The organism is Streptomyces sp. NPDC045470, assembly GCF_040646595.1.
Taxonomy (GTDB): domain Bacteria; phylum Actinomycetota; class Actinomycetes; order Streptomycetales; family Streptomycetaceae; genus Streptomyces.
Map to the genome: position 1 here is coordinate 110,064 of NZ_JBEZAN010000016.1, position 57,671 is coordinate 167,734.

General features: G+C 72.6%; 44 protein-coding genes and 1 pseudogene (2 of these 45 cut by a window edge). 13 read left to right on the forward strand and 32 right to left on the reverse strand.

What is annotated here, in order from left to right:
* The 16 genes from AB0A97_RS32420 to AB0A97_RS32495 all read right to left on the reverse strand — a co-directional run.
* On the reverse strand, window positions 1-14 hold the beginning of the coding sequence (locus AB0A97_RS32420) for a hypothetical protein (RefSeq protein WP_361156654.1). Its footprint begins 469 nt before the window's first position; only the first 14 of its 483 coding nucleotides appear in the window; it begins with the start codon at window positions 12-14; the stop codon falls past the left edge of the window.
* Between the two features lie 160 nt (window positions 15-174).
* Window positions 175-1,893, reverse strand: coding sequence for a histidine kinase (locus tag AB0A97_RS32425; RefSeq protein ID WP_361156656.1), 1,719 nt, complete (start codon window positions 1,891-1,893; stop codon window positions 175-177).
* Window positions 1,894-2,028: 135 nt separating this feature from the next.
* Window positions 2,029-3,015 (reverse strand): ABC transporter substrate-binding protein, encoded by a 987-nt coding sequence (locus AB0A97_RS32430; protein WP_361156658.1) that lies wholly within the window; start codon window positions 3,013-3,015, stop codon window positions 2,029-2,031.
* A gap of 2 nt (window positions 3,016-3,017) precedes the next feature.
* Window positions 3,018-5,012 (reverse strand): ABC transporter permease subunit, encoded by a 1,995-nt coding sequence (locus AB0A97_RS32435; RefSeq protein ID WP_361156661.1) that lies wholly within the window; start codon window positions 5,010-5,012, stop codon window positions 3,018-3,020.
* Window positions 5,009-5,263 carry a hypothetical protein gene (locus tag AB0A97_RS32440; protein WP_361156663.1) on the reverse strand — a complete coding sequence of 85 codons (255 nt, stop codon included), beginning with the start codon at window positions 5,261-5,263 and terminating at the stop codon, window positions 5,009-5,011. Before AB0A97_RS32440 ends, AB0A97_RS32435 begins: the two co-directional genes overlap by 4 nt.
* Window positions 5,263-6,405, reverse strand: coding sequence for a betaine/proline/choline family ABC transporter ATP-binding protein (locus AB0A97_RS32445; RefSeq protein WP_361156666.1), 1,143 nt, complete (start codon window positions 6,403-6,405; stop codon window positions 5,263-5,265). The genes AB0A97_RS32440 and AB0A97_RS32445 overlap by 1 nt, the downstream gene beginning before the upstream one ends.
* A complete protein-coding gene (locus tag AB0A97_RS32450) occupies window positions 6,405-7,946 on the reverse strand; it encodes a GMC oxidoreductase (protein WP_361156668.1) in 1,542 nt (513 codons plus the stop codon). The genes AB0A97_RS32445 and AB0A97_RS32450 overlap by 1 nt, the downstream gene beginning before the upstream one ends.
* Window positions 7,947-8,004: 58 nt before the next feature.
* The gene (locus AB0A97_RS32455; protein WP_361156671.1) at window positions 8,005-9,513 is read right to left on the reverse strand and encodes an aldehyde dehydrogenase family protein; all 1,509 of its coding nucleotides are present in this window, start codon (window positions 9,511-9,513) and stop codon (window positions 8,005-8,007) included.
* Between the two features lie 240 nt (window positions 9,514-9,753).
* Entirely contained in the window at window positions 9,754-10,701 is a 948-nt protein-coding gene (locus AB0A97_RS32460) for a hypothetical protein (RefSeq protein ID WP_361156673.1), read from the reverse strand.
* Between the two features lie 2 nt (window positions 10,702-10,703).
* The gene (locus AB0A97_RS32465) at window positions 10,704-11,081 is read right to left on the reverse strand and encodes a hypothetical protein (RefSeq protein WP_361156675.1); all 378 of its coding nucleotides are present in this window, start codon (window positions 11,079-11,081) and stop codon (window positions 10,704-10,706) included.
* A gap of 102 nt (window positions 11,082-11,183) precedes the next feature.
* Complete coding sequence (locus tag AB0A97_RS32470) at window positions 11,184-13,046, reverse strand: hypothetical protein (RefSeq protein WP_361156678.1); 1,863 nt, start codon at window positions 13,044-13,046, stop codon at window positions 11,184-11,186.
* Window positions 13,047-13,272: 226 nt separating this feature from the next.
* Window positions 13,273-14,262 (reverse strand): malate dehydrogenase, encoded by a 990-nt coding sequence (locus AB0A97_RS32475; protein ID WP_361156681.1) that lies wholly within the window; start codon window positions 14,260-14,262, stop codon window positions 13,273-13,275.
* Window positions 14,263-14,663: 401 nt separating this feature from the next.
* Window positions 14,664-16,058: a DUF2690 domain-containing protein gene (locus AB0A97_RS32480; RefSeq protein ID WP_361156684.1), complete on the reverse strand. Its 1,395-nt coding sequence runs from the start codon at window positions 16,056-16,058 to the stop codon at window positions 14,664-14,666.
* A 292-nt stretch (window positions 16,059-16,350) separates the two neighbouring features.
* The gene (locus AB0A97_RS32485; protein WP_361156686.1) at window positions 16,351-17,574 is read right to left on the reverse strand and encodes an NADP-dependent isocitrate dehydrogenase; all 1,224 of its coding nucleotides are present in this window, start codon (window positions 17,572-17,574) and stop codon (window positions 16,351-16,353) included.
* A 103-nt stretch (window positions 17,575-17,677) separates the two neighbouring features.
* Entirely contained in the window at window positions 17,678-18,106 is a 429-nt protein-coding gene (locus AB0A97_RS32490; protein ID WP_361156688.1) for a DUF3017 domain-containing protein, read from the reverse strand.
* A gap of 64 nt (window positions 18,107-18,170) precedes the next feature.
* Complete coding sequence (locus AB0A97_RS32495; protein WP_361156691.1) at window positions 18,171-19,025, reverse strand: bifunctional methylenetetrahydrofolate dehydrogenase/methenyltetrahydrofolate cyclohydrolase; 855 nt, start codon at window positions 19,023-19,025, stop codon at window positions 18,171-18,173.
* Between the two features lie 290 nt (window positions 19,026-19,315).
* Between AB0A97_RS32495 and AB0A97_RS32500 the strand changes: the two genes are divergently transcribed.
* Together AB0A97_RS32500 and AB0A97_RS32505 are read left to right on the forward strand one after the other, a co-directional pair.
* Entirely contained in the window at window positions 19,316-20,128 is an 813-nt protein-coding gene (locus AB0A97_RS32500; RefSeq protein WP_361156693.1) for an RDD family protein, read from the forward strand.
* A gap of 164 nt (window positions 20,129-20,292) precedes the next feature.
* Entirely contained in the window at window positions 20,293-20,898 is a 606-nt protein-coding gene (locus AB0A97_RS32505; protein WP_361156695.1) for a hypothetical protein, read from the forward strand.
* Window positions 20,899-20,965: 67 nt separating this feature from the next.
* On the opposite strand, the gene purH is transcribed toward AB0A97_RS32505, so the two are convergent.
* Window positions 20,966-22,525 carry a bifunctional phosphoribosylaminoimidazolecarboxamide formyltransferase/IMP cyclohydrolase gene (gene purH, locus AB0A97_RS32510; RefSeq protein WP_361156698.1) on the reverse strand — a complete coding sequence of 520 codons (1,560 nt, stop codon included), beginning with the start codon at window positions 22,523-22,525 and terminating at the stop codon, window positions 20,966-20,968.
* Window positions 22,522-23,184: a phosphoribosylglycinamide formyltransferase gene (purN, locus tag AB0A97_RS32515; RefSeq protein WP_361156701.1), complete on the reverse strand. Its 663-nt coding sequence runs from the start codon at window positions 23,182-23,184 to the stop codon at window positions 22,522-22,524. The genes purH and purN overlap by 4 nt, the downstream gene beginning before the upstream one ends.
* A 277-nt stretch (window positions 23,185-23,461) precedes the next feature.
* On the opposite strand from purN, the gene AB0A97_RS32520 reads away from it, so the two are divergent.
* Window positions 23,462-24,505: a hypothetical protein gene (locus AB0A97_RS32520; protein ID WP_361156704.1), complete on the forward strand. Its 1,044-nt coding sequence runs from the start codon at window positions 23,462-23,464 to the stop codon at window positions 24,503-24,505.
* A 74-nt stretch (window positions 24,506-24,579) separates the two neighbouring features.
* Here AB0A97_RS32520 and AB0A97_RS32525 read toward each other — a convergent pair whose 3' ends face one another.
* The gene (locus AB0A97_RS32525; protein WP_361156706.1) at window positions 24,580-26,634 is read right to left on the reverse strand and encodes a DUF6350 family protein; all 2,055 of its coding nucleotides are present in this window, start codon (window positions 26,632-26,634) and stop codon (window positions 24,580-24,582) included.
* 348 nt (window positions 26,635-26,982) lie between these two features.
* Between AB0A97_RS32525 and AB0A97_RS32530 the strand changes: the two are divergent.
* Window positions 26,983-27,456 (forward strand): annotated as a pseudogene (locus AB0A97_RS32530) (sigma factor-like helix-turn-helix DNA-binding protein); the annotation flags it as partial.
* A gap of 548 nt (window positions 27,457-28,004) precedes the next feature.
* Here AB0A97_RS32530 and sucD read toward each other — a convergent pair.
* The 7 genes from sucD to AB0A97_RS32565 all read right to left on the reverse strand — a co-directional run bounded on the left by sucD (window position 28,005) and on the right by AB0A97_RS32565 (window position 37,744).
* Window positions 28,005-28,889 (reverse strand): succinate--CoA ligase subunit alpha, encoded by an 885-nt coding sequence (gene sucD, locus AB0A97_RS32535; protein ID WP_003986215.1) that lies wholly within the window; start codon window positions 28,887-28,889, stop codon window positions 28,005-28,007.
* Window positions 28,890-28,912: 23 nt separating this feature from the next.
* Window positions 28,913-30,094, reverse strand: coding sequence for an ADP-forming succinate--CoA ligase subunit beta (sucC, locus tag AB0A97_RS32540; protein ID WP_361156709.1), 1,182 nt, complete (start codon window positions 30,092-30,094; stop codon window positions 28,913-28,915).
* A 475-nt stretch (window positions 30,095-30,569) separates the two neighbouring features.
* A complete protein-coding gene (locus tag AB0A97_RS32545) occupies window positions 30,570-31,487 on the reverse strand; it encodes a hypothetical protein (protein ID WP_361156712.1) in 918 nt (305 codons plus the stop codon).
* Between the two features lie 127 nt (window positions 31,488-31,614).
* The gene (locus AB0A97_RS32550) at window positions 31,615-32,589 is read right to left on the reverse strand and encodes a hypothetical protein (protein WP_361156714.1); all 975 of its coding nucleotides are present in this window, start codon (window positions 32,587-32,589) and stop codon (window positions 31,615-31,617) included.
* Between the two features lie 171 nt (window positions 32,590-32,760).
* Window positions 32,761-33,933 (reverse strand): VWA domain-containing protein, encoded by a 1,173-nt coding sequence (locus AB0A97_RS32555; RefSeq protein ID WP_361156716.1) that lies wholly within the window; start codon window positions 33,931-33,933, stop codon window positions 32,761-32,763.
* Window positions 33,930-36,614 carry a DUF5682 family protein gene (locus AB0A97_RS32560; RefSeq protein WP_361156719.1) on the reverse strand — a complete coding sequence of 895 codons (2,685 nt, stop codon included), beginning with the start codon at window positions 36,612-36,614 and terminating at the stop codon, window positions 33,930-33,932. The genes AB0A97_RS32555 and AB0A97_RS32560 overlap by 4 nt, the downstream gene beginning before the upstream one ends.
* Window positions 36,611-37,744, reverse strand: coding sequence for an AAA family ATPase (locus AB0A97_RS32565; protein ID WP_361156720.1), 1,134 nt, complete (start codon window positions 37,742-37,744; stop codon window positions 36,611-36,613). Before AB0A97_RS32565 ends, AB0A97_RS32560 begins: the two co-directional genes overlap by 4 nt.
* 247 nt (window positions 37,745-37,991) lie before the next feature.
* On the opposite strand from AB0A97_RS32565, the gene AB0A97_RS32570 reads away from it, so the two are divergent.
* Together AB0A97_RS32570 and AB0A97_RS32575 are read left to right on the forward strand one after the other, a co-directional pair.
* The gene (locus AB0A97_RS32570) at window positions 37,992-39,365 is read left to right on the forward strand and encodes an SWIM zinc finger family protein (protein ID WP_361156721.1); all 1,374 of its coding nucleotides are present in this window, start codon (window positions 37,992-37,994) and stop codon (window positions 39,363-39,365) included.
* A gap of 181 nt (window positions 39,366-39,546) precedes the next feature.
* On the forward strand, window positions 39,547-41,352 hold the full coding sequence (locus AB0A97_RS32575; RefSeq protein WP_361156724.1) for a DUF5691 domain-containing protein: 1,806 nt from the start codon (window positions 39,547-39,549) through the stop codon (window positions 41,350-41,352).
* Between the two features lie 134 nt (window positions 41,353-41,486).
* Here AB0A97_RS32575 and AB0A97_RS32580 read toward each other — a convergent pair whose 3' ends face one another.
* Window positions 41,487-41,897, reverse strand: coding sequence for a cobalamin B12-binding domain-containing protein (locus tag AB0A97_RS32580; protein WP_030024580.1), 411 nt, complete (start codon window positions 41,895-41,897; stop codon window positions 41,487-41,489).
* A gap of 426 nt (window positions 41,898-42,323) precedes the next feature.
* Between AB0A97_RS32580 and AB0A97_RS32585 the strand changes: the two genes are divergently transcribed.
* A complete protein-coding gene (locus AB0A97_RS32585; RefSeq protein WP_361156727.1) occupies window positions 42,324-43,256 on the forward strand; it encodes an alpha/beta fold hydrolase in 933 nt (310 codons plus the stop codon).
* A 313-nt stretch (window positions 43,257-43,569) separates the two neighbouring features.
* The gene (locus AB0A97_RS32590; protein WP_361156729.1) at window positions 43,570-45,372 is read left to right on the forward strand and encodes a M23 family metallopeptidase; all 1,803 of its coding nucleotides are present in this window, start codon (window positions 43,570-43,572) and stop codon (window positions 45,370-45,372) included.
* 85 nt (window positions 45,373-45,457) lie between these two features.
* Here AB0A97_RS32590 and pcrA read toward each other — a convergent pair whose 3' ends face one another.
* Entirely contained in the window at window positions 45,458-47,935 is a 2,478-nt protein-coding gene (pcrA, locus tag AB0A97_RS32595; protein ID WP_361156732.1) for a DNA helicase PcrA, read from the reverse strand.
* A 610-nt stretch (window positions 47,936-48,545) separates the two neighbouring features.
* Here pcrA and AB0A97_RS32600 point away from each other — a divergent pair.
* On the forward strand, window positions 48,546-49,730 hold the full coding sequence (locus AB0A97_RS32600) for an NlpC/P60 family protein (RefSeq protein WP_361156735.1): 1,185 nt from the start codon (window positions 48,546-48,548) through the stop codon (window positions 49,728-49,730).
* 58 nt (window positions 49,731-49,788) lie between these two features.
* Here AB0A97_RS32600 and AB0A97_RS32605 read toward each other — a convergent pair whose 3' ends face one another.
* On the reverse strand, window positions 49,789-50,142 hold the full coding sequence (locus AB0A97_RS32605) for a hypothetical protein (protein WP_361156738.1): 354 nt from the start codon (window positions 50,140-50,142) through the stop codon (window positions 49,789-49,791).
* Window positions 50,143-50,563: 421 nt separating this feature from the next.
* Between AB0A97_RS32605 and AB0A97_RS32610 the strand changes: the two genes are divergently transcribed.
* Window positions 50,564-51,358, forward strand: coding sequence for a GNAT family N-acetyltransferase (locus tag AB0A97_RS32610; protein ID WP_361156740.1), 795 nt, complete (start codon window positions 50,564-50,566; stop codon window positions 51,356-51,358).
* A 35-nt stretch (window positions 51,359-51,393) separates the two neighbouring features.
* Here AB0A97_RS32610 and AB0A97_RS32615 read toward each other — a convergent pair whose 3' ends face one another.
* Window positions 51,394-52,518: an alpha/beta hydrolase-fold protein gene (locus AB0A97_RS32615; RefSeq protein ID WP_361156743.1), complete on the reverse strand. Its 1,125-nt coding sequence runs from the start codon at window positions 52,516-52,518 to the stop codon at window positions 51,394-51,396.
* A 321-nt stretch (window positions 52,519-52,839) separates the two neighbouring features.
* On the opposite strand from AB0A97_RS32615, the gene AB0A97_RS32620 reads away from it, so the two are divergent.
* Window positions 52,840-54,159 (forward strand): serine hydrolase domain-containing protein, encoded by a 1,320-nt coding sequence (locus tag AB0A97_RS32620; protein ID WP_361156746.1) that lies wholly within the window; start codon window positions 52,840-52,842, stop codon window positions 54,157-54,159.
* 83 nt (window positions 54,160-54,242) lie between these two features.
* Here the strand turns inward: AB0A97_RS32620 and AB0A97_RS32625 are convergent, their stop codons facing one another.
* Window positions 54,243-54,821: a MarR family transcriptional regulator gene (locus AB0A97_RS32625; protein ID WP_361156749.1), complete on the reverse strand. Its 579-nt coding sequence runs from the start codon at window positions 54,819-54,821 to the stop codon at window positions 54,243-54,245.
* 59 nt (window positions 54,822-54,880) lie between these two features.
* Between AB0A97_RS32625 and AB0A97_RS32630 the strand changes: the two genes are divergently transcribed.
* A complete protein-coding gene (locus tag AB0A97_RS32630) occupies window positions 54,881-55,825 on the forward strand; it encodes an amidohydrolase family protein (RefSeq protein WP_361156751.1) in 945 nt (314 codons plus the stop codon).
* 83 nt (window positions 55,826-55,908) lie between these two features.
* Here the strand turns inward: AB0A97_RS32630 and AB0A97_RS32635 are convergent, their stop codons facing one another.
* Window positions 55,909-56,076: a hypothetical protein gene (locus AB0A97_RS32635; protein ID WP_361156754.1), complete on the reverse strand. Its 168-nt coding sequence runs from the start codon at window positions 56,074-56,076 to the stop codon at window positions 55,909-55,911.
* Window positions 56,077-56,261: 185 nt separating this feature from the next.
* Here AB0A97_RS32635 and AB0A97_RS32640 point away from each other — a divergent pair, with 185 nt between their 5' ends.
* A protein-coding gene (locus tag AB0A97_RS32640; RefSeq protein ID WP_361156756.1) for an ATP-binding protein crosses the window boundary here: on the forward strand, window positions 56,262-57,671 show its 5' portion. Its footprint extends 102 nt past the window's final position; only the first 1,410 of its 1,512 coding nucleotides appear in the window; it begins with the start codon at window positions 56,262-56,264; its stop codon lies off the right edge, out of view.

Below are 57,671 nucleotides of genomic sequence, written 5' to 3' on the forward strand. Positions count from 1 at the left end.
ACTTCCACGGCCATGTCGTCGCTCCCCTCGGCGGCCTGCGACCGACGACCACCGGCCGATGACCGCCTGCCTTCGCCTGGCCGCACGGTAGCCGGGGCGGCTTCGCCACGGCAGTCGGATCGAGGGATCGAGGGGTCGAGGGGTCGAGGGGTCGAGGGGTCGAGGGATCGAGGATCAACGAGTTCGGGGGGTCGGGGACTCGGACGCCCGAGGTTCGCGGACCGACGGCACCCAGAACCTGTCGATGTCGGTCAGCACATCGCCACGGAAGCAGTACCGCGTCAGTTCCAGGCGTCCGCCCAGGGCCTCCTCGCCGGTGTACGGGAAGATGCAGTCGGTACCGCTGGGCCGCCGTGGCTCGTGGCCCGCGGCGGCGGCGCGGGCCAGGTCGTTGTCGTACAGGTACGCGGACCGGACGTCCTTCCTGCTCATGCCGACGTGGACGCTGTCCGGGGAGAGCTGTTCCTGGACCGGGCGGGAGCTCTGCACCAGGACCAGCCCGAATCCCAGCATCGTCCCCACCCCCACGAGTCCGAGGACGCCGGTCGCGAGGCCGGGCAGGTGGCGCAGGATGCCGGGCAGGGCGCCGGACTGGTGGTGTTCCTCGGCGGCGAGGGATGAGGGGGAGGTTTCCGTGTGTGCGGCGGACGCCGAGGGTGAGGCCGGGTGCGCGGGAACGGTCGCCTCGACCAGGAAGCCGCCGACGCCGGTCGGGCCGGTGCGCAGTTCGCCGCCGAGCAGGCCGACCCGTTCGCGCAGGCCGGTCAGTCCGCGGCCGGTGCCGAGGCCGGTGGTGGCCTCGGGGGGTGCCGGGGGCGCGCCGTTGCGGACGGTGACGCGTACGCGGTCGTCGGTGTGCTCCACGGTCAGTTCGACGGACGCGCCGGTCGCGTAGCGGTGGACGTTGGTCAGCGACTCGCGAACCACGCGGTGCACCGCGCGCCGTACCCGCGGTTCCAGGCCGTCGAGGTCGGGGCCCTGCCGGCGGACGGTGACGGCGATGCCCGCGGCGCGGGACTCCTCGGCCAGCGCGTCGATGTCCGCGTGGGTGCCGGTGGCGTCGGTGAGGGCACCGGTGCCGGTGTCGCGGCCGAGCGGGCCGAGGACGCCGAGGACCGCGCGCAGTTCGTTCATGGCGTCCCGGGTGGCGACGCGGACCTGTGCGGCCTCCTCCTTCAGCTCGGGCGCCTTGGTGGCGAGGGCCATCTCCAGGCCGCCGCTGTGCAGGGAGATCAGACTGAGGCGGTGGCCCACCAGGTCGTGCATCTCGGCCGCTATCCGGGAGCGCTCCTCGACGCGGGACGCGCTGTCGATCAGCCGCCGGGCCTCCTCCGCGGCGGCGGCACGTTCCCGCAGAGCGACGACCAGGCGGTCCTGCTGTCCGCGTGAGCTGCCGGCCAGGCCGGGAATGAGGACGCAGACGCCGCCGACGACCAGGCCCAGGGCGAAGCCGTAGCGCCAGCTCCCGTACCCGGTGCAGACCGTGCCGACGATGCCGGTGAGCACGGGGATCATGGTGGCGGTGAACAGGACGACGGTACGGCGGCGGGGGCCGTCGACGCGGCGGATCGCGTCGAAGGCGACGAGGGCGGTGAGCATCCCGCCGAGCGGCAGGGCGCCCGCCACCGCGGCGAGGACCAGCAGGCAGGTGACAGGAAAGCGCCTGCGGAAGGGCAGCAGCGCCGCCGCCCCGGCACACAGGGCCAGTTTCCCTTCGAACGGCAGGAGCTCGAAATAGCCCATTGCGTCGGACCCCAAGGCCCCCAGGGCACTCGTGCCGGCCAGGTAGAAGAACGCCGTGCCGACCTCGAAGAGGACGGCCAGGCGGCGCCGCTTGCGCCGTCGCGGTGGGGCGGCCTCGTACGGCCGGGGCGTCGGCGACGTGAAGGGCATGGTCTCGATTATCCGTACGACGCGGGCGGAATCGCTGGACCCTGGGAAGGAGGCGGGGCCGGGCGGGTCTGTCCGAAGACAGACCCGCCCGGCCCCGGCCGGTCGCCCGTGGCTATGTCTCGGGCAGCCGCTCGGCTACTTCTTCGGCAGCCACTTCTTCCAGACCTCCGGGTGCTTCTCCACCCACCGCTTGCCCGCCTCGTCGGCGGACAGGCCGTCGGCGGCGATCATCTCGGAGACCTCGTTCTGGTTTTCCTTGGTCCACTTGAAGTTCTTCAGGAAGGCCGCGGCCTCGGAGCCGCCCTCGGCGAATTCCGTGTTGAAGAACTTCTGGAGCGGTGTCGTCGGATAGGCGCAGTCGATGCTCGACGGGTCCTTCGCGCCCTTCTCCGCGCAGGCGTCGGTGTACTCGGGGAGTTTCACCTCGACCATCGGCACCTGGTTGAACAGCCACTGCGGCTCGTACCAGTACGTCAGGAACGGCTTCTTCTCCTTGGCGAACTGCTGGATCTGGGTGATCTGCGCCGCCTCGGAACCCGCGAAGACGACCTCGAAGTCCAGCTTGAGGTTCTTCACCAGCGCCTTGTCGTTGGTGACGTAGGACGGCGAGCCGTCCATAAGCTGGCCCTTGCTGCCGCTCTCGGAGGTGCGGAGCTGGTCGGCGTACTTGTTGAGGTTCTTCCAGTCGGTCACGTCCGGGTGCCGGTCGGCCCAGTACTTGGGGACCCACCACCCGATGTGGCCGGTGACGCCGTTGCCGCCGCCCGCCGTGATCGTTCCCTTGTCCTTGATGTACCGCTGCTCCTGGTCCGGGTGGCCCCAGTCCTCCAGGATGGCGTCCACCCGGCCCTGGCTGAGCGCGTCCCAGGCGGGGATCTCGTCCACCTGGACCGTGTCGACGTGGTAGTCCAGCTCGTGTTCGAGCAGGTACTTGGCCACCGCGACGTTGGCCTGCGCGCCGACCCAGGTCTGCGTGGACAGCGTCACGGACTTGGCGCCGCCCGGCGCCTGGAAGGGCGAGCCCTGCTTGGTCATGTCGGCCTTGCCGCAACCGGAGAGGGCGAGCAGCGTCGCCGCCGCCAGTCCGGCGGCTCCCAGCACGCGTATACGGGTACGGGCCATGGTTACGCTCCCTTCCCCGTCGTACGGCGCTGCGTCGGCTGGGTCACCCGGTCGAGCATCAGGCCCAGGCAGACGATGGCCACGCCCGCGACCAGGCCGAGGGCCAGGTCGCCGGTCGCCAGGCCGGTGACGACGTCGTAGCCGAGCGCGCCACCGCCCACCAGGCCGCCGATGATGACGACGGCGAGGACGAGGACGACACCCTGGTTGACGGCCAGCAGGAGCGCGGGCCGGGCCAGCGGGAGCTGGACCTGCCGCAGGGTCTGCCAGCGGGTGGCGCCCAGCGAGCGGGCGGACTCCATCGCGGCCGGGTCGACCTGCCGCAGGCCCTGGGTGGTGATGCGGATGACCGCGGGCAGCGCGTACACGACGGCGGCGGCAGCGGCCGGGGCGCGGCCCACGGCGAACAGCGCGACCACCGGGATCAGGTACACGAACTGCGGCATGGTCTGCATGACGTCCAGCACCGGCCGCAGGATCGCCTCCAGGCGCTTGCTGCCCGCGGCGAGAATGCCGACGGCGAAGCCCAGCACCAGGGTCACCGCGAGGGCGGCGAGAACCTGGGAGAGGGTGTTCATGGACGGCTTCCAGACGCCGAGGACGCCGATGGCGGCCATCGCGAGCGTCGCGGTCAGCGCGGTGCGCCAGGTGCCGATCAGCCAGGCCAGCGCGGCGACGATGAGCAGCGCGCCCCACCAGGGCAGCGCGGTCAGGCCGTCGCGCAGCGGGTCCAGGACCCAGGAGGTGAAGTGCGCGGCCCAGTCGGCGGTACCGCCGACCACCGGGACTCCGGAGTAGAGGTGGTCGACCATCCACTCCTTGAAGTCGTTGACCGGGCGGGCGATGGCCACCGTCCAGCCGGACGGCCAGACGGTCGAGCCCGCCAGCCGGCCCGCGGCGGTCACCAGCGCGGTGAGGACGGCGATACCGGCCCAGGCGCGCCGGCCGCGCAGCAGCTTCGGGCCGTGGGCGGCCGGGTCGGCGCCCATCCGCTCGCCGGCGGCGGCGGTCGTGCGGTCCATGACGATGGCCAGCAGCACGATCGGTACGGCGGCGGCGAGCGCGGCGCCGACGTCCACCGAGGCGAGGGCCTGGTAGACGCGGTCACCGAGACCGGCCGCGCCGATCATGGAGGCGATGACGGCCATGGACAGCGCCATCATGATCGTCTGGTTGAGGCCGAGCAGCAGTTCCTTGCGGGCCAGCGGCAGGCGGGCGGTCAGCAGCCGCTGCCGGCCGGTCGCGCCGAGCGAGGCGACGGCCTCCAGGACGCCCGGGTCGGCGCCGCGCAGGCCGAGCGCGGTCAGCCGGGCCATCGGCGGGGCCGCGTAGACGACGGTGGCCAGCAGCGCGGCGGGCACACCGATGCCGAAGATCAGCACGACGGGCAGCAGGTACGCGAAGGCCGGCAGCACCTGCATGGTGTCCAGCACCGGCCGCAGGATCTTGAACAGCCGCTCCGAGAGGCCGCCCGCCAGGCCCAGCAGCGCGCCCACGGCGACCGAGGCGAGCACCGCCACGATCATCAGGGCGAGGGTCTGCATGGACGGCAGCCACATGTCCAGGACGCCGCTGACGGCGAAGGAGATCAGCGCGGTCGCGGCGATGCGGACGCCCGCGACGCGCCAGGCGACGAGGGTGACGCCCGCGGTGACGCCGGTCCAGCCGAGCAGCAGCAGAAGCTGGTAGACGGCGCGTACGGAGATGACGACGGCGTTGCTGAGGTGGCCGAGGAAGTACACGAACAGCGGGTGGCTGTCGCGGTTGTCGATGATCCAGTCGCTGGTGCGGCCGAGCGGGCCGGTCAGGTCGACGGTCAGGTCGCTCGGCCAGGTGCCGCTGGACCACTTGGCGTGGGCGAGCGGTACGAGGACCGCGGCGGCGACGGCGAGGATGAGGATCTTGCGGAGGCCGCGGCTCTGGAGGGCGGCTCGCAGGGCGCCCGGCTGGTCGGGCGCGGCGGTGGCGGTGCTCGCGGTGGGGGTGGCGGCCGTCATGCGCGCCCCCGCTTCACCGTGCCGGCCGGTATCTGCATCGCCGCGGCGCGCCGGGCCTCGTGCCAGCGGCGCTGCACGGCGGTGCGGAACCGGTCCGCCAGGGAGGGGGAGGCAGGGACATCGCGGGTGCGGTCCCGGGTCGGCGGCTGGAGCGTCCGCACCTGGGCGGGGGCGACCCGCACGGGCCGCCGGGTCGGAGGCCAACCGGCCGCCACGGCGGCCGCGTCGGCGGTACTGGAATGCGCGGACATCAGGCAGCCACCTCGCCGGCGTCGATCTTGGCGACGACGTTGAGCAGGCAGGTGCTGTCCACGATGCCCAGGCAGCGCTTGCCGTCCATCACGCGGGCCGAACCGCCGGAGCGGGCGACCGCCTCGATGGCGTCGGCGACCAGGGTGTCCGGCGCGAGCGCCGCGCCCGTCTCCGTCTCGCCGGACTCGGCCGGGCGCATGGCGCGCCGTACGGTCAGCACCTGTTCACGCGGTACGTCCTGGACGAAGTCGCGGACGTACGCGTCGGCCGGGGAGCCCACGATCTCCTCGGGCGTGCCGAGTTGAACGATTTTTCCGTCGCGCATCAGGGCGATCCGGTCGCCGATGCGCAGCGCCTCGGCGAGGTCGTGCGTGATGAAGACCATGGTGCGGCCCTCGTCCTCGTGCAGCCGGACGACCTCTTCCTGCATGTCCCGCCGGATCAGCGGGTCGAGCGCGCTGAACGGCTCGTCGAACAGCAGGACTTCGGGGTCCACGGCGAGCGCGCGGGCGAGCCCGACGCGCTGCTGCTGGCCGCCGGACAACTGCCCGGGGCGGCGGTGCTCCAGCCCCGCGAGGCCGACCTTCTCCACCATCTCGGCGGCGCGCTCGCGGCGTTCGGCCCGCGGCACGCCCTGGATCTCCAGGCCGTACGCGACGTTGTCGATCACCGAGCGGTGCGGCAGCAGGCCGAAGTGCTGGAAGACCATCGCGGCGCGGCGGCGGCGCAGTTCGCGCAGCTTGGTCTTGTCCATGGCGCGGACGTCCTCGCCGTCCATGTCCAGGCCGCCGCTGGTCGGCTCGATGAGCCGGGTCAGACAGCGCACCAGGGTGGACTTGCCGGAGCCCGACAGGCCCATGACGACGAAGACCTCACCCTTGTGGACGTCGAAGCTGACGTCGCGGACGGCGGCCGTGCAGCCGGTCCGCTCGCGCAGTTCCTGCGCGGACAGACCGGTCAGCTCGGCGTTCTCCGGGACGCGCTCGGCCTTGGGGCCGAAGACCTTCCAGAGGTTGCGGACGGAGAACACGACGTCCCGGGGGTCCCGGGAGTCACGGGGGTCCCGGACTTCCTCGGCCGTCAGGTTGTCGGCGGCCTCGCGGGGCTGGGGTATACCGGCTTCGGGGGCGGCGGCGGCCATCACGCACCACCTCCCTGGGTCGGGGAATCAACCAGCAGCTCGGCTGCCTTCTCCCCCACCATCAGCACGCCCAGCATCGGGTTCACGGCGGGCATCGTCGGGAAGACCGACGCGTCGGCGATCCGGATGCCGGACAGGCCGCGGATCTTCAGCTCGGGGTCGACGACCGCCATCGTGTCGTCCTTGGCGCCCATCTTGCAGGTGCCGGCCGGGTGGTAGACGGTGTGCGCGGCCTTGCGGACCAGCTCGCTGATCTCCTCGTCGTCGGTCACCTCGGGGCCGGGGAAGACCTCGCGCTTGAGCCACTTCTTGAACGGCTCGGCCTCGGCGACCTTACGGGCCAGCTTGATGCCGTCCACGAGGGTCTTGCCGTCGTAGTCGTCCTCGTCCTCGAAGTACTTGAAGTCGAGCGCGGGCTTGACCTCGGGGTCCTTGGACGTCAGGTAAAGCCGCCCGCGCGCCCGGGACTTGGGGATGTTCGGCGTCATCGACACACCGTGCTCGGGGCGTTCGTAGCCCAGTCGCTCCGGGTTGTCGGTGAACGGGATCTGGTAGAAGTGGAACATCAGGTCCGGGCCCTTGTGGTCCGGGTCCCGCTTCACGAACAGGCCCGCGTCGGAGTCCATCGCGGAGTTGTCCGGGAGCGGCCCGTTGGTCTCCCAGACGATCACCGACTCCGGGTGGTCGATCAGGTTCTCGCCCACGCCCGGCAGATCGACCTTGCAGTCGATGCCCAGCGCCTCCAGGTCCTTCTTCGGCCCGATGCCCGAGTGCATCAGCAGGCGCGGGGTGTCCACCGCGCCGGCGCACACCAGCACCTCGCGCGCGGCCTCGACGTAGACCTTCTCGCCGTCCTTGGTACGGACGTGGACGCCCTTGGCGGTGGTGCCGTCCAGCTCCAGCTCGGTGGCCCAGGTCTCCAGCATCAGCGTGAGGTTGGGCCGGTCACCGGCCTCCATGTGCGGATGCAGGTACGCGACCGAGGCGGAGGACCGCTTGTTGTTCTCCGGGTGGTACGACAGGTCGAAGAACCCGACGCCCTCCTCGAACGGCTGGTCGTTGAAGCCGACGATCTCGGGCACGCCGAGGGCGGTCTTGGTGGCCTCGATCCAGTCCGTGGCGATCTGGTTCTGGTCCTTCTTCGCCACCCGCACGATGTTGTTGCGCAGCTTGCCGAAGTAGGGGTCCATGGCCTTGGCGCCCCAGCCGGTGGCGCCCGCCGCCTCCCACTCGTCCCAGTCGGACGGCAGCGGCTTGAAGGAGATCAGGGTGTTGTGCGACGAGCAGCCGCCGAGCACCTTGGCGCGGCTGTGCAGGATGTGCGAGTTGCCGCGGGGCTGCTCGGTGGTGGTGTATTCGTAGTCCAGCTCGCCGCCGAGCAGGCCGAGCCACTTGCGCAGCGTCAGCACGTCCTCGCGGTCGATGTCGGAGGGGCCGCCTTCGATGACGGCGACACTCACGTTCGGGTCCTCGGTGAGCCGGGAGGCGATCACCGATCCGGCGGTGCCACCGCCGACGATCACGTAGTCGTACACGGGCATGAGGTGGTGCTCCTTCTGCAAAGTTCGTGCGTGCGTGGTGCGGTGAACAGACGGGGCCTCAGCCCGCGAACCAGCGGACCGGTTCCGGCCGGAGGTTCTCGTAAACGTGCTTGCTCTCGCGGTACTCGTCCAGACCGGCGGGGCCCAGTTCCCGGCCGATGCCGGACTTGCCGAAGCCGCCCCACTCGGCCTGCGGGAGGTACGGGTGGAAGTCGTTGATCCAGATGGTGCCGTGCCGCAGCCGGGCGGCGACCCGGCGCGCGCGGGCGGTGTCGGCCGACCAGACGGCGCCGGCCAGACCGTACTCGGTGTCGTTGGCCAGCGCGACGGCCTCGTCCTCGGTCGTGAACGTCTCCACGGTCAGGATCGGGCCGAAGGTCTCCTCACGGATCACCTTCATGTCGCGGTGGCAGCCGTCCAGGACGGTCGGGCTGTAGAAGTAGCCGGTGGCCGGGCGGACGTCACTGGCCTCGGGGCGGCGTCCGCCGCACCGAAGCTGGGCGCCCTCCTGAAGGGCGGAGGCCACGTACGCCTCGACCTTCTCCAACTGCTGCTGCGAGACGAGCGGACCGCACTCGACGCCCTCCTCGGTGCCGCGCCCCAGCTTGATCTTCTCGGCGCGGCGGGCCAGTTCGGCGACGAAACGGTCCCGCACCGACTCCTCGATGATCAGGCGGGCGCCGGCCGAGCAGACCTGGCCGCTGTGGGCGAACGCGGCGTTCAGCGCCTGGTCCACGGCGGTGTCGAAGCCCTCGTCGGTGGCGCAGGAGTCGGCGAAGACGACGTTCGGGTTCTTGCCGCCCAGCTCCAGCGCGATCTTCTTGGCACCCGCGACCGCCGCCGCACCGGCCTTCGTGCCGCTGGCCAGCCCGCCCGTGAAGGAGAAAAGATCCACATCCGGGTGCTCGGCCAGCCGCTGGCCGACCGGCAGCCCCGCACCGGTGACGATGTTGGCGACCCCGGCCGGCAGCCCGGCCTCGACCAGCAGCTTGATCAGGTACACCGTCGTGAGCGGCGTGACCTCACTCGGCTTGATGACGAAGGTGTTGCCCGCGGCGAGCGCCGGAGCGATCTTCCAACTCGCCTGGAGCAGCGGGTAGTTCCACGGCGTGATCATCGCGCACACGCCGACCGGCTCGTGCACGACGACACTGTGCACGTCCGGGCTCCCGGCGTCCACCACACGCCCGCCGCTCTCGTTGATCACCAGATCCGCGAAGTACCGGAAGGCGTTGGTGACGTCGTCCACGTCGACCCGGCCCTCTTCGAGGGTCTTGCCGGTGTCCCGGCTCTCGATCAGGGCGATCTCCTCGCGGTCCCGCTGGAGCAGGTCCGCGACCCGCCGCAGCAGCGCCGCCCGCTCCGCGACGAGGGTGCGGGGCCACTCGCCCGCGCCGTTGTCGAACGCGCGGCGCGCCGCCTCGACCGCCGCGTCGGCGTCCTCGGCGCCACCCTCGGCGACGACTTCGAGCGTCTTCGCATCGGCGGGGTCCAGGATCTCCCGCGTGGCGCCGGATACGGCGGAGCGCCACACCCCGTCTACGTGAATCGTCTCGCTTGCCGACACGTCTGTTCTGCCTTTCGACTTCCGGTTTGTTGCCACTGGTTCACACCAGCAACGAGGACCCCTCCCCGGAACCCCTTTACCTATGCCGAAACGTCCGAGGAAAGTGACCCGACTCACTCTTCCGGCCCCCGGAATACAGGTTTGCGAGGGCCGATCCGGGTCACCGGACGGTCCTTATGGCCCACTGTCCGGGCAGGCGAACATCCGTTCAGGAGGGCCTGACGGCCCCGCGGCCGCCGGTCAGGAAGCGCGAGGGTCGAAGAACTGCAAAGCGGTCTGCTGGATGCGGCTCTGGGCCGGCCAGTCGGCGTCGGGGCCGAGGACCAGGACGGCGAACTGGCGGCCGTCGGGGACGGTGAAGGCGCGGTCGGTGACGCGGGCGCGGACGCCGAGTTTTTCGCTGTCGTAGGCGTAGACGAGTTCGACCGTGCCGGAGCTGACGCCGACGTCCTTGGCGGGGCCCAGGCCCATCTCGACGTAGCCCGGCTTGTCGGCGAGGCTCCGGGAGGTGGCCTTGAGGGCTTCGAGGGGGGTGATGTCGGGCTCGGTGACCTCGAAGACCTGGAGGAGGTACCGCTCGTCGGGGGCGGTGTAGAAGACGCCGTCCGAGCGCTGGCTGCGCTGCCAGTTCTCCGGTACGGCCAGGGAGAAACCGGCGCTGTCCCGGGCCAGCCGGTAGCCGGGCGGGACCGCGCCCGAGGGCGAGCCGGACGGGCTGCCGGTCGCCGGGTCGTCCGTGGAGGGGCCGGTCGGTACGCCGGGCTCGGCGGTGGCCCGGTTCGGGCCCGGTGAGGAGACCGCGGTCCCGGGTTCGGAGCGTACGGCGGTGTCGTCGCCGCCCCAGAGCAGCCAGCCGCCGCCGAACCCCACGGCGACCACGGCGGCCGCCGCGCCGACGACGAGCGGCGTCGGCCAGGTGCGCGGGTTGGTGGCGGACAGGCTCGTGCCGGGTGCCGCCGTCGGGCCGTGGCCCGGCGGGCGGGGCGGCGGGTAGGCCGGGAGGAGCGGTGCGTCGGCCGTGGCGTCGGTGGAGAAGCCCGCCTCCGGTGGGGACGCGGGGCCGGGTACCGACCCGGGCCTGGACGGCGGCGGGCCGGTGTACGGCGCGGGAGCCGGGCCGCCGGTGTCCCAGCGCTGTTCCTCGTCGTTCCAGCGCACCCCGCCCGCGCCGCCCCCCTGCTCGCCCATCCTCAGCCTCCCAGCAGCGCGGCCACGGCCTGCCCCACGGCGGCGCCCGACGCCAGCATGCCGGTGACCGCGCCCGCGTCGGCCAGCGCCGTACGCAGCCGGTCCAGGCGGCCGGGCGCGGTGCTGCCGGTGGTCTCGATCTCTTCCTGCGCGTCGGTCAGTTCGGCGGACAGCAGGGTGACCTGCGGCGTCTCGACGACCCTGGCCAGATCTTCGCGCAACTGGCGTACGGCGGTGAGCAGTTCTTCGTGCGCGGGGTCGGCGCCGCGGCGGCCCGTGGTGTGCTCGTTGTGGGTGACCGTGTTGTGGTCGCCGATGGCGAAGGCCCCGTGCACCTCGCCGATGTGGATGCCGCGGTTGCGTTCGTCAGCCGTTGCCATGTCTGCCTCCCCGTTCGTCCGCTGCGTTCGTCCGCTGTGGTGCCGTGTGCGCCGGCCGTGGTCACGATTGTGCCTCGCCCCGGGCGGGGCCGTACCGGCGGTTCACCGGCCTGTGTCGGCGGTCTTGGCGGTCTTCGCGGGCCTGGCTGCCTTGCCGGCCGCACTCCCGCCCGACGCGCCGGAGGCCGCCGCCCCGCCCAGCCCTCCGTTGCTGGTGATCGTGTTGTGGTCGCCGATGCCGATGGCACCCTGCGCCGACTCGATGAACACCCCGCCGTTGGTGACGTTGACGACCCGCTGCTCGAACTCGTCGGTCTGCCAGCCCGCTTCGTACAGCGCGCTCCGCACCCCGCCCGCCACCCGGTCCTGGATGCTCTTCAAGTAGCGGGTGACGTCCATCTCCTGGAAGAGCGAGGCGTCCCCGTCGGAACCCAGTTCGCGGACCGAGGCCGCCGGTCCGTCGGGCAGCGCGCCGCCGTGCCCGCCGGTGAGCAGGCTCCAGGCGGACACGAAGCCGCGCCACAGGCTCGTCACCGCGCGCCCGGCGGAGCGCGGGGTCTGCGCGAGGGCCCACACCGCCTTGCCGAAGGGGTTGTTGCGGCGGTAGCGGTGGGCGATCCGGTCGGCTTCGCGGTACAGCGCGCGCACCGGCCACAGCACGTGCGGCGCGACCTCCAGCATGAGCATGCCGCCCTGCGTGTGGACCCGTACGAAGACGGTGACGACGATGCCCTCGCCCCAGCCGCCGACCCGCACGCGCAGGAAGTGGCGCCGGGTCTCGCCGCCCTCCTCGACCGCACGGGCCCGGTGCGCGGCGAAGCCGTCGGGGCCGTACGGGGCGGCGTCACGGGACGGCAGCCCGGCCACCGGCAGGAAGACGCACTCGTCGATCTCCAGCTCGCGCAGCCGGTCCCGCACCGCGGCGGCGGCCTGCGGCGACCCGTGCGCCGAGGGCTCGCGGAGCGCCGCGACCAGCGGGATGATCCGCTGGAGGACGGTGTCGTTGTCCAGCGGCACCGGCCCGCCGTCGGCGCCCCCGGCCGGGTCCGGCGCCGCGTCCTTGCGGGGCCGCAGTTCCACCGACAGCGACCAGGTCTCGTACGGCGTGCCCGCGCCGCAGAACGGATCGGCGGCACGGTACATGACCAGCGGACCGTGCTGCTCGGTACGGATGCGGTGACGCAGCCGCTGGAAGCGCACGTTCTCGGCCCGCTCGGCGGGGTCGGCGGCGGCGTCCGGGAAGCGGGCCCGGGACAGTTCGGTGGTCAGCGCCTTGGCGATGTGGCCGTGCTGCGCGCCGACGGCCCAAGCCAGGACGAAGGGGAGCGCCAGGGCGAGCCAGGCGTTCAGCGGTTGTGCCGCGAACATGTTCTGGCCGAAGAGGTCGGTGGGCAGGAAGAACAGCAGCGGGTTGTCCGACAGTCCGGAGGAGCTGCCGGAGTAGCCGTACGACGAACCGCCGGACCCGCCGGAGTCGTCGCCGAACACCATGGCCAGCAGCACCACGGCCACGCCCAGCACGGCCAGCCGCCCGTACCAGCGCAGCAGCCAGCCCGCGAACCGCCGGTACCAGGGCGGATGCACGGCGCGGCCCCGTACGAAGGAGGCCAGCGAGAGCAGCAGGACCGGCAGCAGGTAGAGCAGGGTCAGGCCGGAGGAGAGCGGGACGGACACGACCCACAGCAGCAGGACGGCGGCCGCCCAGGCCAGCTCCATGCGGCGGGCGCGCAGCGCGTGGGCCAGTACGCGGGCCGCGTCGAAGCCCAGCGACGGGGCCGCGAGGCGTTCTTCGTGGACGTACAGCTCGTCGATCACCGCGTCGCGGTAGGCGGGGTCGAGGTAGGTGCCGGCGCAGAGCAGCCGGGTGGCCTCGCTGGCACCGGGGGGCCGGAGGTCCGGGGCGTGCGGGCCGCTCTGTGAGCCGGAGTGCGAGCCGGACTGCTGCGGCACGTGCGGATGCGTCACCTGGTTCCCCCCGGACGGCAACAGCCCGGACGGGCGGGCGGGTTGCGTGTCATGAACGCCGCAGCATAAAGGAGGCGAGTGAACCGTGCCAGGCGCTTGCCCGGAAGATCACACCAAGGTGTGACACCGGGGAGGGACAAGAACGCCGGAGCCCGTACGGAACCCCGAGGGGTTCCGTACGGGCTCCGGTCGTGCGGGCGCGTCGGAGGGCACCGCCCTCAGAACGTCAGAGCAGGCCGAGACCGCGCACGGCCTCGCGCTCCTCCGACAGTTCCTGGACGGACGCGTCGATGCGCTCGCGCGAGAAGTCGTTGATCTCCAGGCCCTGGACGATCTCGTACATGCCGTTCTTGGTGGTGACCGGGAAGGAGGAGATCAGGCCCTCCGGGACGCCGTAGGAGCCGTCCGAGGGGATGCCCATGGAGGTCCAGTCGCCGTCCGCGGTGCCGTTGACCCAGGTGTGCACGTGGTCGATGGCGGCGTTGGCGGCGGAGGCGGCCGAGGAGGCGCCCCGGGCCTCGATGATCGCGGCGCCGCGCTTGGCGACGGTCGGGATGAAGGTGTCGGCCAGCCACGCCTGGTCGCCGACGGCCTCGGCGGCGTTCTTGCCGGCGATCTCGGCGTGGAAGATGTCCGGGTACTGGGTCGCGGAGTGGTTGCCCCAGATCGTCAGCTTCTTGATGTCCGAGACCTGCGCGCCGGTCTTCTGCGCAAGCTGCGAGATGGCGCGGTTGTGGTCCAGACGGGTCATCGCGGTGAAGCGCTCGGCCGGTACGTCCGGGGCGGCGGCCTGGGCGATCAGGGCGTTGGTGTTGGCGGGGTTGCCGACGACCAGGACCTTGATGTCGTCCGCGGCGTGGTCGTTGATGGCCTTGCCCTGCGGCTTGAAGATGCCGCCGTTGGCCTCCAGCAGGTCGCCGCGCTCCATGCCCTTGGTACGGGGGCGGGCGCCGACGAGGAGGGCCACGTTCGCGCCGTCGAAGGCCACGTTCGGGTCGTCGGAGATGTCGATGCCGCGCAGCAGCGGGAAGGCGCAGTCGTCGAGCTCCATGGCGGTGCCCTCGGCGGCCTTCAGGCCCTGCGGGATCTCCAGGAGGCGCAGCTTGACCGGCACGTCCGCGCCGAGCAGGTGACCGGAGGCGATGCGGAAGAGAAGGGCGTAACCGATCTGGCCGGCCGCGCCGGTGACGGTGACATTGACGGGAGTGCGGGTCATGGCGATCTCCTGCGCGATGTTTTCTGGGTTTCCTGGGGGCAAGCCCCCGTACCGCGTTGGTGGCGGCGGGAACCCCTGCCCGTTGAGCGAGATCTCTTGGTATCGAGAGACCCGGCCGTCAGGCTATCGGACCGCCGCGCCGCGCCGCCCCCGGGCCGGTGTGGAACGCCTCACCGGGCTGGTCCGCGAGGTCCGGCGGGCCCCCGCGGGCGCGTGGCGGGCGGCCGTCCGCTCAAGGAGGGGGGAGCGCGGACGGCCGCCCGGTGATGCCGCACCCGTGGGGGGTCATCCATGCCCCTGCCCCCGATTCGCTCGGGCAATCCCCCTGCCGGAGATCTTCCCGCGACGGCCGGTTTGCGGCGTACATCCCGATGCGTACCGACTGTTGGTGCCCCGATCCGCTAGGCCACCGGCTTCGCGCAGCCCTTCCCGCCCGCCGTGGTGGTCCCGCACGCGGTGACCTCGGCCGGGTCCCCGGACACCGGGACCATCGCGGTGTACGCGTCACCGTCCTGCCCGGCAGCGGCCTTCTCGGTCCGGCCCGCCGAGCTGATCGACGCCTGGTCGCCCGGCGCGGCCCCGGTGATACGGGCCCAGGCGGCGCCGCACACCTTGCTGTAGCGCACCTCTATCAGGGAGCTCCCGGCGAACCCGCGCGACGGGCTGGTGGCGTTCCGGCCGCCGCACCCCATCGCCTCGGGGTCCTTGCCCGCGCAGTCGGCCCCGGCGCACTTCACCCCCGCCGGCAGCACCGGCTTCTTGCTCGGGGACGCCGACGGCGCGGACCCGGCCTGCTTGCCCTCCTCGCCGCCGCCGATGTCGAGCAGCAGCACCGCGGCGGCGATCACCAGCAGCGCGCCGACGACGCCCGCCAGGAACATCGTGACGCGGCGCCGGCGGAGCTGCCGGTCGGTGTCGTCCGGGCCCGGGGGCGGCACCGGCCCGCCCGGGTGGCGCGCCGCGTCGGACGCGGGCACGTCGTACGCGGGCGTCTCGTACGGCGGCGGCTCGTGCCGGGGCGGCGGGGCCACCGGAGCGGCGTCGGGGTAACCGGCCAGGCGGGGCCAGACCACCTTGTCCGGCCGGTCGGCGGTGCCTCCGTCCGGAGCGTCGGCGGCGGGCGTCGGCGGCGGCGCCGTGTCCGGTGCGGCGGGCGGTGGCGCCGCGGCGGCCGACGCGGCGAAGTCGGGGAAGTCCGCGGGGGACGGCAGTGCGTCACCGCGCCGCGGGGACGCGGGTGCCGGGGCGGCGGCCCGTGCGGCGGCGCCGCCCTGCTCCGTGCTCCGGCCCGCCCGCTCCTCGGCCTTCGCGGCGGCCCGCGCCCCGGCCTTCGTTGCGGCCTTGCCTCCGGCTTCCCCCTCAGCCTTCTCCGGGCCCTTCTCCGCACCCTTCCCCTTGACCTTCTCCTTGATCTTCTCTTTGGTACGGGACGTGGCCGACTTGCCCGGTTCCGGGCCGAACTCCCCCAGCGCGGCCCGCGCCTGGGCCACCCGGATCGCCTCCATGGTGGCGTCGTGCCGCATCTCCGAGCGGCTCCACGCCCGTTCGGCCAGTTCCCACAGGGTGGTGAGGTGTCCGGTGTGCGTGCCGGTCGCCTCGGCCAGCGCGATCACGGCGCGTTGTGGCGGCAACAGCCGTCCGTTGAGGTAGCGCTCCCACGAGGTCTTGCTGTACCCGGTGCGGTCCGCGACGGCGGCGACGCTCAGGCCGCTGCGCTCCACGAGTCTGCGCAACTGGCCGGCGAACTCCTTGACCTGCGGATCGAGTTCTTCCGGTAGCGCCCTCCAGCGAGGCATTGCCTCCCCCTAACCCCCCGTATGCGCGTGGTTGCGCCTGTCGAGTGCTCTGGTGCTCCGCTCCTTCGCCGAGGCGCGACCCCCGCGGCCCGCCCGGTCGTTACTCACAGGGATGCTCAGAGCCAGGATGCCAGTTCCCCTCTCCCGGGCGCACGGGAGCGTTCGGGCGCCGGACATGCGGACGTGCACGCCCGTACACTTCCGCTCCCCCTCCGGGCGGACCGGGACGGACCAGGACCGGGACCAGGGTCAGGACCATCTCCCCAGGGCCAGGACCGGCCCGAGGAAACCCTCAGGTGTCGGCCATCGCCTTCTGCAACCCGATGTCGAGCGCGTCGAGGAACTTCCGCGTGGTCAGGTACGGCTGGTTCTCCGGGACGAGCAGCGCCAGATCCTTGGTCATCCGGCCGCCCTCGACCGTCTCCACGCAGACCCGCTCCAGCGTCCGGGCGAACCGGGTGACTTCGGGGGTGCCGTCCAGCGCGCCGCGGTGGGCCAGTCCGCGGGTCCACGCGAAGACCGAGGCGATCGGGTTGGTCGAGGTGGGCCTGCCCTGCTGGTGGCGGCGGTAGTGCCGGGTCACCGTGCCGTGGGCGGCCTCGGTCTGCACGGTCCGGCCGTCGGCGGACATCAGGACCGAGGTCATCAGGCCGGGCGGGCCGAAGTCCTGGGCCACCGGCGGGCCGGACCGGCCGTCGCCGTCGTGGCTCTTGCAGGCCCGGACGTAGCCGCCCGGCCACGTGAGCGCGGCGGCGGCCGTGTCGTCGGTCGGCCGGTGCTCGTAGGCCAGGCCGCGGGCGTCGAAGTCGGCCTTGAACTCGGCGTCGAACACCTCCTGGAAGAGTTCCTTGAACCGGCCGTCGTACTTCTTGAGGACGGTGTTCCCGGTGACCAGGCAGACCGGGTACGAGCGGGCCAGGCCGTAGTGGAAGGCGGCGCGCGCGAAGTCGCGGACCGACGCGTCGTGGTGGTACATGGCGAGCGCGATGCCGGGTCCGGTGAAGTCGTGGACCCCCAGCTCGACCGGGTCGCCGCCGTCCCGGGGCGTGTACGTCAGGGTGAGGGTGCCGGGGCCCGGAACCCTGAGGTCGGTGGCGTGGTACTGGTCGCCGAGGGCGTGCCGGCCGACGACGACGGGCTCGGTCCGGCCGGGTACGGGCCGCGGCACGTTCGCCATGATGACCGGCTCGCGGAAGACGGCGCCGCCGAGGAGGGTGCGGAGGGTGCCGACGGGCGAGCGGTACATCGCCTTCAGGCCGAATTCCTCGACCCGCGCCGCGTCCGGGGTGATGGTGGCGCACTTGACGCCGACGCCGTACCGCTGGATCGCGTGGGCGGCGTCGACGGTGACCTGGTCGCCGGTGGCGTCGCGGTGCTCGATGCCGAGATCGAAGTACTTCAGGTCGACGTCGAGATGGGGCAGGACCAGCGTGTCCCTGATGGACGACCAGATGACGCGGGTCATCTCGTCGCCGTCCAACTCGACGACGGGCTGGGCAACCTTGATCTTGGCCATGGAGCGCCAAGGTACTCGGCGGCGGGGCGCCCGGGCCGCCCCCGGGGGCGGCGCGCGGGCGGACGTCACGCGAATGGCGTGCGGGGGCCGGGCACCCCCCCGGTCACCACACCGTGAAGTGCACCAGGTCGTCCAGGAACGGGATCTTCAGCCACGGCTTGGGCTGCGCCATCAGCGCCAGCAGCACGATGGCCACGCCCAGCCCGCCGTACGTCGCCATGTCCGTGAAACGGGACCGTACGGCCAGCATGCCCACCTTCGGCAGCACCCGTCGCAGCACCGCTCCGCCCAGCAGCGACAGACCGATCAGGAGCGTACCGATGCGGAAGCCGTCGAGGGCGACGATGAACAGCCCGAGGGCCACACCGCCCATGACGGCCAGCAGCGGCCACTGCCGGGCGGGCGGGGCGGCGCTGCCGGGGGCGGTACGGCCGCCGCCCTCCGGCCGTGCGGTGTCGGTGGTGATCCGCGGGAAGCGGCGCGAGGGCCGCTGCGGCTCGGAGGCGCCTTCCGCGTGCGCTTCGGCACTCATGGGTGGCCGTCCCTTTCCCTGTCCGTTGTCCCAGTCCGTTCCGGTGCTGCGGGCGGCGGCGGACTCAGCCCGCGGCGCGCTCGGCCGCCTCGACGACGTTGACCAGTAGCTGGGCGCGGGTCATCGGGCCGACGCCGCCCGGGTTCGGGGAGATCCAGCCGGCCACCTCGGCGACGCCGGGGTGCACATCGCCGACGATCTTGCCGTGCTCGTCGCGGCTGACGCCGACGTCCAGCACGGCCGCGCCCGGCTTGACGTCCTCCGGCTTGATGATGTGCGGCACACCGGCGGCCGCCACGACGATGTCGGCCTGCTTGAGCTGCGCGGCCAGGTCACGGGTGCCGGTGTGGCACTGGGTGACGGTGGCGTTCTCCGACTTGCGGGTCAGCAGCAGCGGGATGGAGCGCCCGACGGTGATGCCGCGGCCGACCACGACCACGTGCGCCCCGTTGATCGTCACGCCGTGGTGGCGGAGCAGCTGGATGATGCCGTACGGGGTGCAGGGCAGCGGCCCTTCGATGCCGAGCACCAGGCGGCCCAGGCTCACCGGGTGCAGGCCGTCGGCGTCCTTGGCCGGGTCCATCAGCTCCAGGACCCGGTTGGTGTCGATGCCCTTGGGGAGCGGCAGTTGGACGATGTAGCCGGTGCAGGCCGGGTCCTCGTTCAGCTCCCGTACGACGGCCTCGATCTCCTCCTGCGTGGCGGTGTCCGGCAGTTCCTTCTGGATGGAGGCGATGCCGACCTGGGCGCAGTCACGGTGCTTGCCGTTGACGTACCAGCGGCTCCCCGGGTCGTCGCCGACCAGCAGGGTGCCGAGTCCGGGTGTCACGCCCCGGGCCTTCAGTGCCTCCACGCGGACGGCGAGTTCGGACTTGATCGCGGCGGCGGTGGCCTTGCCATCGAGAATCTGGGCGCTCATACCCCCATCTTCCCGGATGAGGCCTCCCCCGTTCCAATCAGGGCGCGCTTCCGGGGCGCACTATGGCCGCTGACAAGAGCGATGACCGGAGATGACCGAAATGCATTTCCGCAATCGATCATTGCACTTGCACAACACCTGCCCTCTTGACTGGACAAGAATATTGCGCAACTAGAAGGATTGGCGTTCAGTGCCGCAGGCATCATCGGGGGGCGGGGCACTTCATCCCAGGTTTTCCTCCGAGCACGCCCTGCCGTCCCCCACTGGACACCAACGGAGGAAACCAGCCAATGAGCTTTGGCGACCCGAACAATCCCTACGGCCAGCCGCAGGGGCAGCCCAACCCGTACGGCCAGCAGCCGCAGGCCCCGTACGGCCAGCCGCCCCAGGCGCCGCAGGCCCAGCCGGGGTACGGCTACCCGCAGCAGGCACAGCCCCAGCCGGGCTACGGCTACCCGCAGCAGGCCCCGCCGCAGCCGCAGGCCCCGTACGGTCAGCCGCCGCAGGTGCCCCAGCAGCAGGCGTACGGCTACCCCCAGCAGGGCTCCCCGTACGGCCAGCAGCCCGGTATGCCGGGAATGGGCGGGCCGCAGCCTTACGCGAGCTGGGGTGCGCGGGTCGGCGCGGCACTGCTGGACGGTCTGATCGTCGGTGTCCTCCCGACGATCCTGTACATCATCGCGGCCGTCGTGACCGCCAACACGGTCACCCACGTGACGCGGCCGGACACGTCCTACTGCGGCACCGACTACCAGTGCATCTCGGACGCCTACACCGCCGCCAACAGCTCCGCCGGCAGCACGCCCGTCCTGGCGCTCATCCTCATCTCGATCGCCGCACTGATCACGCTCGCCGGCGGCCTCTTCCTGATCGCCAAGGAAGGCTCCACCGGTCAGACCCCGGGCAAGAAGGCCCTGAACATCCGCGTCGTGCGCGAGGCGACGGGACAGCCGCTCGGCTTCGGCCTGGCCCTCGGGCGCAAGCTCTGCCACGCAGTGGACGGTCCGCTGTGCGGTCTCGGCTACTGGTGGCCGCTGTGGGACGAGAAGTCCCAGACGTTCGCGGACAAGATCGTCAGCACCGTGGTCGTCCGTACTCAGTAGGGCTCCGTACGGCAGCTCGTCCAGCCCTGGGCCCCCTCGCACAAAATGACGCGAGGGGGCCTTCGCCGCCCCGTAGGCTCTTACCGATCTTTTACCTCACCCGGGACCGCCGGAACCGCGCAGCACCGGCTGACACCAGGTCACACCGCTCGAAGGACACGCTCGTGAGCTATCCGAACCAGAACCCCTACGGCCCGCCGCAGGGCCAGCCCCAGGGCCCGCCGCAGCCCCAGTACGGCTACCCGCAGCAGCAGCCGATGCAGCCGCAGCCCATGCAGCAGCAGCCGTACGCGCCGTTCCCCGCGGGCCCCGTGGGCCCCGGCGGGATGCCCGGCATACCCGCGCCGCAGCAGATGCCCGGCAGCACCAAGGCGGCCCGGGTCATGCTGTTCGTCCTCGCCGGGATCACCGTGCTCGGCATCATCGGGGTGACCGTCGCACTGAACCAGATCAGCAGCGCTTCCGCCCAGTACAACGGGTTCAGCGGGGACGCCGACAGCATGTTCGCCATCGGCAAGGGCGCCATGGTCTTCGTCATGATCCTCCAGGCGGCCTACGCGGCGGTCGCGCTGGTGCTCGCGCTCCAGTTCTCCAAGGGTGCCAACGGCGTCCGTATCGGCACGATCATCTTCGGGTCCGTGTCGGTCCTGTGCAGCATTCCCTTCGCCATCGCGCTCTACGGCATCCCCAGCTTCGTGCTGTCCATCCTCGTCATCGTCTTCGCGGCCAAGCAGGAAAGCCAGGCGTGGTTCATGCGCCCTCGCTACTGAGGCCGCCGCACGCGAAAGGCCCGTCCCCCGCGGCACGCGGAAGACGGGCCTTTCTGCTGACTGCGGCTCAGTGGAAGAAGTGCCGGGTGCCGGTCAGGTACATCGTCACGCCCGCGGCCTTCGCCGCCTCGATCACCTGCTCGTCACGGACCGAACCGCCGGGCTGTGCGACGGCCTTGACGCCCGCCTCCAGCAGCACCTCCAGGCCGTCCGGGAACGGGAAGAACGCGTCGGAGGCGGCGTAGGAGCCGCGCGCCCGCTCCTCACCGGCCCGCTGCACGGCCAGCTTCGCCGAGTCCACGCGGTTGACCTGGCCCATGCCGACGCCGACCGTGGCGCCGTCCTTGGCGAGCAGGATCGCGTTGGACTTCACGGCGCGCGACGCCCGCCAGGCGAAGGCCAGTTCGGCCAGCTCGGTGTCGCCCAGCGGCTCGCCGGCCGCCAGCGTCCAGTGGGCCGGGTCGTCGCCCTCGGCCTGGAGCACGTCCTTGACCTGGGCCAGGCCACCGCCGTCGATCGGCTTGAACTCGGCCGGCGGCTGCGGGCCCTCCGGGCAGCGCAGCACCCGGATGTTCTTCTTGCGGGACAACACCTCGACGGCGCCGTCCTCGTAGTCCGGGGCGACGATGACCTCGGTGAAGATCTCCGCGACCTGCTCGGCCATCGCCACGGACACCGGGCGGTTGACGGCGATGACGCCGCCGAAGGCGGACAGCGAGTCGCAGGCGTGCGCCTTGCGGTGCGCCTCGGCGACGTCCGCGCCGATCGCGATGCCGCACGGGTTGGCGTGCTTGATGATCGCGACGCAGGGCTCGCTGTGGTCGTACGCGGCCCGGCGCGCGGCGTCGGTGTCCGTGTAGTTGTTGTACGACATCTCCTTGCCGTGCAACTGCTCGGCCTCGGCCAGGCCGCCGCAGCCGCCTGTGTAGAGGGCGGCCGCCTGGTGCGGGTTCTCGCCGTAGCGCAGCACGTTCTTGCGCGCGTACGTCACGCCGAGGAAGCCGGGGAACTCGCCGCCGTCACCCGCGTAGTCCCCCGCGAACCAGGAGGCCACGGCGACGTCGTACTCGGCGGTGTGCCGGAACGCCTCGGCCGCCAGCCGCCTGCGCTCCTGAAGGTCGAAGCCGCCGTCCGCGACGCCCTTGAGCACGTCCGCGTAGCGGTCCGGGTTGACGACGACGGCGACCGAGGGGTGGTTCTTGGCGGCGGCGCGCACCATCGAGGGCCCGCCGATGTCGATCTGCTCCACGCAGGCGTCCGGCTCGGCGCCGGAGGCCACGGTCTCGGTGAATGGGTAGAGGTTGACGACCACCAGGTCGAACGGCTCCACGCCCAGCTCGTCGAGCTGCCGCCGGTGGTCCTCCAGCCGCAGGTCGGCGAGGATGCCCGCGTGCACCTTCGGGTGCAGCGTCTTGACCCGGCCGTCCAGGCACTCGGGGAAGCCGGTCAGCTCCTCGACCTTGGTCACCGGGACGCCGGCCGCCGCGATCTTCGCGGCCGTCGAGCCCGTCGAGACGAGCTGGACGCCCGCCGCGTGCAGCCCCTGGGCCAGTTCTTCGAGGCCCGTCTTGTCGTAGACGCTGACCAGCGCCCGGCGTACGGGCCGCTTCCTTGCTTCGGCGGTCACGGGATCAGTACCTTTCGTCCCTCAATGCGGTAGCCGTGCCGGGCCAGCAGCCCCACGACCTCGACGAGCAGCTTGCGCTCGACTTCCTTGATGCGCTCGTGCAGCGCGGATTCGTCGTCCTCGTCCCGGATCTCGACCACACCCTGGGCGATGACCGGGCCGGTGTCGACGCCGTCGTCGACGAAGTGGACGGTGCACCCGGTGACCTTGGCGCCGTACGCGAGAGCCTCGCGCACACCGTGGGCACCGGGAAAACTCGGCAGCAGGGCCGGATGCGTGTTGATGATCCGGCCGCCGTACCGGGCGAGGAACTCCGCGCCCAGGATCTTCATGAAACCGGCCGAGACCACGAGGTCCGGCTCGTACGCGGCGACGGCCTCGGCCAGCGCGCGGTCCCAGGCGGCCCGGTCCGCGTGGTCCTTGACCCGGCACACGAAGACCGGCAGCCCGGCCCGCTCGGCGCGCTCCAGGCCGACGATGCCGTCGCGGTCGGCGCCGACCGCGACCACCTCGGCCCCGTACGCGAGGGCCCCCTCGGCGGCGACGGCGTCGAGCAGTGCCTGAAGGTTCGTACCCGAACCGGAGACGAGCACGACGATGCGGGCCGGGGAAGCGGCGGGCACGGCGGCGGAAGCGGATGAAGAAGAAGCGGAGGCCACGGCGGGACTCTTTCTCGCGCGGTCTGCTGTACGGCGGTGCTGCTGTACGGCGGTGTGCAGGTTGTGCGGTCGTACAAAAACAGGGGTGACCGAAAACCGGGGAACCCTACGAAGGCGCCGACCGTCAGCAACGATACCGGCACACCGCGCGGCCCCCACGGGACGGGGGCGCACGCGAGAGGTAGCGTCGGGCGTGAGAACGCACGCTGTTCGTGGTATCCGCCCGCCCGGCCACCCGTCGGACGTACGGACGAGACAAGGGGAAGACACACTCCAGATGCCGGACCGACGCCGCCGCGCGGCCCTCCTCCTCCCTCTCCCGGCCACCGCCGGGGGGTGCCCCCAGCCCGCCGTCGCGCCCGGGGCGGTGCTGCTGCGCGAGCGCAAGCCGTCCTCCGATTCCGCGGGGGCGGGTGCTCCGGGCTCGTCGGGTCCGTCGGGTTCGTCGGGCCCGTCCGGAGGACCGGCCAGGGAGCGGGCCCATTCCCACCCCTCCGGTCAGGACGCGGGAGGGCAGGACGGGGACGGACAGGGCGGAAACGATCGAAGCGGAAGCGATCGGGGCGGAAGCGGTCAGGACGGGCGGGACCGCGGCAATCCGTTCGCGCCGCCGCCCGCCGACGCTCCCGAGCAGCCGTGGCAGCCCCGCGGCCACGGCCAGGACCAGGACGGTGACCAGGACGGGCCGGGCGACCGGCAGCAGCCCTCCTGGGGCAACCAGTGGAGCAGCCGGCAGCCGGGCCGCCAGGGCGGCGGTTTCGGTACGCGCCAGAGCGGCCGCAACAACCAGCAGCCCGGGGGCCAGGGCGGCCCCGGGAACTCGGGCGGACTGCGCTGGGACCCGACCGACCCCGCCCAGCGCCGCGCGCGCTACGCACTGCTCGCCGGTATGTGGGGCTTCTTCTTCGTGCTGTTCAACCTGCCGGAGATCGCGCTGCTGCTGGCGACGCTCGCCCTGTACTGGGGCATCAGCTCCCTGCGGGCCAAAGCGGCGCGTACGGGCAACGGCGCGCGGTCCGGCAGCGCGCGCGCCACGGCCGCCGACGTCTCGGGCCAGGCCGCGCCCCGTACGGACTCCGGCGCGTCCGCCGCGGACCGCACCCCGGCGGTCTCCACCCGCCCGCAGACGACGGCCGCGGTCGCCGGCCTGGTCACCGCCTCGCTGGCGCTGGCCATGGTGGCGGCCACCTACACGGTCCAGCTCGTCTACCGCGACTACTTCACCTGCGTGAACGACGCCCTGACCCGGTCCGCCCAGCACTCCTGCGAGAAGCAGCTCCCCGAGCAGTTGCGCCCGCTGCTCGGGGCCGACAAGGAGTAGCCCGGCCGGAGCCGGACCCCGCGTCTCTCTCAGCCGCCGCCCTTGGGGTCGGCGGCTGAGGTGTTTCCGGGGAGTCAGGGGAGTGAGGGGGGCGAGAGGTGCGAGGGGTGCCCCGGGGCTTCCTCATGGGGCGGTACGGCGGGCTCGAAGTCGGTCATCAGGCCGCCGGAGGAGGCCCGGAGTGCCGACCAGCGGGCCCGGCGGGTACTGGCGTCGTGCCAGGGGGCGGGCGGCGGCGACGGGGACGACGGAGGCGATTGGGGTGGCGGAGGCGGCAGTGGGGATGGAGGTGGCAGGGGTGACGGGCGCGCCGGGGGCGTGAGAGATCCGGGGTCCGTGGGCGGCGACGGTGTGCGGGGGCCGGGGCCCGGGTGGTCGCGGCCGTACGGAGCGTCGCCGCCAGCCGTACGGCGGTGCCGTGCCCGGCGACGGGGCGGCCGGGCGACAGCGTGCCGTACAGCCCGCCGCCGGATCCGCCGGACCGTACGCCGCAGCGCGGCCCAGCAGAAGCGGCAGGCGGCCCACGTCCACCGTCCGGCGGCACGGAGAGCCACCGGACCGAGCCGCTTTCCCCCGCGCCACAGCCGCTTGCGGAGCTTCTCGCGCGGCTCCCGTACGGGCTTCGGCGGGCGCGGCACGCCGCGCAGCCACCAGGCCCGCGCGACGAGAGCGCCCGGAACGCCGATGAGCACCGTCCAGGCCAGCGCCGCCAGCCCCGTCTGCCACCAGCCGGGTCCGAAGCGGGCCAGCGCCGCGGTGCCCAGCGCGCCGCCCGCCAGTCCGGCGAGCAGCGCCGACGCCACCGCACAGCCGAGTGCGGCGAGCCCGGCGGCCGCGGCCGTCCCGCGCCAGCCGGTCCACTCGACGTCCGCCGTCGTCGGCGCGGCAGGCGTGGCGTCGGCCCCGGCCCCCTCCTTCGTTCCGGCCCCGGCCTCCTCGTCCGTTCCGGGCCGGGCCCCCTCGTCCGTTCCGGCCCCGGCCTCCTCGTCCGTTCCGGGCCGGGCGGCCGCGCGTGAGGCGGCCGCGTAGGCCTTCGCGGGCAACGCGGCGTACCGGGCCAGTGCGACGCCGACGGCGAGCGGCACCGCGGCGGTCAGCCAGTGCAGCGGGCCGGTGCCGCCCGCGTCCGGGACCATGCCCAGCAGCGGGAAGTGCGGCAGGGCCGGATGTCCGACGGCCGCGAGCGGGCCGACCGTGCTGCCCGCGCCGAGCGTGAAGCCGGGGCCGAGCCCGTACGCCAGTCCCCACACGACGGTGTTCGGCAGCAGTACGAGGCTGAGCAGCAGCACGGTGCACCGGCCCGCCCAGTCGTGGGTGAGCGCGAGGAACTCGGACCGGACCGCGGGCGCGTGCCAGCCGAGCGCGAGGAGCACCAGCAGCGCGCCGCACAGCAGCAGCACCAGGAGGGCCGCGGCGCCCGCGCGCGCCGCGGCGGCCAGCCGACGGCCCCGCAGTGCGGCCCGCAGCCCGGCCGGCAGCCGGTCGTGGGCCCGCTGGACCGGGCCGGGCAGCGGCGCGAAGGCGGTGGGCCCGAGAGAGTGCCAGGCCGCCACGGTCAGGGTTGCCACGGCGACCAGCGGTACGTACAGCAGGGCGCTGAGCGGCTCGACACGCAGCGGGCCCGTCGAGGCGTACAGCAGGGCGGCGGCCGCGACCAGCAGATATCCCGTCAGCAGCCAGCCGAGCAGTTGGCGGGGCGTGGGTTCCGGGTCGATGTCCTCGGGGTGGAGGAGGCCGGGGCCGGCGGATTTCGGGGGGTGGGCGGGCTGCGACGGGACTTCGAGGACGTGCCGCGCGGACCGGTACAGCAGCCACAGGGGCAGGGCCATCAGGAGCAACGGCGTCACGGCGACGGGCGACGCGCCGCCGGAGGCGGCCACGGTCCGTACGAGGTCGCCGCCGTGGGCGAGGAACCACAGGTCGGCGGCGAGGTGCAGGGCGCGCGACGGGTCGGTGTCCGGGTAGGGGGAGGCCACCCAGAGCAGCAGTACCGCGACGGCGAGGGCCCCGAGCCCGAGCCCCGCCGCCAGCACTCCGCCGAGGAAGGCGGTGCCGAGCGCGGAGGACCGCTGGGTGGAGGCCCGGCCGCGCGAGGACAACGTCGGTCCGCGGTCGGTCAATTGGCTCACCCGGCCATGCTGCCAACAACACACGTTTCCGCCATGGAGCAGGCAATTGCCGGACGTGTCGCTCAATATATGCTTATGTACCTTTTCACGTCGCCGCGACGCGTTGGACGCCCCGGTCGCCTGGGTCGCCCGGGGCGCACGGGCCGCCTCGTGCGCACGGGCCGCCCGGGAAGCACAAGTCGCCTGGGAAGTACGGGCCGCCTGGGACGCCTCGTGCGTCCGGACCGTCCCGGGCGCCCCGGACGCCCGAGGAAGACCGCCGAGACCACGCCGACAACACCCGACGCCCCGTCAGCAACGGAACGGGAAACGGTTCCTGATGGAGTATCAGTCAGCGCCGGGACCGCCTCCCTCACCCCCGCAGCCGCCTTCGACGCCCTCTACACCCGGCACGCGCACGACCTGACCCGCCAGGCGATCGTGCTCACCGGCCTGCCCCACCTCTCCCAGGAAGCCGTCGAACGGTCGTTCCAGGCGGCCTGGCAGCGCTGGCCCGAGGTCGCGGTCGACCCCGACCCGGCGGGCAGGGTACGCGCCATGGTGCACGAGTACGCGCTGTCGCCCTGGCACCGTATGCGCCCGGGTCTGCGGGCCGGGCAGCGGCCCTCACCCAGGGTGCCCGCCGCGCCGCCCGCCACTCCCCCGCAGCGCGCGCTGCGGGACGCCCTGCTCAGCCTGCCTGCGGCCTACCGGCGGGCGCTGCTCCTGCACGACGGTCTCGGCCTGGACCTGAGCGAGACGGCGGCCGAGGTGGAGGCCAGTACGCCCGCGACGGCCGGACGGCTGCTGCACGCGCGCCGGGCCGTGGCCGAACGGGTGCCCGCGTTCGGCCTGGCCGCCGAGACGCCCGTACGCCAGCGGGAGATCCTGCGCGAACGGCTGGCCGGGCTGGCCGCCCTGTATCCGGTGGCGCCGCCCGCCGCCGCAGCCGTACGCACGGGCGGCGAGCGGACGGTCAGCCGGATGACACAGGGCGCGTTCGGGCTGACGGCCGTCATCGCGGCGGCGACGGCCTTCACCCTCGTCAACGAGGCGACGGACCCGCTGCCCGGCCGCCCCGAGGCCGGGCCCCCGGCCCTGTCCGCGTCCCCCACGCCCGGCGCGAAGGCCCGGGGCCCCCGTACGGAGCAGGCGAAGCACGCCCGCACCCGGCAGCAGGCCGCGGCCGGCGGCCCGGTCCGGCGGAACGTGGTCCGGTCCGGCCTCCTCGCTCCGGAGGCGCGGTAGCCGGGGCCCGGGGAAGCGGGGCAGCGGGAAGGAAGGCGGGGAAGGGCACGTGCAGGGACAGAGTCCAGGGTCAGGGTCCGCACAAAAGGCGCGGGCCCGCACCCCCACCAGGGGTACGGGCCCGCGTCCGACGCGTGGCGCGATCAGCCGACGAGGATCTCGCGCGCCAGGCGCGCGGTCTCCGACGGGGTCTTGCCGACCTTGACGCCGGCGGCCTCCAGGGCCTCCTTCTTCGCCTGGGCGGTGCCGGAGGAACCGGAGACGATGGCGCCGGCGTGGCCCATGGTCTTGCCCTCGGGCGCGGTGAAACCCGCGACGTAGCCGACGACCGGCTTGGTGACGTTGGCCTTGATGAAGTCGGCCGCACGCTCCTCGGCGTCGCCGCCGATCTCACCGATCATGACGATCAGCTCGGTCTCCGGGTCGGCCTCGAAGGCCTCCAGGGCGTCGATGTGGGTGGTGCCGATGACCGGGTCGCCACCGATGCCGACGGCCGAGGTGAAGCCGATGTCGCGCAGCTCGTACATCATCTGGTAGGTCAGCGTGCCGGACTTCGACACCAGACCGATCTTGCCGGGCTTGGTGATGTCGCCCGGGATGATGCCGGCGTTGGACTGGCCGGGGGTGATCAGGCCGGGGCAGTTCGGGCCGATGATGCGGGTCTTGTTGCCCTTGCTCGACGCGTACGCCCAGAAGGCGGCCGAGTCGTGCACGGCGATGCCCTCGGTGATCACGACGGCCAGGCCGATCTCGGCGTCGATCGCCTCGACGACGGCGGCCTTGGCGAACTTCGGCGGCACGAAGATGACGGACACGTCGGCGCCGGTCTTCTCCATCGCCTCGGCGACCGAGCCGAAGACGGGCACGGACGTCCCGTCGAAGTCGACCTCGGTGCCCGCCTTGCGCGGGTTCACGCCACCGACGATGTTGGTGCCGTCGCCCAGCATGAGCTTGGTGTGCTTCATGCCCGTGGCACCGGTCATGCCCTGGACGATGACCTTGCTGTCCTTGGTGAGGAAGATAGCCATGGTGGTCTGGTTCCCTCTGTCCCTTACTTCGCGGCCGCGGCGAGCTCGGCGGCCTTGTCGGCCGCGCCGTCCATGGTGTCCACACGCTGGACCAGCGGGTGGTTGGCGTCGCTCAGGATCTTGCGACCGAGCTCCGCGTTGTTGCCGTCCAGGCGGACGACCAGCGGCTTGGTGACGTCCTCACCCTTGGACTTCAGCAGCTCCAGGGCCTGGACGATGCCGTTGGCGACCTCGTCGCAGGCGGTGATGCCACCGAAGACGTTGACGAACACGGACTTGACGTCCGGGTCGCCGAGGATGATCTCCAGGCCGTTCGCCATGACCTCGGCGGAGGCGCCGCCGCCGATGTCGAGGAAGTTGGCGGGCTTGACGTTGTCGTGCTTCTCACCGGCGTACGCGACGACGTCCAGGGTGCTCATGACGAGACCCGCGCCGTTGCCGATGATGCCGACCTGACCGTCGAGCTTGACGTAGTTCAGGCCCTTGGCCTTGGCAGCGGCTTCGAGCGGGTTGGCCGCTGCCTTGTCCTCCAGGGCCTCGTGCTCGGGCTGGCGGAAGTCGGCGTTCTCGTCGAGCGAGACCTTGCCGTCCAGCGCCAGGATGCGGCCGTCCTTGGTCTTCACCAGCGGGTTGACCTCGACGAGGAGCGCGTCCTCGGCGACGAAGGTCTCCCACAGGGTCACCATGGCCTCGGCGACGCCCTCGGCCACCTCGGCCGGGAACTTCGCCTGCGCGACGATCTCGCGGGCCTTCTCGATCGAGACGCCCTCGTTGGAGTCGACCGCGACCTTGGCGAGCGCCTCGGGGGTCTTCGCCGCGACCTCCTCGATGTCCATGCCGCCCTGCACCGAGGCCATGGCCAGGAAGGTGCGGTTGGTGCGGTCGAGGAGGTACGAGACGTAGTACTCCGCCTCGATCTCCGGGGACAGCTCGGCGATCATCACCTTGTGGACCGTGTGGCCCTTGATGTCCATGCCGAGGATGTCCGTCGCGCGGGCGACGGCCTCGTCCGGGTCCGCCGCCAGCTTCACGCCGCCGGCCTTGCCGCGGCCGCCGACCTTCACCTGCGCCTTGACGACGGACTTGCCGCCGAGGCGCTCGGTCGCCGCGCGTGCCGCCTCAGGCGTGTCGATGACTTCACCGGCCAGCACCGGTACACCGTGCTTGGCGAAGAGGTCCCTCGCCTGGTACTCGAACAGGTCCACGCGCGTCCGTCCCTTGTCTACTCAGAATCGCCGTAGTGATCGCGGTTCGTTGTCTGCATGGGCGTGCCGCGAAGGGCAACGTGACTGCGCTGTCACTGAGGGAGGCGTACACGGTGACCGGTACGCGGCATGTCCGTCTCGCAGGTTATCCCCGCAGGACCGGCCGCCCTAAATCGCAGATCACACTGCGGCGGTGATAACAGTCACAGAGACGGTGGTCACAGATCACACAGGGGTACGGGCGGGTGGCCGCCAGGTGGACGGCCCGCTCCGCCCGTCCGCCCGTACGCCTGTCTGCCCGTCCGTCTGTCTGCCCGTCTGCCCGTCTGCCCGTTCGGTCCCGCGCACAGCGCGGAGCCGGGCGGCTCCCTCCCAAGGGGAACCGCCCGGCTGCTCGCTCACTGCCGCCATGGGCGGCGGTACGGGCGTACGGCACACCACCCTGTGCTTACGCCCGGCCGCCTGGCGGGGGTGGTCAGGCGCCCTGGACCGGGAGGGCGGTCGGCAGGGTCGGCAGAGTGGTCGGGAGGGTCGTGGTGCCCGGCAGGGTCGGGAGCGCCGGGACGTTGGCGGGGTTGGTCAGGTCGGTGGGTACGGCGGGCACCGCAGGCGCGGCGGGCACCGCAGGAACTGCGGGTACGGCGGGCACGGTCCGGCCCGGGAGCTCACCGTGCAGCCCGGCGGTGGCGCCCCCGGCGATGCCCGAGGCGTCGTCCTTGACGGTGCCGACCAGACCCTGCGCGAACGGGGTGGCGTCCGCGGCCACGCCCTGCACGAACGGGGTCGCCCGGCCCTTCACGTCATCGGCCAGCCGACCGACACCGCCGACGGCACCCTGGGCGACCGGCACGACCTTGCCGACGACGCGCTGGGCGACGGGCGGCAGGACGTCGGCGGCGGTGTTGTCGAGGTCGGCGACCTTGCCCAGATCAGCGGCCTTGCCGAGGTCCGCCGCCTTGCCCAGGTCGGCAGCCTTGCCGAGGTCGGGGGTCTTGCCGAGGTCGGCAGCCTTGCCGAGGTCGGTGGCCTTGGCCAGGTCACCGGCCGCAGGCAGTTCCGGGGTGGCGGGCAGCTTCGAGGTGCTGGGCACCTTCGGGGTGGCGGGCAGGTCCTGGGTGTGGACGTCCCCGCCGGTGACTCCGGCGACCTGACCGGCCACACCGTCCACGGTCTTCTTGACCGTCTTCTCGGCGGTACCGGCCACGTCACCGGCCGGCAGCTTGTCCCGCACCGTGCCGCTGACGGTGTCGGTGACCGCGTCCGTGACCGCACCGGCGGCGGGCAGGTCGGTGGTGCCGCGCAGGCCGGCCGCGTTGGCGGCGACGGAACCGAGGGCCCACAGGCCGGAAGCGGCGGCGGCTACGACGATGGAACGACGGATGTGCTGACGCATGATGCTGAAATGTCCTTCGAATTCAGGGGTTTCGACGGGCAGACCTGTCCCGCCCCCGCGCGGCAGGTCCTGTGCAGACGCGTCGTCTGCGGACGGGCCCCGGACGCTGAAGGTCCGGAGGTCTGCCCTAGCCCGGGAATTCGAGGATGTCGGCGGCGCGCTGCCGCGTGGGCGGCTCGGCGGCCGCGAGGACGCCTCCGGGCACCAGCCCGAAGTACGCGGAATGTGCCGGTACGGCGGCGAACTGCTCCCCGCCGCGGGGACCGTGGCCGTCGCCGACGATGTGCGAGGCCGACGAGGCGGGTACCTGCGGAAGCTGGCCGGGGAGGCCAGGGAGCCCGGGGAATCCCGGGAGCCCGGGGAGGCTGCCGTGGCCCTGTCCGGGCCGCCGCTCCGACGCCGAGTCGGCGTGCTGCACAGGGTGTGACGAAGCGCCCCGCAGCTCACCCGCTTCCGCCCAACCAGCCGCACAATGAGCCGAGTTGGAGCCATCGGCCCCTTGCTGATCACCGGCTCCGGGATGCTGCGGGCCGGTGCCGCGCTGCGGCCCGGAGCCCTGGCCCGGCTGCTCGCCGGGCCCGTCACCACGCCCGGTGTCACCGTCACCGCCGACACCGGGAATCCGGTCCGGCAGCTCTACGGGGAGCGAGCCCGCGTCGGCCACCTGGCGCACCTCGCGCACCACGTCCCGTACCGGCTCGGTGACCCGCCCGGCGACCGGCTCGGTGACGGGGTCGGGGCCGGTTTCGGTGACGGGATCGGCTGCCTGCCCGGCAGCCGGTGCGGTGCGCTCGGCAACGGGCCGCACGGCCTTGCCGACCGGCGTTTCCGCCACCGCGCCCGCGGCCGTCTTGCCGCCGCGCCGCAGTTCCCGCCCGGCCTCGACCGCCGAAGCCTTGACCGCCGCCTGCGGCACGGCCGGAGTCACCGCCCCGGCAGGCGGCTTCGCGCTCGCCGAACCGTCCGCCGCCTGCGCACCGCCGCCGAACGCGCACCCCAGCGCCACGAACCCGGCCAGGAACAGCCCCGCCAGCAGCACACGCCGCACCGCCGCGCTGCGCGGCAGGCGCGCGGCGGCGGGAAGGGCGGACGCAGCAGACACGCGGAGATCCTTTTCGGCGGGCCGGAAAACGCGGGGAGCCAGGGCGTACGGAAAGCCGGGGCATGACCGGCCGCGGACACGCGGCCGGTGCGGGCGCTACGGCCAACCCGCCGGCGGGCCCCGATCCTTGCACGACAGGCCAGGGGCCCCGCAAGCCCCCTGAGGCTCTCGTTACCGTTGCTCCGTCATGTCCGGTATCGGCAGCGGACGCTTCTCGATCGCGGCCGCCATCACCTCCGGGAAGAGGTCGGGCGTACAGGCGAACGCGGGGGCTCCGAGGGCGGCCAAGGCTGCCGCGTGGTCCCGGTCGTACGAGGGCGCTCCCTCGTCCGACAGCGCGAGCAGCGTCACGAACTGCACGCCGGACGCCTTCATCGCCGCGACGCGTTTGAGCATCTCGTCGCGTATGCCGCCTTCGTAGAGGTCGCTGATGAGTACGACGACGGTGTCGGCGGGCCGGGTGATCCGCGACTGGCAGTAGGCCAGGGCGCGGTTGATGTCGGTGCCGCCGCCGAGCTGGGTGCCGAAGAGCACGTCCACCGGGTCGTCCAGCTCGTCCGTCAGGTCGACCACCGTGGTGTCGAAGACGACCAGCCGGGTCGCGACGGCCCGCATGGACGCCAGCACCGCGCCGAACACGGAGGCGTAGACGACGGAGGCCGCCATCGACCCGGACTGGTCGACGCAGAGCACCACGTCCTTCTTCACGGACTGCGCGGCCCGCCCGTGGCCGACCAGCCGTTCGGGGACGAGCGTGCGGTGTTCGGGCAGGTAGTTCTTGAGGTTCGCGCGGATCGTACGGTCCCAGTCGATGTCCCGGTGCCGGGGGCGGCTGACGCGCGCCGACCGGTCCAGGGCGCCGCCGAGCGTGGCGCGGGTACGGGTGGAGAGCTGTTTCTCCAGTTGCTGGACGACCTTGCGCACCACGGCCCGCGCGGTCTCCTTCGTCGTCTCCGGCATGACCTTGTTGAGCGAGAGCAGCGTCCCCACCAGGTGCACGTCGGCCTCGACGGCTTCCAGCATCTCCGGTTCCAGCAGCAGCGCGGACAGCCCGAGCCGTTCGATCGCGTCGCGCTGCATGACCTGGACGACGGAGGTGGGGAAGTAGGTACGGATGTCCCCCAGCCAGCGGGCCACGCTCGGCGCCGAGGCGCCCAGGCCCGCCGTGCGCGCGCCCCCGCCGCCCTGACCGTCCGGGCGGCGGCTTCCGTAGAGGGCGCTGAGCGCCCCGTCCATGGCGGCGTCCTGCCCCCGCAGCTCGCAGCCGGTCCCGTCGGCGCCGTCCCCGCCCAGCACCAGCCGCCACCGCCGCAGCCGCTCCTGTGCCTCGCCCGTCCCGCTCATCCCCGCACCCCCGTTGTCGTCCGCCCCTCCGCGGGGACCTCCCCGGAGCCTTTCTCCCCGAGGCCCTTGTCCTCGGCGCTCTCCCCGCGGCTCTCCTCGAAGCCCTCTGTGAGGCCCAGCAGCATGCGCAGGGTCGGCAGCACTGCTGCTGCCCGGTCGCGGTCCAGCCCGGGGCCGAAGCCCGGTATCGCTGCTTCGTGGCCGGCCTGTCCCGCGCCCTGTCCGGTACCAGGCCCGTCGGGGCCGTCGGGCCCGGCCGGTCCGCGGCGTATCAACTCGCCCAGTGTGCGCCGCACTCCGGCTTCGTACTCGGCGAACGTACGGCGCAGCAGCGGCAAAACGTCCGTGAAGGAGTCCGCCGGTACGCGGGCCAGCCAACGGTCCACCAGGGCGAGCAGCCGTTCGTCGTGCACCAGCAGCAGCCCGCCGGCGTCACCGCCCGCGAACCCTTCGATCCAGCCTGCCGCCTCGGCCGGCGGGGTGCCGGGTGACAGGGCCAGCCCCATCAGCCGTCCCGCGTCTTCGGAGGTCAGCCGCCCGTCGTCGAGCAGCAGCCGGACCGCACGCCCGCGCAGCAGGCCCGGCACCGGCTCCCGTTCGGCCAGCTTCCGCAGCACCGCCGCCCAGCGCTTCCGCAGTCCGCCGCCCCGGGCCCCTGCCTCGCCCCGCGCCGGCACCTCGCCCCGCACCGTTGTCCCGCCCCGGGCCGCTGCCTCACCCCGGGCCCCTGCCGCACCCGGGGCCACGGCGCCGGTCCCGGCTGCCGGAACGCTCGCCGGCCCTTCGTCCATCAGCCCCACCGCGTGGTGCGTGGCGTCCAGGTGCCGGCGCATGTCGGCGGCGCCGTCCGTGTCCAGGCCCGTGCAGGCGGGTGGCAGGCCGACGAAGACCCGTTCGGCCAGCCCGGCGGCCACCTCGGCGAGTGCGGCGGCGTCCGTGCCGCGTACGTCGCCGTAGCGGACCGAGCGGACCAGCGCGGGCAGCGCCTGGGCCAGGTGCCCCACGTCCGCGTCCAGCGCGGCCCGGTCCGTGAGCACCCGCATGACCACGGGCAGCGCGTCCGGGAGGGCTGCGAGCAGACAGCGCTCGGCCAGTGCCGTGACGCCGGCGAGGGCGGTGGTGGCCAGGGCGTCGGACTCCGCCTTGGCGGTCGCGGCCGCCGCCACCGTCGTGCCCCAGATGCCGGCCTCGGCGGCCCGGACGGACAGTTCGGGCTCCCACCGGAGCCGCCAGCTCTCCCGGAACGTGCCGGTGCTCGCGCGGGTCCGTACCGGCTCGCCCCACGGCACGCCGAGCAGCCGCAGCCGGTGCAGCAGCCGGCTGCGCCCGGCGTCCGTCTCCTTGCGCAGGTCGAGGTCCAGCTCCCGGTCGGCCGCCTCCGGTTTGAGGCGCAGCGAGCGCTGGCTGCGCGCGATGTCCCGCTGGAGCGGTACGGCCGGAGCGCTGTCCGGCACCTGTCCCAGTACGTCCCCCACGACCAGGCGGTCGTGGACGAGGGCGGACGGCGCGTCGGAGCCCTCGCCGAGCACCGCGCGCACCGCGTCACCGGCCTCGGCCAGTCCCGCCAGCGGTCGGCCGCGCATCGCGGCCAGGGCCTCGGCGAGCCGTACGGCCTCGATGACGTGGGCGGAGGAGACGGCGTAGTCCTCCTCGCGCAGCAGTCCGGCGACCTTGGTCATCCAGCGTTCGACGGGGCGGTCGGGCGCGCTGAAGAGGTGGCCGTACCACCCGGGCGAGGAGATGCCCGCGCCGTACCCGCTGCGGCGGGAGAGCCTGCGGTGGGTCCACGGCACCCACGTCACCTCGGGCTTCACCTTCGCCAGGCCCTTGAGCAGTCGCCGGTCGGCGGTCACGGTCGTACGCCGGGCCAGCGCCGGGACGTGCCACGCCCCGCACACCACGGCGACGCCGTCCCCGAACTCCCGGCGCGCCTCCCGCAACCGGAGCCGCATATGGGCTTCGCGCACCAGGTCGCGGTCGTGCCCGCCGGCGCCGTACGCCTCGCGCAGTGCCCCCATCGCCTCGGCCAGCGCCTCGAACGGCGCGAGCGGATCGGCGACCGCGGCACCCCCGCTGCCGAGCCCGAGCCCGACTCCGTCCCCGGCCCTTTCCTCGCGCTCGCCGACGCTCTCGGCCCCGTTCCCGTGCCCGTACGCGCTCGCGTGGGCCCGGTGTTCGATCACGTCCTCCCACCAGCGCTCCGGATCGTCGTACCCGGCGGCCTCGGCGAGCACCGCCACCGGGTCGATGCGCGCCGCCGCCCGGTCGGCCCCCGTCCCTCCGTCGGGGCGGCTTTCCCCGGCGCCGTCCCCGCCGTCCTCCCCGCCCGCGTCCTCCCCGTCCGCCTCGAACGCCAGGGAGTGCGCCGCGGGCAGGTCGATGAAGCGCACCGGTACGTCATGGGCCAGGGCCCACCGGATCGCCACCCACTCCGGGGAGAACTCCGCCAGCGGCCAGAACGCCGCCCGCCCCGGGTCGGTGGGCACATGGGCCAGCAACGCGACCGGTGGCCGCATCGCCTCGTCGGCGACCAGCGCCACCAACGCGTCCGCCTCCGGCGGCCCTTCGATCAGCAGGGCGCGGGGTTCGTGGTGCTCCAGGACCGCCCGGACCGCCCGCGCCGAGCCCGGTCCGTGGTGCCGCACCCCCAGCAGCAGCGGCCGGTCCGCCCGGGCATTCATGCGCCGGCCTCGCGGCAGGCGCGGTAGAAGTCCTTCCAGCCGTCGCGCTCGCGCACCACGGTTTCCAGGTATTCCTGCCATACGACGCGGTCGGCCGCCGGGTCGCGGATCACCGCGCCGAGGAGGCCCGCCGCCACGTCGCCGGACCGCAGCACGCCGTCCCCGAAGTGGGCGGCCAGTGCCAGGCCACCGGTCACCACGGAGATGGCCTCGGCCGTGGAGAGGGTGCCCGAAGGGGACTTGAGCCTGGTGCGCCCGTCGGTGGTGACGCCGTCGCGCAGTTCCCGGAAGACCGTGACGACGCGGCGGATCTCGTCCGTCCCTTCGGGGGCGGGCGGCAGGTCCAGCGAGCGGCCGATCTGGTCGACGCGCCGGGAGACGATGCCGACCTCCTCCTCGGGCGTCGCGGGCAACGGCAGTACGACCGTGTTGAAGCGGCGGCGCAGGGCGCTGGACAGCTCGTTCACCCCGCGGTCGCGGTCGTTGGCCGTGGCGATGAGGTTGAAGCCGCGCACCGCCTGGACCTCTTGGCCCAGCTCCGGGATCGGCAGGGTCTTCTCCGACAGGACGGTGATGAGGGTGTCCTGGACGTCGGCCGGGATGCGGGTCAGTTCCTCCACGCGGGCGGTCATGCCCCGGGCCATCGCCCGCATGACCGGGCTCGGCACCAGCGCGTCCCGGCTCGGGCCGTGGGCGAGCAGTTGCGCGTAGTTCCAGCCGTAGCGGATGGCTTCTTCCGGTGTGCCGGCCGTGCCCTGCACGAGCAGGGTCGAGTCGCCGCTGACGGCTGCCGCCAGGTGCTCGGACACCCAGGTCTTGGCGGTGCCGGGGACGCCGAGCAGCAGCAGCGCGCGGTCGGTCGCGAGGGTCGTCACCGCGACCTCGACGATCCGGCGCGGGCCCACGTACTTCGGTGTGACGACCGTGCCGTCCGGCAGGGTGCCGCCGAGCAGATACGTCGCCACCGCCCACGGTGACAGCCGCCAGCGCTCGGGGCGCGGCCGGTCGTCGGCCGCCGCCAGCGCCTTGAGTTCGTCCGCGAACGCGTCCTCCGCGTGGGGCCGCAGCACCTGCGCGGAGCCGTCGGCGCCGGGGCCTCCGGCGGCCTCTTCGGTGGTGTTCTCGGGCATGGTCTCCCCCTCGTCGCACGGTCTGCGGCCGATACCCCGCCTCCGCCGGCCGCTTGCGTGAACAACCCTGCACCACACCACTGACAATCACCGGAAACCTGGCTCTGACCTGCTATTTCAGCGGCGACATGCTGATACGTGACGGAGCAGGCCACCTCGCCCCGCCCTCGGCGGCGACGGAGGTCGTGACAAGGCGGATCTTCGCTGGTCAGGGCGATTGTCAGTGGGGGCTCGTAGCGTTTGGGGCATGAATCCGCAGGGGGAACGCTGGACGTCGGATCACGTGCTCGCGCTCGCGCCCGACGCACCGTCACGCAAGGCGGGCAGCAGGCTCGCGACACCGGACTCGTGGCCGGAGACCGGCACACGGGACGGGGCGGTGTGGGGCCTGTGCGAGGGCAGCGGCAGCAAGCCGTACCGCACCGTCGTCGACACGGCCGGACCGGCCTTCAAGTGCAGCTGTCCGAGCCGCAAGTTCCCGTGCAAGCACGCACTGGGCCTGCTGCTCATGTGGGCGGGCGGGGAAGGGGCCGTGACCAGCGGCGAGCCTCCCGCGTGGGCGGAGGAGTGGATCACCTCCCGTCGGCAACGTGAGCAGCAGAAGGCGTCGGCGGGCGCCAACGCCATTACGGCACCGCCTGGTTCACCGTCTCTCGCGGCGCCCGAGGCCGCGCGGCGGCGGGCTGCGTCGCGCGCCCGTCGGATCGCCGCCGGCGCCACCGAGCTGGAGCAACGGCTGGAGGATCTGCTGCGCTCCGGGCTGGCCACCGCCGACCGTGCGGGACCCGGCACCTGGGACGAGATCGCGGCCCGCATGGTCGACGCGCAGGCGCCCGGCCTGGCGGCTCGGGTACGGGAGTTGGGCCCGACCGTGGCGTCCAGGGCGGACTGGCCGTCCCGGCTCCTCGCGGAATGCGCCTTGATCCACCTCCTCGACCAGGCGTTCCTGGGCATCGACCGGCTGCCGCCCGCGCTGGCCGCGACGGTCCGCACCCGGGTCGGGCTGACCACCGACACGGCGGACGTGCTCGCCGGCCCGGACACCGCCACCGTGCGTGACCGCTGGCTGGTGCTCGCCCAACAGGACGCGAAAGAGGGCGTGCTGACCAGCCGTCGGGTATGGCTGCGCGGTGAGCGGACCGGCCGTATGGCCCTGCATCTCTCCTTCGGCGGACCCGACCGGGCCCTGGACCTCTCGCTGCCCAGCGGGCTCGTCCTGGACGCCGACCTCGCCTACTACCCGGGCGCGCGCCCGCTGCGCGTCGTCCTGGGCACACGGCACGCCGATCCGGTCCCGGTCACGGGACCGCCACCGGGCGGCGGCACCGACGCCGCGCTGGCCGCGTACGGCGACGCGCTGCGCGACGACCCTTGGCTGGACGCCTGGCCGGTGGTCCTGGCCGACATCGTCCCCGTACCGGGCCAGGGCGGCGAGCCGTGGCAACTGGCTGACGCGGACGGGGAGTCAGCGCTGCCGGTGGACCCGCGCTGCGCGGAGCGGTCGGGGCTGTGGCGCCTGGCCGCCATATCCGGCGGTGAACCGGTCACGGTGTTCGGCGAGTGCGGGCACCGCGGCTTCGTGCCCCTGACCACCTGGGACCCGGACCCGGTCGCTCTGTGACCCGGCCACTCCGCGCCCCGTCACCACCCCCTCCTCCGACCGGTCGCCCGTCCGGCCACCCTCCCGACCGCCCGTCCAGCCAACCGTCCAGCCCTCCGCCCGATCTCCCACCCCATCGCCCGCCCCATCACCCGCCCACTCGCCCGATGTCCGTTGTCCGATCACCGTCCGGGGGAAGACCATGATCGAAGCACCCGGCGCCCACGGCACCCGCCTCGGGCCCGCCGCCACGCCCGAACCCTCCTGGGACGAGCTGGTGAGCTCGGCGCTGCTCGGTACGGAGCGCCGCACCCCGCCGGTCGCCGCCCGCGAGGGCCGGAGCACCGCGGCCGCGCTCCTGGACGCGGCCGCGGTGAGCACGGTCCGGCGCCGGGCGGCGCTGCGCCCGGCGCCCGCCCGCGAGCGCCCCGTACCGGCTCCGGCCGACCCGCGGCCGCCGCTGCCACCGGCCGCGCGGCGCCGGCTCGCGCTGCTGCTCGCCGACCGGAACGGCGCCGGCGGCGGTCACCGCCGGGGTACGGCACCCGATCTGACCGAGCTGCTGCCGCAGTGGCTGGCGGCTGCCGCCCAGCACGGATACCGCGCTCCCGAGGCGCTGCTGCCCGCGCTGCTCGACGCGGCCCGCGCGCGGACGGATCTGCGCGCGGCCGCACTGGATTTCGCCGGGCCGCGGGCGCTGTGGCTGGCCCGGCTCAACGACGAGTGGAAGTTCGCGCTGCGCGGCGTCGGGAACACGGCCGCGCTGCCCGGCGCCGACGAGCCGGAGGCCGTACGCACACTGTGGGAGGAGGGGCTGTTCGCGGAGCGGGTCTCCCTGCTGGCGGCGCTGCGCCGCCGTGACCCGGCGGCCGGGCTGGCCCTCCTGGCCGCCACCTGGTCGAGCGAGCGCGCCGAGGACCGGCTGATGTTCCTCGACTCGCTGCGGGAGGGCCTGTCGATGGCCGACGAGCCGTTCCTGGAGCAGGCGCTGTCCGACCGCAGCCGCAATGTCCGCGGGACGGCCGCCGAGTTGCTGTCGGCCCTGCCCGGCACCGCGCTCGCCGCACGCATGGCGGGCCGGGCCCGTGCCTGCGTCTCCCTCGTCCGTACGGAGGACGGCACGGACCCGTCCGGCACGGCGGCCCACCTGACGGACCCTTCCGGTACGCAGGCCGTGGGGAGCGACGACGCCTGGGCGCTCGTCGTCCAGGCTCCGCGTGCGTGCGACGCTGCGATGCAGCGCGACGGCGTGGTGCCCAGGCCGCCGACCGGCCGGGGCGAACGGGCCTGGTGGCTGAGCCAACTGCTGGAGGCCGCGCCGCTGAAGTGCTGGAGCGGGTGGCTGGGCGGCCGGGAACCGGCCGAGATCGTCGCCCTGCCGGTGGCCGACGGCTGGCGTACCGAGCTGCACGACGCCTGGTGCCGGGCCGCCGTACGCCAGCGGGACGTGGCCTGGACGCGCGCCCTGCTCGGCGCCCCGGCCGCCGCCGCGCAAAGCTCCGGCACGTACGCCATCGGCCCCGCCGCCACCGCCTCCACGGCCCCTGCCGCCTCCGTCACCACCGCCGCCGCGATGTCCGGCAGCGCGTCCCCCGACAGCCCGGCCGGTTCGTCACGTGACCTGGCACGGCTGCTGACGGTGCTGCCCGAGGAGGAACGGGCCCGATGGGTCGCGGAATACATAGCGGCCCACGGCTTGTCCGACGCGTTCCGGATGCTCGGGGTGTGCGCGGTGCCGTGGACCGAGCCGCTGGGGCGGGCGGTGGTGGACGCGCTGGACATCGCCCGGGACGCGGGCAGTTATCCGTGGAGTTTCAGCGGCGTGATGGGCCTGGCCGAGCGGTGTCTGGACCCGGACGTCGCGGACCGGCTCGCCATGCTCACGACGGCGCCGGACGAGCCGGCGGACGGCTCCCCCGGTGCGGTCGGCTACTGGTCCGAGGCGTTCCAGCGTCTGGTGGGCACGCTGCGGCTGCGCGCCACGATGCGGGCGGAGCTGGCCCCATGACGCGGGTGCGGGTGGAGCCGGCCCGTGACGCGGGCGGAGCCGGCCTCGTGACGCGGACGGAGGAGGCCCCGTGGCGCGGCCCGCCGGCGGGCCGCGCCGGTCACCTGGCGCCAGCCCGACCGGCCGGTGCGGCGTCAGGCTGCCAACTGCCGGACGTTGGCGCGGACCCACTCCACGATCGACGTGGTCGTCGCCCCGGGCGTGAAGATCTCCGCGACACCCAGCTCCTTGAGGGGCGCGATGTCCGCCTCCGGGATGATCCCGCCGCCGAACACCTTGATGTCCGCCGCGTCCCGCTCCTTGAGGAGTTCAATGACCTTGGCGAACAGGGTGTTGTGCGCACCGGACAGGATGGACAGGCCGATCGCGTCGGCGTCCTCCTGGATCGCGGTGTCCACGACCTGCTCCGGGGTCTGGTGCAGCCCTGTGTAGATGACCTCCATGCCGGCGTCGCGCAGCGCCCGCGCGATGACCTTGGCTCCCCGGTCATGACCGTCGAGCCCCGGCTTGGCCACCACCACGCGGATCGGACCCTGCACACCCATCACTGCCTCCCAGCCCTGCACGGCACGACACGGCTCCTGCACGGGGCAGGGCCGTCGGACCGACATCCGAATGGCGGCCGCGTCGGCCGCCCCAAGCGTGAACGAACGTTATCGCCAGCATCCCGTACCCGGCCGTTTCGTAACACTGAGGGAGGGGGAAATCACACATTGGGACACGTTCGCTACGCGTTGCGTTCCGCGGTGCTTCACCGGCGGGACGGACGCACGGGGAGCCGCAGTGAGGTCGCCGCGCCTCCGCGCCGTCAGCCGCGCGGCACGGGGGTCCGGCCGTTGAACGCTTCCGTCGCCGTATCCGTACGTCCGGGCAGCAGCTCGTTCACGTACTTGTACGTTGCCGGAAACGGCTGCCCACGACGGGCCACGGGGGACAGAGTCGTCTCCCGTGTGCCATTCGGGAGGTCGGCCATGAAGGCCCTGCCCTTTCTCTGCTGTCTGGCCCGCCCCACCGCGCTGCTGCGTGCGACGGTGATGGAGCTGGCGATCCTCGTCGGGCATCTTCTGCTGTACCCGACCGGCATCCAGCAGGAACAGCACAGAGCCCTGCCCGGCGCGCCCGCCGGCCCCGGAACCGGATCGGACACCGGCGACCCGGACACCGCCGACGGCCGCGCTCCCGGCCCGGACGGCCCAGAGATCGCCCCCGCCCTCTCCCCCGCACCCGCACCCTCACCCCGCGCCACCCTGCTGCCCACGGAGGGCCGGACCCACCCGCCGGTGCTCCTCCTGCACGGCTTCATCGACAACCGCTCCGTCTTCGTGCTGCTCCGCCGCTCGCTGCTGCGGCACGGCTGGCGCCATGTGGAAGCGCTCAACTACTCCCCGCTCACCTGCGACCTGCGCAAGGCGGCCGAGTTGCTGGGCCGGCACATCGAGCAGGTCTGCGAGCGCACCGGCCACAGCAGGGTCGATCTGGTGGGGCACAGTCTCGGCGGCCTGATCGCGCGCTTCTACGCCCAGCGCCTCGGCGGCGACCTCCGCGTGCGCACCCTGGTCACTCTCGGTACCCCGCACGGCGGCACCCGGGTCGCACCGCTGATGTCGGCCCATCCCCTCGTACGGCAGATGCGCCCGCATTCCGACGTGATCGAGGAGTTGGCGCGGCCCGCCCCGAATTGCCGTACGCATTTCGTCTGCTTCTGGAGCGACTTGGACCAGCTGATGGTCCCGGCCGAGACCGCGCGTATCGATCATCAGGATTTGATCAGCCGCAGCGTGCGGGTATCCGGTGTCGGGCATCTCGCACTCCCGGTCAACGGTGCGGTGGCGGCCGGAATACGGGAGGCACTGAGCGCCGAGGAGGTCTCGGCGGCGAGCGCGGACGCCACGTCGGTGGCCTGACCTCCGCAGAGCCCGGCCGCGTCCCGGCCGCATCCCGCCCTGCCCGCCGCCACCCACCGCCCGGCGGATCTGCGCCGCGGGCACTTTCCAAGGTCGTGCCCGCCCATTCGATCTTCCGGCGCGCACTTCCGCACCCCGCGCCGCCTCGAACGCGCTTCGAACGCGGCGCCAAGAACGCGCATAGTGTCCGCCGAAAGGCGGCCAAATGCCCGTTGCCGAGAAGCCCGAAACCTGCCGAAGATTGTCGCCGTCACGTACTGCCGGGTACAGTCGCCGCTAATTCTCCTGCTGCCGAGGCGAAAGAGAAGTGGTGGTGAACGACCGTCACTCGCCGGAGTCCCCCGCTCCGGCTGTCCCCTCTCCCGACGCCTCGTATGCGCACTACCCGGCCTACGGGTCCTACGGACACCAGGACACCCAGGTCGGCCATGCCGCATACGGCGGCGGCGACCCGTACTTCGGCGCGCTCCCCGGCCACCAGGCCACCGGTGCGCACGACGCCGCGCCGTACGGCACCGCCGCGTACGGGACCGACGGGTACGCCGCGTACGCCACCGATGCCCACGACGGCGGCTACGACCCGGGTACCCACCCCGCGGGCGCCTATGACACCGGAACGTTCAACTCCGGCGCCCAGGCCCCCGGCACCCAGCCGGACGCGGCCTACGACCCGTACTCCCACACCGCGCACGACACCACGTACGACTCTGCATACGCCACCGCGTACGACACCGGTGGCTACAGAGCCGAGGCCCCGGCCGGGCCCGACGGCTACGAGGCCACCGCGGTCTGGGGCGTCGTCGGGGAGGGCCTGATCCCCGGCATCCCCGCCCAGGCGGGGCCTCCGGAGCCGGGCGTTCCGTACGGCGCCGACGCCAGCTCCCAGTGGGAGACCATGACTTGGGCCGGTCCGGGCATTCCGGGCCTGGGGCAGTACGGGAACGACCCGTACGAGCCCGAGCAGCCTTACGGTTCCGATCCCTACGCGAACACAAACGGTCAGTTCGAGTCCGCTTACGGCGGTTACGAGGCCGGGTACGAGACGTTTTCCGCCGCCGATTCGGCGGACAACCGATTCGCCGAGGCCCTCACCCAGACCACCCCGGCCATCGGCCCGGACTTCGCCGGTCCCGAGCGCACCGACGGCCGCGAGCCCGTCGACGGCGTGGACGACAGCCACGGCCCGGACGACGCCCCCGGCCTGGACCACATCCACGGCATGGACGGCACCCACGGCGCCGACGACATGTACGCGGAAGCCGCCGACATCACTCCCGGCGACAGCCCCGCCGCCTCCACCGCCCCCGCCGCCGGTTCCGTACCCGGCGCACGCGCCTCCCGCTCACGCCGGGCCGCGCCGGGCGGCGGTGCGTCCGGCCGCGGCCGCCGCCGTACCGCGAAGCGTTCCGCGCTGCTCACCGTCGCGGTGCCCTCGGTCGCCGCGATGGGCGTGTGCGCCGTGGCCGCCGCCTCCGTCACCAGCGGTGCGGAGAACGGCGCCAAGGACAGCACGACGACACAGGCCGCGGGGGGCCCCGCGGCCGTGCAGCCGGCCGCGGCCAACAACAAGCTCGACACCCAGCTCGCCAGCCTGAGCGCGGGCGCCGACGACTTCGCCAACCGCGCCAGCCGTACGCAGGAGCGCATCGACCTCAAGGCCCGGCAGGCCGCCGAGAAGAAGCGCAAGATCCAGGAGGCGGCGCGCAAGGAGGCCCTGCGCCCCAAGTTCATGCTGCCGGTCGCGCAGCACGGGCTGAGCGCGCTGTACGGGCAGGCGGGCCTGAACTGGATGTCCGTACACACCGGTATCGACTTCCCGGTCGACTACGGCACACCCGTCATGGCCGCCACGGACGGCACCGTACGCACCCAGTTCAACACCGCTTACGGCAACATGGCGATCGTGACCGCCCCGGACGGCACCGAGACCTGGTACTGCCACCTGAGCACCACGAAGATCCGGTCGGGCAAGGTCAAGGCCGGGGACCAGATCGCCTACTCGGGCGACTCCGGCAACTCCACCGGACCGCACCTGCACTTCGAGGTGCGCCCCGGCGGCGGCTCGGCCGTCGACCCGCTGCCGTGGCTCCGCAGCCACGGCCTCAACCCGAACTGACCGGCCCGCGGCACACCGGCCGGCCGGCCCACCCCGCCGTCCGGCGCCCCGAGGCGCCGGACGGTCTCGTTTCAGCACCAGCCGGTCAGAGCTTCTCCACCGGCGCGTACCGCAGCAGCAGCCGCTTCGGCTTCTCGCCGCCGAAGTCGATCGTCGCCTCCGCGTTGTCCCCGCTGCCCTTGACCGCGACCACCGAGCCCAACCCGAAGCTGTCGTGCGTGACGCGGTCGCCGACCGCCAGCGAGACCACCTCGCGGTCCTTGGCGCGCCGGGTCGCGAAGCCGCTCGGGCCGGCCTTCGCGCGCGACGAGGACAGCCCGGAGCCGAAGCCCCCGCCGCCCGTACCCGAGAGCGCGCCCATCGAGGCGGAGGGCGTCGCGGGGCCGGTGCGCCGCCAGTCGACGTACTGCTCCGGGACCTCCTCCAGGAAGCGGGACGGCGGGTTGTACGACGGCTGGCCCCAGGCGCTGCGCATCGTCGAGCGGGTGACGTAGAGCCGTTCGCGGGCGCGCGTGATGCCGACGTACGCCAGGCGCCGCTCCTCCTCCAGCTCCTTGGTCTGGCCCAGCGCGCGCATGTGCGGGAAGACGCCGTCCTCCATGCCGGTCAGGAAGACGGTGGGGAATTCCAGGCCCTTGGCGGTGTGCAGCGTCATCAGGGTGATGACGCCGGAGCCTTCCTCGTCCTCGTCGGGGATCTGGTCGGAGTCGGCGACCAGCGCGACCTGCTCCAGGAAGTCGGAGAGGGTGCCCGGGTTCTCTTCGCCGCGGTCCTGCTCGAATTCCAGGGCGACGGCGGCCAGTTCCTGGAGGTTCTCGATGCGGGTCTCGTCCTGCGGGTCGGTGGACGCCTGCAGCTCGGCGAGGTAGCCCGTACGCTCCAGGACCGCTTCCAGGACGGTGGCGGGGCCCGCGCCGGACTCGACGATGGTGCGCAGCTCCTCCATCAGCGTGTTGAAGCGCTTGACGGCGTTGGCGGAGCGCGCGGCCATGCCGTACGCCTCGTCGACCCGGCGCAGCGCCTGCGGGAAGGTGATCTTCTCGCGGGCGGAGAGCGCGTCGATCATGGCTTCGGCGCGGTCGCCGATGCCGCGCTTGGGCACGTTCAGGATGCGGCGCAGCGGGACGGTGTCCTCCGGGTTGGCGAGGACGCGCAGGTACGCCAGGACGTCGCGGACCTCCTTGCGCTCGTAGAAGCGCACGCCGCCGACGACCTTGTAGGGCAGGCCGACCCGGATGAAGATCTCTTCGAAGACGCGGGACTGGGCGTTGGTGCGGTAGAACACAGCGACGTCGCCCGCCTTGGCGTCGCCCGCGTCCGTCAGCCGGTCGATCTCGTCGGCGACGAACTGGGCCTCGTCGTGCTCGGTGTCGGCGACGTAACCGGTGATGCGGGGGCCTTCGCCGGCGTCCGTCCACAGGTTCTTGGGGCGGCGGTTCTCGTTGCGCTCGATGACGGCGTTGGCGGCACTGAGGATCGTCTGGGAGGAGCGGTAGTTCTGCTCCAGCATGATCGTCGTGGCGTCCGGATAGTCCTCCTCGAACTGGAGGATGTTACGGATCGTGGCGCCGCGGAAGGCGTAGATCGACTGGTCGGCGTCACCGACGACACACAGCTCACCGGCGGTCTCGGCCGGTCCGACCAGCTCCCGTACGAGGGTGTACTGGGCGTGGTTGGTGTCCTGGTACTCGTCCACGAGGACGTGCCGGAAGCGGCGGCGGTAGTGGTCGGCGACATCCGGGAACGCCTGGAGGAGGTTGACCGTGGTCATGATGATGTCGTCGAAGTCCAGCGCGTTGGCCTCGCGCAGCCGGGCCTGGTACATCGTGTAGGCCTCGGCCACGGACTTCTCGAAGCCGTCGGCGGCCTGCTGGGCGAAGGTCTCCTCGTCGATGAGCTCGTTCTTGAGGTTGGAGACCTTGGCGCTGAAGGACTTGGGCGGGAACCGCTTGGGGTCGAGGTCCAGGTCCCGGCAGACCAGGGCCATCAGCCGCTTGGAGTCGGCCGCGTCGTAGATCGAGAAGGACGACGTGAAGCCCAGCTTCTTGGACTCGCGGCGCAGGATGCGCACGCACGCGCTGTGGAAGGTGGAGACCCACATGGCGTTCGCCCGCGGGCCGACCAGCTCCTCGACGCGCTCCTTCATCTCGCCGGCGGCCTTGTTGGTGAAGGTGATCGCGAGGATCTCACCCGGGTGCACACCGCGCGCGCCGAGCAGATGCGCGATGCGGTGCGTCAGGACGCGGGTCTTGCCGGAGCCGGCGCCGGCGACGATGAGCAGCGGGCCGCCGGTGTGCACCACGGCGGCCTTCTGCTGGTCGTTGAGCCCCTCCAGGAGGGCGGCCGGATCCACCGCGGGGCGGGGGGCGCCGTCGCGGTAGTACGGGTCGCGGCCCGGGCCGACGGCGTGCGGGATGCCGCCGGGCACGTCGAAGCGCCCGCCGAACAGGTCGGCCGGGATCTCCTCCGGTGCCGGACCGTCCTCGTCCTCGGGAGGCGGCGGGGGCCCTTCACCCGTGGGGTCGAGGTCCGCCAGGAAGCTGTCGTCAAAGAGGCTGCTCATCGCCCACCGAGTCTAGGCCGCCGCACTGACAGCCCGGCCCGTACCGGGAAAACCGGCCGTGTGAGCTAGCACGCCCCGCCCCGGACCGGCCCGCCCCCGGACCGGACCGCGCCTCACCGCACCGCACCGGACGGTTACGGCCGGCCACCGCCCCCGCAGCGGACCGGCACGACAGCCACCGACTCCGTACGGTCACAAGTGACCCAGGACACGCCCTGGACTCGACCAGATAACGAAAAGGTTTCGGGCATATCGAACATCAGCCTTCCCAGAAGCCACACGGGTTGGCTACCGTGCTCGCTCGGGCAGCCCGCGTCCCCGCGGCCGACAGCGTCCGCACGGGCCGCCCCCGCCGAGTCCGGCCCTGCCGCCAGGCACCCGGAGCCGGGGACCCACACGTACCACCGAGGTGAATCGGCCGGTACGGCACACGACGAGAGGCGCCTCGGCGCACCGCCCGGAGCACCCGCCCGGAGCTTCCGCCCGGAGCACCCGCTCAGGGCGTCGCCCCAAGCCCTCTCCCGCAGCCGTACGGGCCGTAGGGCACCCTTCCGTACGCCCGAACCTGACAGCTAACCCGGTAGGCGGTCCACGGAAGGAGTCGCCGGCCTTGGCGTCGCACCGCAAGCCGCGCACCCGCATACTCACCTCCCCCGGCAGCCGCCGTACGGCCGCCGGGCTCACCACCGCCGCCCTCGCCTCCGTCACCCTGCTCTCGCAGACCGCCGAGGCCGCGCCGCGTCAGCCCCGGCAGTCCGTCGAAGAGGTCAAGCAGAAGGTCGACGACCTCTACCGCCAGGCCGAGGTGGCGACCCAGAAGTACAACGGCGCCAAGGAGCAGGCCGACCAGCAGCGCGGTACCGTCGACCGGCTGCTGGACGAGTCCGCCCGGCGCACCCAGAAGATGAACGACGCCCGGCGTGCGCTGGGCGTCTACGCCTCGGCCCAGTACCGCACCGGTGGCCTGGGCCCGACCGCTCAGTTGCTCCTCGCGCAGAATCCGCAGCAGTTCGCCGACCGCAGCCACCTCATGGACCGGCTGACCGGCCGGCAGCAGCAGGCCGTCACCGACTACCAGGAGCAGCAGGCCAAGGCCGTACGGCAGCGCGCCGAGGCGTCGCGGAACCTGGAGCGGCTGACCGAGACGCAGGCCTCTCTGAAGGAGGCCAAGAAGGACGTCCAGGACAAGCTGGCCGAGGCCCGGCAACTGCTGTCGCGGCTGACCGCCCAGGAAAAGGCACGGCTGGCGGAGCTGGAGCGCAAGAAGGAGGCCGAGGCCAAGCGCAAGGCCGAGGAGCTGGCGCGCAAGCAGGCCGAGAAGGAGCGCAAGGAGCGGGCGGACCGCGAGCGGCACGACGGTCCGGGCCAGGGCACCGGTTCCGGGTCGCCGGGCAGCGGATCCGGCGAGGGGTCCGGCGGCGGCCCGGTGGACGACGGTACGTACGCGACCAAGGCCGCCAAGGCACTCGCGTTCGCCCGCGCCCAGACCGGCAAGCCGTACGTCTGGGGCGCGACCGGCCCGAACTCGTACGACTGCTCCGGTCTGACGCAGGCGGCCTGGAAGGCGGCGGGGGTGTCCCTGCCGCGTACCACCTGGGACCAGGTGAAGGCCGGCGACCGGGTGGCAACGAAGGATCTGAAGCCGGGTGACCTGGTGTTCTTCTACAACGACATCAGCCACGTCGGGATGTACATCGGCGACGGCAAGATGATCCACGCGCCGAAGCCCGGCGCGAGCGTGCGGGTCGAGTCGATCTACTACATGCCGATCTACGGGAGCGTCCGGCCGGCATGAGAAGAGGGCCGTGGGGCGCGCACCCCACGGCCCCCGGCAGGCCCTCGTCAGTCGCCGCTCACGTCCACAGCAGGGCGATGAAGATGTTCACCATCGTCAGCAGCCCCACGGCCAGGAACAGGGGCTTCTCCACCTTCTCCTCGTCGCGCTTCACGTAGACCAGGCCCAGGATCACCACCAGTACGCCGAGCTTGACGCCGAGCTTGACGTTGTCGAGCGAGTGGTCCTGGGCCTGGTTGAGGCCGACCAGGGCGATGCCGGTCACCAGCATCGTCAGCGCGCCGTGCAGCATGGCCGGCGTGAAGCGGGCGGTGCCCGCGCTCATCGGCTTCATCTGGGTGAGGAAGCCGCCGAGCAGCGAGGCGATGCCGATGATGTGCAGACCCACGAAGACCTTGGTTACTACGTCCATAGTGGTGGAGCGTAGCCCCCGCACGACACCGCTTCTAACTTAGGTTTACCTCTCCTGGCGTTCCGGTCACAGCTCGTGCTCAGCCCGCTCCCGAGGCATACGGACCCGGACACCCGCGCCCATCACCGGACCGGAAACGAGCAATACCCGGCATCCGGCGGCCTTTCCGGGCTCCCGAGGTTTAGCGTCCTTCATCAGGCGGCCGACTCCCCACCGCCGCCGGATTCCGCCCCGGCGGTCGTCGGCCGTCCCCGCCGAGAGGAAGGGCGGCGGCCCGCTCCCCCTGTTACGGGCCGCCGCCCGACCCAGCCGCCCCGGATACGTACGGGCCGAGCCGGGCGGCCCGGACGCGTACGGGGCCGAGCCGGCCGGTGCGGATACGGACGGGCGTCGCGCGGCGCCCCGTTCTAAGATCGGCCGCATGAACCTCCCTATAGACAACCCCCCTATAGATACGACCGGTTCACCCCACGCCTCCCTCGCTTCCCCCGCGCCCCTCCCGTCCCACCTCCAGGACCTCGTCCGGATCTGGGTGCACGGCTGGACGCGCTGCCGCGGCACCGCCGCCCCCGTCGCCACCCGAGGCGGCTTCCACGTCGAGATCGACCGTCCGGGCCAGCCGGGCCGCTACGTCTTCCCCGCCGCCGACCCCGACGTCCTGCGGAGCCTCACCGCCTCGATCACCGCCCCCAACCTGTGGGTCAAGGTCTGTGCGCCGCGCGCGGTGATCGCTCCCGTACTGCCGTCCGGCTGGGAGTTCGACGAACCGCAGTTCCTGATGTCCGCCACGCTGGTCACCCCGGGCGGGCCCCCGGCCCGCCGCCCCCAGGCCCCGTCCGGCTACTCGGTCGAAACGGTGGACAAGGACGGCGACGGCATCATCGACTGCCGTGTCCTGCACACCGCGACCGGCGATCTCGCCGCCCGGGGCCGGGCCGCGGTCACCGACGTCTGCACGCCCGCGGCCGCGATATACGACATGATCCACACCAGTGCGGAGCACCGCCGCCGCGGTCTGGGCGGCCTCGTCATGAACGCGCTCTCCGCGCACGCCGCCGAACTGGGCGCCGTCCACGGCATTCTGGTGGCCAGCCCGGAAGGCCGGGCCCTCTACCGCTCACTGGGCTGGCGGCTGCACGCCCCGGTCACGGCCGCCCGCATCCCGCCGCCACCGGGCACCGGGCCCGGCGCCACGCCGCCGCCCGTCAGGACGTGAGCACACCCTCCGTCAGGACGTGAGCACACCCTCCGTCAGGGCGTGACCACACCGCTGAGCCACCGGAAGACCTCCGGGATCTGGTTCTTCCACACGGCCGTGCCGTGGCCGCCCGCGCCCGGCGGGATCAGCTTCACCTTGACCGTGGTCGGGTTCCGGGCGAGCTGCTTGAGGGCGAGCCCGGCCTCGTAGCCGTCCCCGGACGCGCCGGAGACGTAGAGCGCGGTACGCGGCGGCTTGCCCGCCTTGTTGGCGGACTTGAGGATGGTGACCGGGTTGCTCTCGATACGGAGCTTGGGGTCCTTGCCGGCGAGCGAGGCGGGCTCCAGCTTCGGGTCGTTGAAGCCGGAGAGGCTGACGGCGGCGCGGTAGCGGTCGGGGTGGGCCAGCGCGAGCTTGGTGGCGCAGTGCGCGCCCGCCGAGTAGCCCGCCAGCGCCCAGGACTCGGCCTTCTCCTCGGCCCGGAAGTTGTCGATCACCATCTGGCGTACGTCGACGCTCAGCCAGCTGTCGGCGTTCGCCTTGCCCGGGATGTTCACGCAGCCGGTGTCCACGCTGCCCAGCAGGGTGGTGCGCGGCGCGACGAGGATGAAGGGCTTGATCTTGCCCCGTTCCATCAGCGACTTGAGCTGCTGGGGCGCCTTGAGCGTGCCCATCCAGGACTTGGCGGAGCCGGGGAAGCCGGGCAGCATCTGCACGACGGGGAACTTCTTGTCCCGGTACGCCGGGTCGTCGTACTGCGGCGGCAGCCAGACGTACACCTCGCCGCTCACACCCGAGATCCGCCCCTTGAACTCGCCTTCCTGGACACCCGGCCCGACCACCGAGTCCTTCGGCGGCCCGAACTTCACCAGTTGCTTGGGTTCGTCCTTCAGCTTCAGCCCGCCCAGGCCGTCCGGACCGAGGTCCTTGGCGGCTTCGACGTGGTCGGACGTACCGAGCAGGTCGTCCCAGTTGTCGTAGAGGCTGTTGGCGTTGTTGACGGCCACGAACACCAGCGTGATCGCGGTGGCCTGGGCGAACAGCAGCATGCCCAGGCGCGCCAGCCCCCGTACGAACTGGGGGCCGCGGACGCGGCTCCACAACGCGAACGGCAGCACGACGGCGACGACCAGCAGCGCGATCGCAGTGAGGAAGAAGGGCGTGCCCGTCAGACTCATCGGGGATCTCGCTTCCAGGGGATGGTGCGGCGTGGGCATGGTTCTGGCCCTGCCGTCGGCAGCGAGCCTCTCCGCAAGATTAGATGGTCATCCGACAGCCCTCGGTTGCCCCCCTGGGAACCTTCTTTGCGCACCTCGGCCGACGGGTGTCCGCGCGGGATAAACCTGACAATCGTCATACGAACGTGTGAGCGATGCAGTACTGAAGACAGATGTGCAGAGGCGTTGCGGCCGGAAAAATCGCGGACAAGCCGGAAACCCGGCGGTCCGAAGACCGGCAGGGCTCCCCGAGCCCCCGGTCACGACCTGACGGAGATCACCATGCCCCTGCACTCTCCGAGCCGCCCGAGCCGCCGCCGGTTAAGACTGGCGGCCACCACCACGGCCGCCGCACTGGCCCTGCTGGCACCGGCCCTCCCCGCCTCGGCCGCCGGGCCGGACGCCCCGCGCCCCGCGCCCGCCTTGTCCGCTCTCTCCACCGCGCCCGCTCCTCCCGCGGTGACGGCCCCGCCGCACGCCACCGACCCGGGCCCCACCAGCCCGGACTCCACCGGCCTGGACCGCAAGGCGCTGAACCAGACGTTGCGGAAGCTGCACGACGTAGGCATGTACGGCGCCTACTCCGCCGTCCGGGACGGCGACGCGTCCTGGCAGGGCGCCTCCGGCGTCGCCGACGTACGGACCGGCCGCCCCGCGACGCCGCAGCTCCGGCACCGCATAGGCAGCATCACCAAGACGTTCACCGCCACCGCCGTGCTCCAACTGGCCGGGAAGGGCCGCATCGATCTGGACGCGCCGATCGGCCGCTATCTGCCCGACCTCGTCCCCGGCGCGCGCGGCCGGGCGATCACGGTACGGATGCTGCTCAACCACACCAGCGGGATCGCCGATTACGCCTACGCCATCTGGCAGAAGCCGGAGGATCTGGAGGCGCGGCGCTTCCACCGGTGGGACCCGCGCGAGCTGGCCGGGCTGGGCCTGGCAGCGCCCCCGACCGGCAAGCCCGGCGAGGTCCACCGCTACGCCAACACCAACTACGTGATAGCCGGGTTGCTGCTCCGCAAGGTCACCGGCCAGGCGCCGGAGAAGTTCATCACCGACCACGTCATCCGCCGGGCCGGACTCCGGCACACCTACTTCCCGGCCTCGCCCCGGATGGCCGGGCCGCACTCCAAGATGTACGAGGGCCTGCACGGCGAGTTCGTCCCGCCGCGTGACTTCAGCGTCTACGACATGTCCTGGGCCGGTACGGCCGGTTCGCTGGTCTCGACGATGGACGACCTCAACCGCTTCTTCCGGGCCCTGCTCACCGGCAAGCTGCTCGGCCCGGCCGAGCTGCGCGAGATGCAGACCACGGTGCCGACGGAGGCTCCCCGGCTCCGGTACGGGCTCGGCATGTTCTCGCTGGATTCGGACTGCGGCCGGTTCTGGGGCCACAACGGCCTGGTCATGGGCGCGGCGACCGATTCCTTCTCCAGCCCGGACGGCCGGCGGCAGATCTCCCTCGGCACGAACCTGGTGCGGTACTACGGAATCGAGGCGGACGGCACCACTCCGACCGTGGGCCCGATCGACTACGCCAAGGCCGCGCACATCGGCCAGGCCCTGTGCGGCACTCCGGCCCAGGGCGCGGGGGGTTAGGCAGAAAGAGGGGGCAGGAAAAGGGGAGGGGGCGGGGCTGGACGGATCGGAGTCCCGCTCCCTGCCCGGCAGGCAGGGTCAGCTCAGCCCTCCTGCTCCGCCGCCGTCCCGGCCGCCCCGGCCATCCCACCTGCCCCACCTGCCCCACCTGCCCCACCTGCCCCGGAGATCATCTCGCCGATGATGCCGGCGAGGCGATGCATCTGTGCGGCGAGTTGGCGCCGCTCCTCGGGCGCGAACTGCGACAGCGCGGCGTACTGGCGTGCGCGCAGCCCGGCCTGCATGGCGGCCAGGCGTTCGGCGCCTTCCTCGGTGAGGCGGACGAGGACCTGGCGCTCGTCGTGCGGTGCGCGGCGCCGGTCGACCACGTTCTTGCTCTCCAACTGCTGCAGCATGCGGGTGGCGGTGGGGACGCTGATCTCGGCGTTGGCGGCCAGGCGGCTGACCGGCAGGCCCTCGCGCCGGCCGTCATCGGCCAGCGCGGCGAGCAAGGACATCTGCGACATGGACAGGCCGGCCGCCTCCGACCGGCCGACCGTGGCCGCCCGTGAGCGGCGCATCGCGTAGAAGAGCCGATCGGCGGCCTGGGCCAGCTCCTCGATGTCGGGCTCCACACGCGGGGCAGCGGCACTGCCGGGCCGGGCTTCGGTCGTCTCGCTCATAACTGTTAGCTTACTAAAGGAAAATCGCTAGCAAGCTAACCATTAGGAGGCGAAGCACCATGTCTTCTCCCGCTCGCATCGATGTCCACCAGCACATCGTCCCGCCCGTCTGGGCCCGGACCCTCGCCGCTCAGGGCCTCGACTCCGGCGGCTGGGCCATCCCGGACTGGAGCCCGAGGAGCGCCATCGCGATGATGGACCAGCAGGGCATCGCCACCGGCGTCCTGTCCGTCACCGCTCCCGGCGTGCACCTCGGCGCCGACGCGCAGGCCCGGGATCTCGCCCGCGCCGTGAACGAGTACGGCGCCGAGGTCGTCAAGGACAACCCCGCCCGCTTCGGCCACTTCGCCAGCGTCCCGCTGCCCGACATCGACGCCGCCGTGGCCGAGGCCGTGTACGCGCTGGACGTCCTGCACGCCGACGGCGTCGTGCTGCTGTCCAATGCCCGTGGGCGATACCTGGGAGACCCCGGCTTCGAGCCGCTGTGGGCCGAACTCGACCGCCGCGCCGCGAACGTCTTCGTCCACCCCGCCCAGCCTCCGATGCCCCTGCTCCCCGGCACCCCCGCCCCGCTCGCCGACTACGTCTTCGACACCACCCGCAGCGCCCTCGACCTCGTACTGAACGGCGTCATGAACCGCTACCCCGACGTCCGGGTGATCCTCTCCCACGGCGGCGGCTTCCTCCCCTACGCCGCCTACCGCTTCTGCGGCCTGACCTCCACCGTCGTCGCCCCCGACCGCAAGTCCGAGGACATCCTGCGCGACCTGAAGCGCTTCTACTTCGACACCGCCCTGTCCGCCAGTCCCAGCGCCCTGCCCTCGCTGCTCGCCTTCGCAGAACCGGGACACGTCCTGTACGGCAGCGACTGGCCTTTCGCCCCTCAGGAGGCCGGGACTTACTACAACCACTTCCTGGAGTCGTACCCGGACTTCACCCCCGGGCAGGAGGCGGCCGTCAACCGCAAGAACGCCGAACGCCTCCTCCCCCGCCTCGCCCGCTGACCCCTCACGCGGAAGGCCGCGAAGCCCGAGCAGTACACCGACGCCAAGGCACCGGGCGCCGGCCGGGGAGCCGGAGCGCCGGGTCAGGAACGGCGCTCACGGCTCAGCCACAGGCCGGTGCCCGCGATGAGCGCGCCGACGCCGCACGCCACACTCAGCAGGATCTGCTGCACACCGTCCTGGACCATCGCGTTGACGTACACGTTGGCCAGCAGACAGACAGCGAGTACGAGCCAGAGCAGAGCCTTCATGAGATTCCTCCATTGCTGCGGGGCGGGCCCGGGGCCCGGTGGTGGGATCGGGTGCAGCAATGACTCTTCCGAAGCGTGACGGTGACGACGATGGGCCCGACCCCCCTGTTCGGGGTGCATCCGACACCACCCTCGGCAGAGGTTAGGAATACACTCCTTAGGAGTGCGCTCCTAAGGAGGTCCCCGTGTCGCGTGACGCAGCAGTACGCAAACCGTCACTCGTCTTCGATCGCGGCGCCGAGTGGGAGGGGCTCGCCGCCTTCGTGCGCCGGCCTCTGGCGCACGCCATGCTGGGGATCGTCAGCGGCAGACGGCGGATGGGAAAGACGTATCTGCTGCGGGCCCTCGTCGAGCAGTGCGGTGGGTTCTACTTCGGGGCGACGGCCGGGACGGAGACCGAGTCCCTGCGCCAGTTCAGCTCCGCCCTGGCCGAGCACGCGGGTTCGCCGGTGCCCTTCTCCTTCGCCACCTGGGACGACGCGATGTCCTACCTCTTCGGGCTCGCCGCCCCCGGGAAGCGGGCCGAACCGTTGCTCGTGGTCATCGACGAATTTCCGTACCTGGCGAAGGTTTCCCCGGAGCTGCCCTCGCTCATCCAGCGCGAGATCGACCGCTGCCAGGTCGAAGAGAGCCGTATGCGCATGCTTCTGTGCGGCTCGGCCACGTCGGTCATGGGCGGTCTGCTGGCCAGTACGGCGCCGCTCCGGGGGCGGGCACAGCTCGAACTCGTGGTCCGGCCCTTCGGGTACCGGGCGGCCGCCGACTTCTGGGGGGTCGGTGATGAACCGGCGCTTGCGGCCAGGCTCCACGCCGTTCTCGGGGGAACGCCCGCGTACCGTCGCCAGTTCCTGGCGGACGACGTTCCGGCGGGCCTGGACGACTTTGACGACTGGATCTGCCGTACGGTCCTCTCGCCGTTCAGCCCGCTCTTCCGGGAGGCGCGCTACCTGCTCGCCGAGGAGACGGACATCCGCGACACGGCGCTCTACCACTCGGTTCTCGCCGCGGTGGCCCAGGGCAACACGACGCGAGGGGGCATCGCCGGATACATCGGCCGCAAGTCCGTCGACATCTCCCACCCGCTCAACGTCCTGGAGGACAGCCATCTCCTCAGGCGCGAGGCGGACGCCTTCCGGCCCGGCAAGTCGCAGTACCGCAGCACCGAACCATTGATCAATTTCTACGAGGCGGTCATGCGGCCGGCGTGGGCGCAGTTGGAGAGCGGCCAGGCCGCGGAGGTCTGGGCCCAGTCGGCCGAGCGGTTCGCGGCACAGGTGGCCGGACCACACTTCGAGACCGTGTGCCGGGAGTACGTCCTCGGGTCCGGGCGGTCCCTGCTCGGTACGGCGCTGGGACAGATCGGCAGCGGCGTGGTGACCGACCCGAAGGCGCGTCGGCAGATCCAGGTCGACGTGGCGGTGGTCGAGCCCGGGTCGGGAGGCACGAGGCCGTCGGTCTCTCTGCTCGGGGAGGCCAAGTGGGGCACGGTCATGGGACTGAACCACCTGGAACGGCTCGGCCGGGCCCGGGAGATACTCGCCGGACGAGGCATGGATACGACCCGGTGCGGGCTCGCGTGTTTCAGCGCCGCCGGG

Bases quoted from the DNA above. Each gene is read 5' to 3' on its own strand.
- AB0A97_RS32435 (WP_361156661.1), bottom strand. From the start codon at position 5,012: ATGACGGCCGCCACCCCCACCGCGAGCACCGCCACCGCCGCGCCCGAC.
- AB0A97_RS32425 (WP_361156656.1), bottom strand. From the start codon at position 1,893: ATGCCCTTCACGTCGCCGACGCCCCGGCCGTACGAGGCCGCCCCACCG.
- AB0A97_RS32440 (WP_361156663.1), bottom strand. From the start codon at position 5,263: ATGTCCGCGCATTCCAGTACCGCCGACGCGGCCGCCGTGGCGGCCGGT.
- AB0A97_RS32610 (WP_361156740.1), top strand. From the start codon at position 50,564: ATGAACCTCCCTATAGACAACCCCCCTATAGATACGACCGGTTCACCC.
- AB0A97_RS32500 (WP_361156693.1), top strand. From the start codon at position 19,316: ATGAGCTTTGGCGACCCGAACAATCCCTACGGCCAGCCGCAGGGGCAG.
- AB0A97_RS32570 (WP_361156721.1), top strand. From the start codon at position 37,992: ATGAATCCGCAGGGGGAACGCTGGACGTCGGATCACGTGCTCGCGCTC.
- sucD (WP_003986215.1), bottom strand. From the start codon at position 28,889: ATGGCTATCTTCCTCACCAAGGACAGCAAGGTCATCGTCCAGGGCATG.
- AB0A97_RS32460 (WP_361156673.1), bottom strand. From the start codon at position 10,701: ATGGGCGAGCAGGGGGGCGGCGCGGGCGGGGTGCGCTGGAACGACGAG.
- AB0A97_RS32615 (WP_361156743.1), bottom strand. From the start codon at position 52,518: ATGAGTCTGACGGGCACGCCCTTCTTCCTCACTGCGATCGCGCTGCTG.
- AB0A97_RS32630 (WP_361156751.1), top strand. From the start codon at position 54,881: ATGTCTTCTCCCGCTCGCATCGATGTCCACCAGCACATCGTCCCGCCC.
- AB0A97_RS32465 (WP_361156675.1), bottom strand. From the start codon at position 11,081: ATGGCAACGGCTGACGAACGCAACCGCGGCATCCACATCGGCGAGGTG.
- AB0A97_RS32475 (WP_361156681.1), bottom strand. From the start codon at position 14,262: ATGACCCGCACTCCCGTCAATGTCACCGTCACCGGCGCGGCCGGCCAG.
- AB0A97_RS32585 (WP_361156727.1), top strand. From the start codon at position 42,324: ATGAAGGCCCTGCCCTTTCTCTGCTGTCTGGCCCGCCCCACCGCGCTG.
- AB0A97_RS32545 (WP_361156712.1), bottom strand. From the start codon at position 31,487: ATGCGTCAGCACATCCGTCGTTCCATCGTCGTAGCCGCCGCCGCTTCC.
- AB0A97_RS32555 (WP_361156716.1), bottom strand. From the start codon at position 33,933: ATGAGCGGGACGGGCGAGGCACAGGAGCGGCTGCGGCGGTGGCGGCTG.
- AB0A97_RS32575 (WP_361156724.1), top strand. From the start codon at position 39,547: ATGATCGAAGCACCCGGCGCCCACGGCACCCGCCTCGGGCCCGCCGCC.
- pcrA (WP_361156732.1), bottom strand. From the start codon at position 47,935: ATGAGCAGCCTCTTTGACGACAGCTTCCTGGCGGACCTCGACCCCACG.
- AB0A97_RS32490 (WP_361156688.1), bottom strand. From the start codon at position 18,106: ATGAGTGCCGAAGCGCACGCGGAAGGCGCCTCCGAGCCGCAGCGGCCC.
- AB0A97_RS32480 (WP_361156684.1), bottom strand. From the start codon at position 16,058: ATGCCTCGCTGGAGGGCGCTACCGGAAGAACTCGATCCGCAGGTCAAG.
- AB0A97_RS32495 (WP_361156691.1), bottom strand. From the start codon at position 19,025: ATGAGCGCCCAGATTCTCGATGGCAAGGCCACCGCCGCCGCGATCAAG.
- AB0A97_RS32520 (WP_361156704.1), top strand. From the start codon at position 23,462: ATGCCGGACCGACGCCGCCGCGCGGCCCTCCTCCTCCCTCTCCCGGCC.
- AB0A97_RS32605 (WP_361156738.1), bottom strand. From the start codon at position 50,142: ATGGACGTAGTAACCAAGGTCTTCGTGGGTCTGCACATCATCGGCATC.
- AB0A97_RS32430 (WP_361156658.1), bottom strand. From the start codon at position 3,015: ATGGCCCGTACCCGTATACGCGTGCTGGGAGCCGCCGGACTGGCGGCG.
- AB0A97_RS32485 (WP_361156686.1), bottom strand. From the start codon at position 17,574: ATGGCCAAGATCAAGGTTGCCCAGCCCGTCGTCGAGTTGGACGGCGAC.
- AB0A97_RS32445 (WP_361156666.1), bottom strand. From the start codon at position 6,405: ATGGCCGCCGCCGCCCCCGAAGCCGGTATACCCCAGCCCCGCGAGGCC.
- AB0A97_RS32625 (WP_361156749.1), bottom strand. From the start codon at position 54,821: ATGAGCGAGACGACCGAAGCCCGGCCCGGCAGTGCCGCTGCCCCGCGT.
- AB0A97_RS32580 (WP_030024580.1), bottom strand. From the start codon at position 41,897: ATGGGTGTGCAGGGTCCGATCCGCGTGGTGGTGGCCAAGCCGGGGCTC.
- AB0A97_RS32560 (WP_361156719.1), bottom strand. From the start codon at position 36,614: ATGAATGCCCGGGCGGACCGGCCGCTGCTGCTGGGGGTGCGGCACCAC.
- AB0A97_RS32450 (WP_361156668.1), bottom strand. From the start codon at position 7,946: ATGCCCGTGTACGACTACGTGATCGTCGGCGGTGGCACCGCCGGATCG.
- AB0A97_RS32635 (WP_361156754.1), bottom strand. From the start codon at position 56,076: ATGAAGGCTCTGCTCTGGCTCGTACTCGCTGTCTGTCTGCTGGCCAAC.
- AB0A97_RS32565 (WP_361156720.1), bottom strand. From the start codon at position 37,744: ATGCCCGAGAACACCACCGAAGAGGCCGCCGGAGGCCCCGGCGCCGAC.
- AB0A97_RS32620 (WP_361156746.1), top strand. From the start codon at position 52,840: ATGCCCCTGCACTCTCCGAGCCGCCCGAGCCGCCGCCGGTTAAGACTG.